This is a genomic window from Polaromonas sp. (assembly GCF_031411155.1).
Lineage (GTDB): Bacteria > Pseudomonadota > Gammaproteobacteria > Burkholderiales > Burkholderiaceae_C > Polaromonas.
This window is the reverse complement of sequence record NZ_JANOAL010000333.1, coordinates 1-53504: the sequence shown is the minus strand read 5'-3', so window position 1 is coordinate 53504 and position 53504 is coordinate 1. Positions and strand designations below refer to the sequence as shown.

Here is a 53504-nt window from a genome sequence, read left to right as displayed (position 1 = left end):
CGCGGATGAAGCCTTCGACCAGCGGGCCGAAGCCGGCCTGCACCTTGGGGTTGCCGGTGGCGCTCAGCGTGGCAATGCTGCGGCCGTGAAAGGCCTTTTCATAGACCACGATTTCGGGTTTGTCTATGCCCTTGTCATGGCCGAATTTGCGCGCCAGCTTAAGCGCGGCCTCATTGGCCTCCAGGCCGGTGGAGCAGAAAAAGACGTTTTCCAGGCCGGACAGCTCGACCAGTTTGGCCGCCAGCGTTTCCTGTAGCGGCACATGGTAGTAGTTGGAACTGTGGATGAGCTTGCCGATCTGGTCTTGCAGCGCCGGCACCAGCCTGGGGTGATTGTGCCCCAGGGTATTGACGGCGATGCCGCCCAACGCGTCGAGGTAGCACTTGCCGTTGACATCCCAGACGCGGCAGCCCTGGCCATGCGACAGCGCGATTGGCAGGCGGCCGTAGGTGTTCATCACGTGGGGCGAGGCGGCTTCGACGGGGTGGGGCAGGGCAGCGGTCATGCGAAAACTCCGGAATCAGGGCTGGAACAGGGCTTAAAGAAGCAGGCCACACCGAGGTGGCGGGGCCTGAGATGATTTTAGGCGCAGTGCCTGAGGCCTTTTGTGACGATACTGCATCACAGTCATGCGTGGTAGGGCGTGCGCGAGGGCCAAGCTGCCGGGGCAATCGGGCGTGAGTCTTATATAAGATAAAATACTTGTGCGGTGCAGCATGGGCAATATCCCCGCCCCTGGCACGCCAAAAACCTTCCACCCGACGGTCCCCTGATGATCTCCAAGTCCGCCAAAGAAGTCTTCATTCAGGGCCTGACCCGTGACGGAAAAACCTTCCGGCCCAGCGATTGGGCCGACCGCCTGTGCGGCGTGATGAGCCAGTTCCGCCCCGGCGGACCGCAACCTGGCAGCCACCTGACCTATTCGCCCTGGTGCGTGCCGACGGTGATCAACGGCGTGAAGTGCGTGGTGGTGAACGCCGAGCTGCGCGACGCCGAACCGATGGCATGGGATTTCGCCATCAACTTTGCCAGGGACAACGACCTGCAGATGGCCGAGGCCTGCCTGCTTCCTGACAAGCCGTAAATCCGGGCGCCCATCAAAAAAGCCGTCTTTCGACGGCTTTTTTGCTTCACTTGCAGCGCACCCTACAAAACGGCGGACGACTTTTTCTTTAAAAAAGAAGCAGTCCGGGCGGTTTGCCTAATTGCTCAGGCGGCCTTGGGGGTGGCGAGTGCCAGGGCTTTGACCCGGGCAGACAGGCGGCTCTTGTCGCGCGCTGCCTTGTTCTTGTGGAAGATGCCTTTGTCGGCAACCGTGTCCACAATGCTCTGGGCCTTGGCGAACAGGTCTTTGGCCTTGTCTTTGTCACCGGCTGCAACGGCTTTTTCGACGTTTTTCACAGCCGTGCGGTATTTGGAGCGCAGCGAGGTGTTCGCGGCGTTGAGTTTGATGTCCTGGCGGACGCGTTTGCGGCCCGATGCGAGGCGGGGGTTCTTTTTCTTGGGTTTGGCGGTTGCCATAAATAGTTTCCTTTAATCCTGGGAGGAGTCTGTGGATGTTGCAAGCGAAGCCTAACATTATAGCGCCCCTACGGTCGCTCACAAAGTGAGCAACCGTGGGGGCTAAACTCCTCTTGTGTCACTTTTCAAATCCGCCTCCACCGTTTCCCTGCTCACCCTGGTTTCCCGAATCACCGGCCTGGTGCGGGAACTGCTGATAGCCTCGACCTTTGGCGCCAGCGCCATGACCGATGCCTTCAACGTGGCATTTCGCATCCCCAACCTGTTTCGGCGCCTGTTTGCCGAGGGCGCGTTCAGCCAGGCTTTTGTGCCGGTGCTGGCCGCCAGCCGGACCCAGCACGGCGAGGAGGCCACGAAGCTGCTGATTGACCGGGTGGCGACCCTGCTGACCTGGGCGCTGCTGCTGACCTGCGTGATCGGGGTGGCGGGCGCGCCGGTGCTGGTCTGGGCCATGGCCAGCGGGCTGAAGCAGGAGCCGCGCGGGTTTGAGGCCGCCGTGTTCATGACGCGCTGGATGTTTCCCTACATCGGCTTCATGTCGCTGGTGGCGCTGTCGTCGGGCATTCTCAACACCTGGCGGCGCTTTGCGGTGCCGGCGGCCACGCCGGTGTTGCTCAATGTGGCCATGATTGGCGCGGCCTGGCTGGGCTCGCCCTGGTTCAAGGCCCAGGGCATCGAGCCGGTGTATGCGCTGGGGGTGGGCGTGATGGTGGGCGGCATGCTGCAGCTGGCGGCGCAGGTGCCGGCGCTGCTGAAGTTAGGCCTTTTGCCAAAAATTGGCTTCAATTGGGCGCTGGTCCAGCAGGCATGGGCGGATCCAGCTACTAAAAACATAGCAAGACTAATGCTGCCGGCGCTGCTGGGCGTCAGCGTGGCGCAAATCTCGCTGTTGATCAACACCCAGATCGCCTCGCACCTGACGCCTGGCAGCGTCAGCTGGCTGACCTACGCCGACCGCCTGATGGAGTTCCCGACCGCGCTGCTGGGCGTCGCCCTGGGCGTGGTGCTGATGCCGCAACTGGCCGCCGCCAAGGCGGCCAATGACCCGGCCAGGTACTCGGCCATGCTGGACTGGGGCTTGCGCCTGGTGGTGCTGCTGGCCGTGCCCTGCGCGGTGGCGCTGCTGACCTTTGCCGAGCCGCTGGTGGCCACGCTCTACCACTACGGCGCCTTTTCAGACCGCGACGTGCAGCAGACCACGACGGCGCTGATGGGCTACGGCGCGGGCCTGCTGGGGCTGGTGGCCATCAAGGTGCTGGCGCCGGGCTTTTACGCCAGCCAGGACATCAAGACGCCGGTGCGCATTGCGGTGGTAGTGCTGGTGATCACGCAGCTGCTCAATCTGGCGCTGGTGCCGGTGCTGGCGCACGCCGGGCTGGCGCTGGCCATCGGCATCGGGGCGCTGATCAATGCGTTGTGGCTGCTGGTGGGCCTGCTGCGGCGCGGCAGCTACCAGCCGTCGCCCGGCTGGGGCCTGTTTGCGCTGCAGGTGATTGCCGCCAGCGCACTGCTGGCGGTGTTTTTGCTGTGGGCCGCCGGCAGTGTCAACTGGATCGGCCTGAAGTTTGACGCTTTAAGAAGAATTGGGTTGTTGGCCCTTGTTTTATGCGGCTCTGCTGCTATTTATTTTCTAGCACTTTGGGCCTCCGGCCTGAAGGTTCGCCAGTTGCTGCGGCGCTGATTCGGCGGCGACTCGCGCTGCGCGCCGGTTTGTGAGAAAGTCTCATTTATGGAATTAAATCTGGCCGTGCCGTCTCCCCTGCAATATTTCACCAGCCTGGTGCAAAGCGACGAGCATTTTCCCCTGCTGGAAGCCGCCATCAGCCTGGCGCAGGATGAATACCCCGACCTCGATGTGGAGCAGGTGCTGGGGGATGTGGACCAGCTGCTGGCCCGGCTGAAACGCCGCCTGCCAACCGATGCGCCCGCCCTGCAGCGCCTGCGCGCGCTCAATCAGTTCTTTTTTCGGGACCTGAGCTTTGGCGGCAACATCCATGACTACTACGACCCGGACAACAGTTACCTGAACGCCGTGCTGCGCACCCGGCGCGGCGTGCCGATTTCGTTGGCCGTGCTGTGGCTGGAGCTGGCGGTGGGGCTGGACCTGAACGCGCGCGGCGTGGCTTTTCCGGGGCATTTCATGCTCAAGGTTAACCTGCCCAAGGGCCAGGTGGTGATTGACCCGTTCAGCGGCCAGTCGCTGAGCCGCGAGGAACTGGCCGAGCGGCTGGAACCCTTTCGCCAGCGCAGCGGCGCGGCGGACGATTTTGAAGTGCCGATTGGCCTGTACCTGCAGTCGGCGCCGCCGCGCGAGATCATCAGCCGCATGCTGCGCAACCTGAAAGAAATTCACAAAACCCAGGAAGACTGGCAGCGCCTGATTGCGGTACAGGACCGCCTGATCGTGTTGCAGCCCGACGCGTGGACCGAATACCGGGACCGTGGCCAGGCCTGGGCGGCACTGGGCGACGCGAGCCGCGCAGTGGTCGACCTGGAAACCTATCTGGCCCATGCCGATGACGCGCTGGACATCGATGCCGTCATTGAACAGCTAACACGGCTGCGTGGAAAAAAATGACGGCGGCACGGGTTTAAGGCAACAGACTGGCTGACCGTGTTTCGGGGTGTAAGCCGTGTTGACGCTGGCACGGGCGCTGGCTAGAGTCGCAGCGCTGCAAGCAGCCTTTGCAAGCCGGACATATGTGTTTAGACCACAGGCGGCTGCTTTTTATTCAAAAAACTTCGAGGAATTTTCATGAATCCGTTCAAACGCCTGCTGGCTTCCGCCTTGATCGTCAGCACCACCCTGATGGGCTTTCCGCTGGCCGCGCAGGCCAGCATGGTGTCCACCGCCGAGGCCATGTCAACGCAGGCCGGTGACGCTGACCGCGAAAAAGTCTCCGCTTTTCTGGCCCGCGAGGATGTGCGCGCGGCGCTGGAGGCCAGGGGCGTGAGCAGCGCGTCGGCCACCGATCGCGTCAAGGCCATGTCCGATGCCGAGGTCGCCCAGGTGGCGTCCCGGGTTGACCAGATGCCGGCGGGCGGCGAAATCCTGGGCCTGATCTTCACGGTCTTCATCGTGCTGCTGATCACCGATATTCTGGGCCTGACCAAGATATTTCCGTTCACCCGATCGGTGCGATGACCCCGCGCCTGTCGTGCTTCCGGGCCCCCGCTGTTGCGGGGGTTTTTGTTTGGCTGCTATCGGCGTTGGCACTGACGCTGACGGGCTGCGCCACGCCGCAGGTGACGCAGCTGGAGCGACAGTGGCCGGCCGGTTTGCCCGCTAGCGCGCAGATCAGGGAGGTGCCGTTTTTTCCGCAGGAGCAATACCACTGCGGCCCGGCGGCGCTGGCCATGGTGGCGCAGGCGGCCGGGGTGCGGGTGCTGCCTGATGATCTGACCGATCAGGTCTATTTGCCGGAGCGCCAGGGCTCGCTGCAGGTCGAAATGCTGGCCGCCGGCCGGCGCCAGGGCCTGATGGCCTATCCGCTGGCGCCGCAACTGGGCGACCTGTTGCAGGAGGTGGCGGCCGGCAACCCGGTGCTGGTGCTGCAAAACCTGTCGTTTTCATTTGCGCCGCTGTGGCATTACGCGGTGGTGACTGGCTTTGACCGCGCGCGCAACACCATCACCCTGCATTCGGGCGTGACCGAGCGGCTGGAGATGTCGCTGTTTACCTTTGAGCGCACCTGGGCGCGGGGCGATTCGTGGTCCATGGTGGCGCTTGCGCCTTCGCGCCTGCCGGCCACCGCAGATGCCGAGCGCTACACGGCCGCCGCCGCCGCGCTGGAGCGGGTGCAGCCGCAAGCCGCGCAGGCGGCTTATGCCACGGCCCTGAAAAGCTGGCCCGGGCACCGGGCGGCGTTGCTGGGCGCCGGCAACACCGCCTACACGCTGGGCCAACTGGACCGCGCCACGGCGGCCTACCAGACGGCGACCCGGCTGCACCCGGACTTCGCCGACGCCTGGAACAACCTGGCGCAAATCCTGCTGGAACGGGGCCAGCGGGCCGATGCGGCGCTGGCCGTCAAGCGCGCGGTGGCGCTGGGCGGGCCGCGCGCGGCGCGTTATCGCAGCCTGCAGGCGCAGATCGAGGCGGCCCGATAAGCGGATTGTCAGGCGAGGATGGCCCGACGGCTCAGGCGCTTTGCAGGCCGGCACTGCGCCAGTAGCCCAGCAGCGCCAGCGCCGCCAGGCCAAAGCCGGCGCCCGCGGCAAAGGTTACCGGCGCGCCCAACTGGTCCCACAGCACACCGGCCACGGTGCTGGCCAGCAGCATCGCCAGGCCGCTGACCAGGTTGAAAAAACCGAATGCCGTGCCGCGCAGGTCGGGCGGCGCGGTGTCGGCCACCATGGTGGCCAGCAGGCCCTGCGTCATCGCCATATGCAGTCCCCACAGTGCCACGCCAGCCCACACCCAGGTCCAGTGGCTGCCCGAGGCCAGCAGCAGATCGGCCGCGATCAGCACCACCAGGCCCCAGGCCAGCAGCGTGCTGTGCCGCACCGAGTCCGACAGCTTGCCGAACGGGTAGGCCCCCAGCGCATACACCGCATTCATCGCAATCAGCACCAGTGGTGTGTACGCCACCGGCAGGCCGCCCTGCATCGCCCGCAGCAGCAAAAAGGCCTCGCTGAAGCGGGCCAGCGTGAAAACGGCGCCTATGACCACGACGCGCCAGTAAGGCGCGCTCAGGCGCTGCAGGTTGGCCTTGCTGATCGGGTTGACCCGCGCTGCGCCGGGGCTGCGCTGGGCTGGCGCCGGCTCTTGCACGCCAAACAGCAGCAGTGCCACCGACAGCACGCCCGGAACAATCGCCACCCAGAAAATCGCCCGGAAGTCGTTCGCCCACAGCAGCATCAGGCCCATGGCCAGCAGCGGGCCGACGAAGGCGCCCACGGTGTCGAGCGACTGGCGCAGCCCGAAGGCCGCGCCGCGCATGCCGGACGGGGCCAGGTCGGCCACCAGCGCATCGCGCGGGGCGCCGCGCAGGCCCTTGCCAACGCGGTCTATCAGGCGGGCCGCCAACACCAGGCCGGTGCTGGTCGCCAGCGCAAAAAGCGGCTTGGAAGCCGCGCCCAGGCCGTAGCCCAGCAGTGCCAGCGGCTTGCGTCTGCCCCAGTAGTCGCTCAATACGCCCGAGAACACCTTGACGATGAGCGCCGTGGCCTCGGCAGCGCCTTCAATCAGACCGACCGCCCAGACGCTGGTGCCCAGCACCGTGACCATGAAGACGGGCAGCAGGCTGTGGATCATTTCGGACGAAATGTCCATCAGCAGGCTGACAAAGCCCAGCGCCCAGATGGCGGCGGGCAGGCGTTGCGCGGTTCCCGTCGTGGTTGGCATCAGGACTTTGCGCTATGCCGCTGCGAGGCGTAGCTCAGCTGACGATGACAGCCGCACCGTCGCCGCGCGGCGCAATCATGCCGATCTGGTACACCTGCTCGCCGGCGTCGCGCAGGGTCTTGGCCGTGGCCTGGGCGCTGGCGGCATCCACCACCACCACCATGCCGATGCCGTTGTTGAAGGTGCGGTTCATCTCGATGTCGTCAATGCCAGCCGTCTGTTGCAGCCAGGCGAACAGCTCGGTCTGCGGCCAGCTGCCTTTGGCCAGGTGCGCGGCCGTGCCTTCGGGCAGCACGCGCGGAATGTTTTCCAGCAGGCCACCGCCGGTGATGTGGGCCAGCGCCTTGATCGGGTGCGCCGCCAGCGCTGCCAGCACGTTTTTGACATACAGGCGGGTCGGCTCCATCAGGGCCTCTTTGAAGGGCTTGCCGTCCAGCGAGGCGGGCAGGGCATCGGCGGCGCGTTCTATGCACTTGCGCACCAGGCTGAAACCGTTGGAATGCACGCCGCTGCTGGCCAGGCCCAGCACCACGTCGCCCGGTATCACGTCCTTGCCGGTCAGGATTTTCGATTTCTCCACCGCGCCGACGGCAAAACCGGCCAGGTCGTACTCGCCCGCCGGGTACATGCCGGGCATTTCGGCGGTTTCGCCACCAATCAGCGCGCAGCCGCTGAGTTCGCAGCCTTTGGCGATGCCGCCGACCACGGCGGCGGCGGTGTCGACATCGAGCTTGCCGCAGGCGAAATAGTCGAGGAAAAACAGCGGCTCGGCGCCCTGCACCAGCACGTCGTTGACGCTCATGGCCACCAGGTCTATGCCCACGGTGTCGTGCATATTCCACTCAAAGGCCAGCCGCAGCTTGGTGCCGACGCCGTCGGTGCCGCTGACCAGCACCGGTTCCTGGTAGCGCTTGGGCACCTCGAACAGCGCGCCAAAGCCGCCAATGCCGGCCAGCACGCCTTCGCGCATGGTCCTTTTGGCCAGCGGCTTGATGCGTTCGACCAGGGCGTCGCCCGCGTCAATGTCAACGCCGGCGTCTTTGTAGCTGAGGGGGGTAGAAGAGGTGGTCATGGTGTCGGGCTAGGGGTGCGGTCAAAGGGGGCGTCGAAGGGGGGGCGATGGAGAGGATGGGGGCTGTCGGCAGTCTGGGGCAGTGCTGCAAGCCCGATAGAATCCAGCCTGAGATTCTAAAGGCTGGGCGTCACGATCCTTTCGGCGCGTTTCCCGGCCTCTTTCGCAAGCTCGACCCAAGGCTTTATGCAATTCACCAACACTCAAAAACGCGCCACCGCCTGGTGCCTGATTGCGGCCCTGGTCGTCCTGGCGCTGTGGTTGCTGGGCCCGGTGCTGACGCCGTTTGTCGTGGCATCGGTGCTGGCCTACGCGTTGACGCCGCTGGTGAACCGCCTCGACAGCCTGGGCAGGGGCCGCTTGCCGCGCGTGGTGGCTGTGATTCTGGTGGAGTTTTTGTTTCTGGTCGTGCTGCTTGGCCTGTTTTTGCTGATTGTGCCCATCATGGCCAAGGAGCTGCCGCTGCTGCGCGAGCAGGTGCCACTGCTGGCAGACCGCCTCAACACCGAGCTGGCGCCCTGGCTGGCCAAATTCGGCTTTCGGGTGGCGCTCGATGTGGCCAGCATCAAGGCCTTCGTGCTGAAGTACCTCAACGCCAACTTCGAGGATGCCTTTGGCTCGCTGCTGTCCTCGCTCAAGCTGGGCGGCAGCGTGGCCATGACGCTGATCGGCAATGCGGTGCTGATTCCGGTGGCGCTGTTTTACCTGCTGATGGACTGGGACACATTTGTGGCCCGTATCCTGGAACTGGTGCCGCCCCCCTTGCGCGCCAGCTATGACAGTTTTACCGACGAGGCCGATCTGGTGCTGGGCCAGTATTTGCGGGGTCAGTTGCTGGTGATGCTGGTCATGGCGGTGTTTTATGCCGTCGGGCTGACCCTGTTTGGCCTCGATCTGGCCGTGCCGATTGGCGTCTTTACCGGGCTGGCGATGTTCATCCCCTACGTGGGTTTCGGTATCGGCCTGCTGCTGGCGGTGCTGGCCGGCCTGCTGCAGTTCGCGTCGATCAAGGCCCTGGTCATGGTGGCCGTGGTGTACGGCGCGGGCCAGGTGCTGGAAAGCCTCTACCTCACGCCGCGGCTGGTGGGCGAGCGCATCGGCTTGCACCCGCTGGCGGTTATTTTTGCCCTGCTGGCCTTTGGCCAGATGTTCGGCTTTGTCGGCGTGCTGATTGCGCTGCCGGCCAGCGCCGTGCTGCTGGTGGGCATTCGCCGCCTCAAGGCCAGTTACATGGCCAGCCGGCTTTACTCGGCCTGATGTGCCCATGACAGAGGTGAAATCGGCATGAAACAGATTGCGCTGGATATCGGGCTGGCCTCGGTCCCTTCGTTTGCCAACTTTTTTGGCGGCCCGAACGAGGCGGTCGTCAAACACCTGAAATTGTGGGCTGGCAACGCCTTGCGCTCGCCCGTGCCCACCTATCTGTGGGGCGATGCGGCCAGCGGCAAGACGCATTTGCTCAAGGCCGTGGCCGAGGCGCTGCGCGAGCAGGGCGCGTCTTGCGGCTGGATGGACGCATCGCGGCTGGAGCCGCCCGATTTCAACGAGTCGTGGGCCGCGGTGATTCTCGACGACTGCCATCTGTACACCGCAGTACAGCAGCAGGCCGCCTTTAACTGGTTCGTCAACGCGTTGAATGCCGCCGACGGCCGCCCGCGCTGGGTACTGGCCGCCGGCAATGCGCCGCCCGCCGATCTGGCCTTGCGCGAAGACCTGCGCACCCGCCTGGGTTGGGGCCATGTGTTTGCGCTGCAGGCGCTGACCGAGACCGAGCGGCGCGCCGTGCTGCGGCGCGAAGCCGATGCGCGCGGCGTGTTTTTGAGCGACGAGGCGATGGATTTCATGCTGACCCGCTTTTCGCGCGATCTGGGTAGCCTGATGCAACTGCTGGACCAGCTCGATGGCTACGCCCTGCAAACCCAGCGGGCGATCACGATTCCGCTGATCAAATCCATGCTGGAGAGCCAATGAGCAAGCCTGAAATGACTGTCAAGAAAAAAATTGGCTTGTTCGACCTGGATCACACCCTGATTCCCTTTGATTCGGACTACGAGTGGAACGAGTTCACCATTGGGCTGGGCTGGCGCGACGGTGTCGAGTTCAAACGCCGCAATGCGGTTTTTTATGAGCAATACCGCCTTGGCACGCTCGACCTGCGCGACTATGTGCGCTTTGCCACCGAGGCCATCCGCGAGCAGGGTGCTATTAATTCAATAGCTGCTCATGGGCGATTCATGGGGGCTGTGGTCCAAAAAGGCATCAAAAGGCAGGCTCTGGAACTGGTCCAGAGCCACCAGCGGGACGGCGCGGAGGTGGTCATTGTCACGGCCACCAACGAGTTTGTGACGCGCCCGATTGCCGAGGCCTTTGGCGTGACTGAGCTGATCGCGGTGGAACTCGAGCGTGATGCCCAGGGCCGGCTGACCGGCGAAATCAAGGGCACGCCTTCGTTTCGCGAAGGCAAGGTGATTCGTGTCGAACAATGGCTGGCGGCGCGTGGCCTGGGCTGGGACGATGTGGAAACCACTTTTTACACCGACTCGATGAACGACTTGGCGCTGCTGGAGAAAGCCACGCACCCGGTCGCCACCAACCCGGACGAGCGCCTGCGCGCGCTGGCTGCCGAGCGCGGATGGCGCATACTTGACCTGTTTTAATCCTTTGGGAACCGAAAGCGCCGCTGAAAAGCAGGCCCCGGCCCACCCAAATCCCGCGACCTCATGATCAAAAAATTTATCGACAAGCTGTTTGGCAAATCGGACAGCACGGAATCCGCCAAGCGGGTCAAGAAATCACCTTTCGGCCAGCGCCAGGACGTCGGCGCCAAAGAGCACGGCATAGACCCCAAGCTGGTCGATCAGCGCGCCATGGATGTGGTGCACACGCTCAAGCAGGCCGGTTTTGAGGCTTTCATCGTGGGCGGTGCGGTGCGCGACCTGCTGGTGGGCCTGCGCCCCAAGGACTTTGACGTGGCCACCGACGCCACCCCCGAGCAGGTCAAGTCGCTGTTTCGCCGCGCCTTCATCATTGGCCGGCGCTTTCGCATCGTGCATGTCATCTACGGCCGGGGCCGCGAGCATGAAGTGATCGAGGTGTCGACCTTTCGCGCGCACCTGGACAGCAGCCTGGCCGAACAGGTCGGCGGCAACGAGCGCACCAGCAAGAGCGAGCTGGCCGGCATGAAGCATGCGGTGGATGCCTCGGGCCGGGTGCTGCGCGACAACGTCTGGGGCCCGATGGAGGAAGACGCCGCCCGGCGCGACTTCACCATCAACGCCATGTACTACGACCCCGAAACCCAGGTGGTGGTGGATTATCACAACGGCATCAAGGATGCCAAGAAAAAAATCATCCGCATGATCGGCAACCCGGCCCTGCGCTACCGCGAAGACCCGGTGCGCATCATTCGTGCCGTGCGTTTCAGTGCCAAGCTCAATGCCCTGGGTTTTACCTTTGAAGACAAGACCGCAGCGCCCCTGCGCGAGATGAAAGGCCTGCTGGCCGACGTGCCGCAGTCGCGCCTGTTTGATGAAATGCTCAAGCTGCTGCAAACCGGCCACGCGCTGGCCAGCATCGAGCAGCTCAAGGCGCTGGGCCTGGGCACCGGCATTTATCCGCTGCTCGACGTGGTGGTGGACGCGGCGCATGAGCCTTTCCTGAACCTGGCGCTGAAAGACACCGACCGGCGCGTCGGCGAAGGCAAGCCGGTGGCACCGAGCTTTTTGCTGTCTTGCGTGCTGTGGGGCGATGTGCGGGATGGCTGGGCGCGCCGGCGCAAGCGCGGCGAACATGTGATGCCGGCGCTGCAAGAGGCGATTGACGATGCCTTCAACGCCAGGATTGGCGACGTGTCGGGCCGCGGCAAGCTGGGCGCCGACATGCGCGAAATCTGGACCATGCAGCCGCGTTTTGAAAAGCGCGTCGGCAGCTCACCCTATTCACTGCTGGAGCAGCCGCGCTTTCGCGCCGGGTTTGACTTCTTGCGCCTGCGCGCGCAAACCGGTGAGGTTGAGACCGAACTGGCCGAGTGGTGGGAAAAATTCAGCACCGCCTACGACGACGAACGCCACGCCATGATTGAAGAGGCGCGCCAGGCGCAACTGCAAAAGCCGCAGCACCCCCGCGTGCGGGTGAAGCGGCAGGATGCAGAGAGCGTGGGCGCGACGGGTACAACCCGGCCGCCCGAGCAGCAGCATGCGGCGCCCGAATCGTCTTCGGAGCAAGGGGATTTTGCACCCGCCAAAAAGCGCCGCCGCCGCCGCAAACCGGTGAGCCGCGATGCAAATGGTGGCGGCAGCAGCGAGCAGACCTTGCCCGACGCGACCTCCAACTCCTGATGGGGCGCGGGCATTGGTCAGCGCCTACATCGCCCTGGGGGCCAACCTTGGCGACGCCGCTGCGGCACTCCGGCAGGCGCTGAAGGCCATCGCTGAACTGCCGCTGACCCGGGTGTGCCAGGCCTCCAGCCTCTACAAAACCGCGCCGCTGGGCTCGGACGCAGGTAGCGCGGGCGGTGACGACTATCTGAATGCGGTGGCTCGGGTGGAAACCGCCCTGCCGGCACCGGTCTTGCTGAACCATCTGCAGCAAATCGAGCAGCAGGCGGGCCGCGAGCGACCCTATCGCAACGCGCCGCGCACACTCGATCTTGACCTGCTGCTGTACGGCAGCGCCCGCATCGAATCGGCACGCCTGACAGTGCCGCACCCGCGCCTGCTGCAGCGCGCTTTCGTGCTGGTGCCGCTGGCCGAGATTGCGCCCGACATCGTCAGTGCCCGGCAATTGCAGGCGGTGGCGCAGCAGCGCATCGAGCGGCTTGCTGCGCCACTGTAGAAGCGATCTCAGGCGGCCAGTTGCTGCTTGCCAAACCAGGGCTGAAGGGCAGGGTACAGCCGCCTGTATTGTTGATAGCGCTGCTGCAGCAGCGATGCCTCCTGCGCATCGGGCTCGAACGGGCGGCCACCTTGCGGTGCAAGGCATACCTCGTCTTGCGCGCCGCCGTCGGCCATCCAGCCCAGCCGGGCGGCGCCCAGTGCCGCAGCGGCTTGGGCACCTTCGTCGCGGGTCAGGCTGCGCCGCAGACCCGAGGCGATCATCTGCCCCCACAAGTCGCTGCGTGCACCTCCGCCCACCAGTGCCAACGCTTCCTTGCCTGGTTGTTTCTCCTGCATGGCGTTCAACCCGTCCATCAAACCAAAGGTCACGCCCTCCATCACCGCATAGGCCAGGTCGGCGGCATCATGGCCGGGCCGCAGCCCGATGAAGGTGCCGCTGGCATGGGCGTCGTTGTGGGGCGTGCGCTCGCCGGACAGGTAGGGCAGAAAAAGTGGGGCTTGTTCGCGAGCCGAGAGGCTTAACTGCGCCGCCTCCTGGGCCAGCACGGCTTCGCTGGCGCGCTGTGTCAGGCGGGTAACCCAGCCAAAGGCGCTGGCCGCACTGAGCATGACCGACATCTGGTGCCAGCGTTGGGGCAGGGCGTGGGCAAAGGCGTGAACGGCGGCCTCGGGTTGGGGCCGGAATGCATCGCTGGCCAAAAAGATGACGCCCGACGTGCCCAGCGACACAAAGCCCTGGCCCGGCCGCACCGCGCCCACGCCCACGGCGGTGGCAGCGTTGTCGCCGGCGCCGCCGGCCACCGGCACGTCGGGCGGCAAGCCCCAGGCGCTGGCCACCTCCTGCAACAAGCGGCCGCTGACGTCGGTGCCTTCCACCAGGCGCGGCATGTGCTGCCCGGTCAGGCCGCAGGCGGCCAGCATCTCGGTGCTCCAGCAGCGCGCGCCGGTGTCCAGCCACAGCGTGCCCGAGGCGTCGGACATGTCGCTGACTGCCTCGCCGGTCAGCTTCAGGCGCAGCCAGTCTTTGGGCAGCAGCACCAGCCGGGTTTGTGCAAACACCTCGGGCTCGTGCTGGTGCAACCACAGCAGCTTGGGGGCCGTGAAGCCGGGCATGGCCAGGTTGCCGGTGATCTGGCGCGATCGCGGCACGGCAGCTTCCAGCGCGCTGCATTGGGCCGAGGCGCGACCATCATTCCACAAGATGGCGGGACGCAGTACCTGCCGGCGCTGGCCCAGCACCACGGCACCGTGCATTTGGCCCGACAGGCCGATGGCCCGTACCTGGCGCATGGCCGCGGGCACCTGGGCCTTGAGTTGCTGCATCGCCTGGTCCAGCGCGGCCCACCAGGCCTGCGGATCCTGCTCGCTCCAGAGCGGCTGCGGCCGTGACACGTCCAGGGCGGCGTCAGCTACTGCCAGCACCCCCTGCCGCTGATCCAGCAGCAGCACCTTGACACTGGAAGTGCCCAAATCAATACCGAGGTACATGGCGGCCGGGTTGTTCAGTGGCGGATGCCAAAGCGGGTGTCGACCTGGCGGCGAAATTCGCTGGGCGTCATGCCCTTGACATCCAGAAAGCGGCGGTTGAAGTTGGCCACGTTGTTAAAGCCGACCTCGTAGCAAATGTCGGTGATATAGCGGTCAGACTCCATCAGCAACTGGCAGGCGCGGTTGACGCGCACCTGGTTGACAAAATCGGTGAAGGTGTTGCCGGTGGCGCGGCGAAAGAAGCGCGAAAAACGGCTTTCCGTCATGTCGAGTTCGGCGGCCAGTTCACTGGCCGACAGGGGCTGGGCCAGGTTGTCGGTGATACGGCTCACGATGTCGTCGATCTGCTTGAGCTGGGCGTCGTTGTCAACGCTCTGCAGTTGGGCGTTGGACAGCAGCCGGTAGTCGGGCCAGCGCGCCAGCTCGCTCATGAAATCGCAGAACGCGGCAAAGCGTGCGAGCCCGCGGTCGGCCTTGATTTTTTTCCAGTACGCGGTGGCCTGCTCGGACAGGCCAAAAAACTCGATGCCGTTGCGTGCGCGTTCCAGCAGGGGCAGCACCTCTTCCAGCTCGCGGATGTGCGCGGCGGCCTGCACGATCGGCTCATGCGGGAACTGGATCACCAGGTCGCGCTGGGCGATGCCGCCTTCGGGCAGGTCCAGCGAAATCCAGTTGTGCGGCAGGCGAGGGCCGGTCAGCACCAGATGGCCGGGCTGGAACGATCCGATGTAGTCGCCGACAAAGGTCTTGCCCGATGTAGCGACGATCAGGTGCAGCTCGTACTCGTCGTGGTAATGCCAGCGCGCCAGCGGCGTCGGAAACCCATGCTCCAGACAATGGACCAGGCCCTCGTTTCTGGGCGACTCATAGCCCAGCTGCGGGCTGCGCGAACAGTCGCGCTCCAGTTCAGGCTGGCGCTGGCGGGGAAGCGTTCGGTGGCGCGCAGGCATGGTGGGGATGGGGGTCAATGGCTCACCACAAAGCCTAGCTCATCACGGCGCCGCCGTCTACATTGAGGGTTTGCGCGGTGATGTAGGAGGCTTCGTCGCTGGCCAGGAAAACCGCGGCCCCGGCGATATCGGCCGGCGTACCCATATAGCCCAGCGGCACCGCTTCGCCGACACGTTTTTTCTTCTCGCCCAGGGGCAGGTTTTCGTAGCGGGCAAACAGCGCGTCGACATGCTGCCACATCGGCGTGTCGATCACGCCGGGCGAGATGGCGTTGACGCGAATGCGGTGCGGCGCCATGGCGAGCGCCGCGCTCTGGGTGTAGCTGATGACGGCGGCCTTGGTGGCGCAGTAGTGCGACACCAGCGCCTCGCCGCGGCGGCCCGCCTGCGAGGCCATGTTGATGACCGCGCCACCTGCTACGCCCTGCGCCACCATGCGCGCCAGCGTTTTCTGCATGACAAAAAACATGCCCTTGACGTTGACGGCGAACAGGCTGTCAAACATGGCCTCATGGCTCTCGAGCAGCGGGGCCATGTCAAACAGGGCGGCGTTGTTGAACAGCACCTGCACCGGGCCAAAGCCCTGTTCGGCCGCGTTGAGCATGGCCTCAATCTGCGCCATCTGCGTCACGTCGGCTTGCAGGTATTGCACCCGGTCGGCAAAGCCGGAGTTCGCCAGATCTGGCGGCAGCTCGCTGGCCCGGTCGACCACGGTGCAGCGTGCGCCCTCGGTCAGATACGCCAGCGCCACCGCCAGCCCGATGCCACCGCCCGCGCCGGTCAGCAACGCATGCTTGTTCTTTAAACGTTCGCTCATCGCTTTTCCTTTTCAAAAAGGCTGACCCGTGCGCTGGCGCGGCGCAGTGCGGCCACCAGCCGGGCGTCGCCCGCCAGGTCACCCCACAGCGGTACATCGGCGCAGAAGGCCGCCACCGGGTCGGCGGCTTCGCAGATCGCATGGGCCAGCGCCGGCACCATGGCCTGGTCCTGGTAGGTGTAGGGGATCTGGCCGCGGTGCCAGCGCTGCAGGTAGGCCAGGAACAGCGCCGGCAGCATGGCCACGCTGGCTATGCCCTCGCCGCGAGCCAGCCGCTCGCGGAAGGTGGCGGCGATGAAACCGGGGATCTTGGAAAAGCCGTCCATCGCCACCCGCTGGTTGGTGTCTTTCAGTGCCGGGTTGCTGAAGCGGTCCAGCACCACATCGCGGTATTTCGCGAGGTTCAGCGGGCTGGGCGAGAGCACCGGAATGACGTCGTCGGTGACGTAGTCATAGGCAAACTGGCGGATCACCGGGTCCTGGCTTCCCTCGTGAATGTAGTGATAGCCGGCCAGCGTGCCGGCCCAGGCGATGCAGCTGTGGGTGGCGTTGAGCAGGCGGATCTTGGCTTCTTCGTGCGCCGCCACCGACGCCACCATTTCAACCCCAACCTTCTCCCAGTCTGGCCGGCCGTTGACGAAATTGTCTTCAATCACCCATTGAATAAAGCTCTCCGCCATGATGGCTGCGGCATCCACCCGCCTGGTGGCGGCCAGCACGCGCTCGGCCACATCGGGCGTGGGCCGCGGCGTGATGCGGTCCACCATGGCGTTGGGGCAACTGGTGTGGGCGGTCACCCATTGCAGCAGCGCCTCCCGGTCCGCGCTGGCGGGCAGCAGTGCGATAAATTGCAGCAGGCCGCTGCGTAGCCGGTCGCCGTTGTGGCGCAGGTTGTCACAGTTGAGTAGTGTCACGGCGCCGGCCGTGCCTTGCATGCGCTGGCGAAGAATCGCCGTGAGCGCACCGTAAATCGTGCAGACCGGCTGGCCCAGCCCCGCCGCCGTGACGTCGGCCCGGAGGTCATCGAAATTCAGGTCCAGCCGGTCCTGGGCGTCCAGGTAATAGCCCGCCTCGGTCACGGTGACCGAAATGATGCGGGTATGGGTATCGGCGCCCAGCGCCAGCAGGCCCGACAGCTCGGCGTCGTAGGGCACGATGGTTTTGATCGACTCGATGCGGGTGTAGCTGCGTACCTGCGCCGGCGTCACGGTTTCCAGCGTGTACGCACCACCCTGGGCCTGCAGCGCGGCGACGGTCTCGGCCATGTCGGGGCGAATATTGCCGCCCGCCAGCACCCAGCGGCTGTCGCCGGTTTCAATCAGCTCGTGCAGGTAGACTGCCTGGTGCGCCCGGTGGAAGGAGCCCAGCCCGAGATGCAGCATCACGAGCGGGGACTGTGCGGAAGTAGGCATCACAGCAACTCTTTCAGGCGACGATGGCGCCGGTCAGGGCAATTCGCCCCTGGGCATCAAACAGGTGTGCGGTCGGGGCGTCGATGGCAATGCCCACGCGGTCGCCGACATGCGCCGCGGTACGTGTTTTCAGGCGCGCCACCAGTTGCGCGCCCTGCTCGCTGGTCACATAAACCAGTGTCTCGGCGCCCAGCGCCTCAACCAGGTCAACCTGGCCCTGCAATTGGCCGCTGCCGGCTGGCTGCAGCATCACGCTTTCGGGGCGCAGACCGACAAATCCGCCCTCGGGCACAGGCACGCTGAAGGCGCTGGCCAGCTGCGGCACCAGCGCGGCGGCCACCATGTTCATCTGGGGTGTGCCGATGAACTGGGCGACAAACTGGTTGGCCGGGCGGTCATACAGCTCCAGCGGCGTGCCGACCTGCTCAATCCTGCCGTCACGCAGCACCACCACGCGGTCGGCCAGCGTCATGGCTTCCACCTGGTCATGGGTGACGTAGACCGTGGTGGCCCCCAAGTCGCGGTGTAGCTTGGCAATCTCAACCCGCGTCTGGCCGCGCAGTGCCGCGTCCAGATTGGACAGCGGCTCGTCAAACAAAAACACCTTGGGCGCCCGCACAATGGCGCGGCCGATGGCGACGCGCTGGCGCTGCCCGCCCGACAAGTCCTTCGGCGTGCGCTGCAGGTAGGCCGTCAGGTTCAGTATTTTGGCGGCGCGCTGCACTTTCTCATCAATCACGGCCGGGTCGGCTTTGGCCAGCTTGAGCGCAAAACTCATGTTTTCGTAAACGCTCATGTGCGGGTACAGCGCGTAGCTCTGGAACACCATGGCCAGGTCGCGTTTGGAAGAGGGCTGCCCGGTGATGTCGCGCCCGTCCAGGTGCAGCGAGCCGCCATTCATGGTTTCCAGCCCGGCAATCAGGCGCAGCAAGGTCGACTTGCCGCAGCCCGAGGGGCCGACAAACACGATGAACTCGCCTTTTTGAATCGCCAGGTCGATGCCGCGTATCACGCTGACCGGGCCGAAGTTTTTTTCGACGCTTTTAAGTTCGAGAAATGCCATATGAATACTTTCTTGTGCTGTCGGCGGAGGCCTATTTCACGGCGCCAAAGGTCAGGCCTTGCACCAGCTGCTTCTGGCTGAACCAGCCGAAGACCACGATAGGCGCAATCGCCATGAAGGAGGCGGCGGAGAGCTTGGCCCAGAACAGGCCTTCCGGGCTGGAATAGGACGCAATCAGTGTGGCCAGCGTGCCGGCCTTGGCCGAGCTCAGATTGAGCGACCAGAACGCCTCGTTCCAGCTCAGCACCAGGCACAGCAGGCCGGTTGACGCCAGGCCGCCCACGGCCAGCGGCATCAGCACGCGGCTGAATTCCTGCCACAGCGTGGCGCCGTCCATGCGTGCGGCCTCCAGGATTTCATGCGGAATATCCTTGAAGTGCGAATACAGCATCCACACCATGATCGGCAGGTTGCTCAGGGTGAAGACGATGACCAGGCCCAGCTGCGTGTCCAGCAGGTCGCTCTTTTGGGCCAGCACATAGATGGGGACCAATGCCCCTACCGCCGGCATCATCTTGGTGGAGAGCATCCACATCAAGATGTCGCGGGTGCGCTTGGTCTTGAAGAAGGCCATCGAATAGGCGGCTGGCGCCGCAATCGCCAGGCCCAGCAGGGTGGACAGCACGCTGGTAATGATCGAATTCTTGGCGTAGAGCAGATAGTCGCTGCGCGCCTCAACCTCGTAAAAATTCTCCAGCGTGGGCGGAAAAAAGAAGAGCGGTGGCACTTCAATCGCCTGCAATTCTGTTTTGAACGCGGTCAATATCAACCAGCCGAGCGGAAAGAACAGGAGCAGCGTGACGCCCCAGGCCACGGCGGTGCGCAGCAGCAGGGCGGGCAGGAATCGGGTGTTGCTTGACATACGGGTTCAATCGAGGTTTTTGCCGACCATGCGAATCAAAAATACCGCCGCGATATTGGCCAGTACCACCGCAAACAGCGCACCGGCCGAGGCCACGCCGGCATCAAAATTGAGCAGCGCCTGCTTGAAGATCAGAAAAGCCACGTTGGTGCTGGCGTCACCCGGCCCGCCTGCGGTGGAGGTGTAGATCTCGGCAAACACGCCGAGCAGGAAAATCATTTCAATCATCACCACCACGGCAATTGAGCGGCCCAGATGCGGCAACACCAGATAGCGCAATTGCTGCAAATAGCTGGCACCATCCATGCGCGCCGCTTCCAGCTGCTCACGGCTCATCGACTGGAGGGCAGTGATAAAAATCAGGGTGGCAAATGGCAGCCATTGCCAGGCAACCATCACGATCACGCTGAACAACGGCAGGTCGGTCAGCCAGTCCACCGGCTCTGCGCCAAAAAACTGCCATACCTGCGCCAGCACGCCGTAGATCGGGTTCATCATCATGTGCTTCCACATCAGGGCGTTGACGGGAGGCATCACAAAAAAAGGAGAAATCAGCAGCAGGCGCACCACGCCGCGGCCCGGAAAAGGGTCGTCAATCAGCAGCGCCAGGGCCACGCCCCCGACCACGGTGACGATGATCGCGCTGCCCAGCAGCAGCAAGGTGTTGATGACGGCGGTGGCAAACGAGGGGTCGGTAATGAAGAATTCGTAATTCGACAGCCCCGCAAAACCGGTTTGATCGGGCTGCATCAGGTTGTAGCGGATCAAGGAGAAATAAATCGTCATCACCAGCGGCACGATCATCCAGAGGAAGAGCGTGATGACCGCAGGTGCCAGCAGGATGCGCGGCAGGAATCGGTTCATGGGGATGCCTCTAGAGCAAATGTCGCAGGGCGGGCAAGGGCCAGCCTCAGCGCTCACCAAAGCAAGGGTCTGCGCCAGCCGGGCTGGCGCAGACCGGACTGGCTTACTTGTAGTAGCCGCCTTTTTTCATCTCACGCTCGGCGGCCACCTGGCCGGCCTTCAGCGCTGCGTCCACCGTGGTTTTGCCGGCCAGCGCAGAACTCATCTGCTGGCCCACCGCAATGCCGATGGCCTGGAACTCCGGAATCGCTGCATACTGCACGCCCACATACGGTGACTTGGGCAGGGTGCTGTCATTGGGGTTGGCCGAATCGATGGCGGTTTTCTCGGCAGCGGCAAACTTGGCGGCCTTCAGGAAGTCGGCGTTGGCATAGGTGCTCTTGCGGGTGCCGGTGGGGATGGTGCCCCAGCCATTGGTTTTACCCACCAGCGCAATGTATTCCTTGGAGGTGGCCCAGTTCACGAACTTCTGCGCGGCATCGACCTTTTTGGAGCCGGCGGGAATCGCCAGCGCCCAGGCCCACAGCCAGTTGGCGCCCTTGGGCGTGACCGTGGTGGGCGCCTGTGCAAAGGCTACCTTGTCAGCCACCTTGGACTGCTTGGGGTCGGTGATGAAGCTCGCTGCAATCGTGGCATCGACCCACATGCCGCATTTGCCGGCGTTATACAACGCCAGAATTTCATTGAAGCTGTTGGCCGACGAGCCGGGAGGGCCGTAGTTTTTCAGCAGGTCGACATAAAAGCTGATGGCGTCCTTCCACGGCTTGGACTCCAGCTGCGGCTTCCAGCTCATGTCAAACCACTGGCCGCCGTTGGTGTTGACCAGGGTGGACAAAAAGGCCATGTTGTCGCCCCAGCCAGGCTTGCCGCGCAGGCAAATGCCGTAAACGCCTTCCTTGGGGTTGTGAATCTTGGCTGCGAGGTCTTTGACCTGCGCCCAGGTGGGACGCTCGGGCACCTGCACACCGGCCTTGTCGGCCAGGTCCTTGCGGTACATCAGCATGGAGCTTTCGCCGTAAAACGGGGCGGCGTACATCTTGCCGTCGACCGACAGGCCGTTGCGCATGGCGGGCAGGATGTCGTCCACGTCATAGGCGGCATCGGGCTTGAGTTCCTGCAGCCAGCCTTTTTTGCCCCAGATTGGCGTTTCATACATGCCGATGGTCATGATGTCGAACTGCCCGCCCTTGGTGGCAATGTCGGTGGTCACGCGCTGGCGCAGCACGCCTTCTTCGAGCGTCACCCATTTGACCTTGATGTCGGGGTTGGCCTGCTCAAAATTTTTGGTGAGCTTTTGCATCTCGATCATGTGCCCGTTGTTGACGGTGGCAATGACGAGTTCGGTGGCGGCCTGGGCGCCCGTGATGGCCATCACGGCGGCCAGAACCAATGTCGCTTTGAGTTTCATCTGATGTCTCCTGATAATTTGTTGGACCAAGCGGTGTGCGACGCATTTTTTGCACAGCGCCGACCAGGAGAACGATAAAACTTTCGGCCCGTGAACATTGATACTTCCTTCGGGTGCATATGTACTTAATTGCATCAATAGCCTAGGGATTTCACCAGTGTTGTTGGAAAACGTACAGTTTTCAGGGTGTTTTGGCACTGAATCGGCAGGCGACTGGCGGCTTCAGCCCAGTCTGGCTGGTGGGCCAGATGCCGCAGTGCGTGCTTTTTGGAGGGCTGTGGGGTCAGGGCGCCAGGCGCTCGCGCAGCCAGCCCCCATCGGCCTGCAGCGTATAGCGTAGCCGGTCATGCAACCGGCTTTTGCGGCCCTGCCAGAATTGCCAGTTGTCGGGCTTGAGGCGGTAGCCGCCCCAGTGCGGCGGGCGCGGCGGCTGCAGCAAAAATTTGGCACCGTACTTGGCGGCATTGGCCACCAGCACGCTGCGGCCGCTGATCACCTCGCTTTGCGGGCTGGCCCAGGCGCCAATGCGCGAGTCGAGCGGGCGGCTGTGAAAGTAAGCATCGCTTTCCTCGGCCGACACCTTTTCCACCACGCCTTCAATGCGCACCACGCGCTCCAGTTCAACCCAGTGAAACTGCAGGGCTGCATAGGGGTTGCCGGCCAGTTCATGGCCCTTGCGGCTGTCGTAATTGGTAAACCAGACAATGCCGCGCACGTCAAAGCCCTTGACCAGCACGATGCGTGTCGAAGGGCGCAGGTTGCTGGCCACGGTGGCCAGCGTCATGGCGTTCGGCTCGGGCACCTGGGCCTTGATGGCTTCGTTCAGCCACTGCTCAAACTGCTTGAGCGGGTCGGCCTGCGAGGCCTCTTCGTTGAGTTCGGCGCGCTCGTAGCTTTTGCGCAGCGCGGCGATGGAGGCGGTGGGCTCTGACATACTGGCAGTATAGAGATTGCCCGCCTCCCACTGCGCCGACTTCCCACCTTGTGTCAACCATCCTGCCCATGTCCAGCCTTCCCGTGGTGATTGTTCTGGCCGCCGGCCGCGGCGAGCGCTTTGCCGCCTCGGGTGGCACGGTGCACAAGCTGCAGGCCCTGCTGGCCGGCAAGCCGGTGCTGGACCATGTGCTGGCTGCCGTGCAGGCCAGCGGGCTGCCGCATCATGTGGTGCGGCCCGATGTCCTGCGCCCCGGCATGGGCGACTCGATTGCCGCTGGCGTCAGGGCCACGCCCGGCGCGGCCGGCTGGCTGATTCTGCCGGCCGATCTGCCGCTGATTCGCAGCGACACCTTGCGGCAGATCGCGCTGGCGCCGCCCAGCGCCGTCACGGTGCCGCTGTACCAGGGCCAGCGCGGGCACCCGGTGCGGTTTTCGGCGGGGTGCCGCCCGGAACTCCTGCTTTTACAGGGTAATCAGGGTGCAGCCCTTATAGTACAAGCCAAGTCAGCTATTAATTTAGTAGCATTCATTGAAACCGGCGACCCCGGCACGGTGACGGACATCGACACGCTGGACGACTTGCGCCGCGCCGAAATGCTGATCAACCGCTGACCAGCGCCAGCAGCTTGCCCAGCGCGTGGTCCTGAATGCCCAGCGTGCGCAGCTTGTCGTAGGTGAGCTGGGCATACTCGCGGGTGGTGCCGTAGCGCCCGCATGAATCCGAAAAAATCTGCCGGTAGGTGTCTTCGCTGAGCACGCCGGTGTGGTTGGGGCTGCGCCTGGACAGCGTGAAGGCCAGCGCCTTCACCTCGCCCTGCGCGGTCTGGCAGCGCAGCCACTTCGGGTCGTACACGCCATTGGGCATTTCCCGCGCCCACAGCGCGGGCAGGGCGCTGCTCACCTGCGCTTGCGGCAGGCGATACACCACCCCCTTGCAACTGCCGCCGGTCAGCAGCCCAAACACCAGGCCCGGGCATTCCGGCGTGCCGCGGTTAACGCGGCTCCACATCTTGAGCGCCCGGTGGTAGCCAAACAGGGTGGCAAAACGCTGCTCGGCAAACTCAAACTCGGGCCGCCAGATCAGCGAAGCATAGGCAAACACCCACAGGTCGCCGCCGTGCCCTTGCGGCCCGCGCCATTCGCGCAGCACCGCCTCCAGCATGTGCGCCGGATTGCGCCGGTCGTCCTGGCGATTGTCAGAGGAGAGGGTCATGGAGTCTGCCACCCGCACACTTTACAATGAGCCACGATTTTTCAAAGGGAGTAGTGGGATGTTTTCGCAAGATGATGATGGCCAGCAGGGCCTGGTGTTGACCCTGGTTTTTGGACTGGTGGCCCTGGTCGTCGCGCTGGTGATCGGCGTGGGTATTTACCAGCGCCACCATGCCAAAACCTTGGCTCCGGCCGCTGCCTTGGCGGCCGCGCCCGTGGCAGCCGTCACCCCCGCTGCGGGCAACCCGGCGGGCACTGCGCAGGCCGCATCTGACGCAACCAGCGTCAAGGTCGAAAACGGGGTGGTCAAGTTCTACTTCGCCTCAGGCAAGGCCGAACTGGCAGCCGGCGCGGGCGAGGCGCTGGCCGATGTGGTCAAGCGCGTTCCCTCGGGCCGCAAACTGGTGATTTCCGGCTTTCATGACGCCACCGGCGACGCGGCCAAAAATGCCGCACTGGCGCGCCAGCGCGCCGAGGCCGTGCGCGATGTGCTGAAAGCGGCCGGCGCATCGCCAGAGCAGATCGAGCTGAAAAAGCCCGAGCAGATGGCCGGCCGCAACAGCGACGCCGAAGCGCGCCGGGTCGAGATCAGCATTCAGTAAACAAGCCGCGATAGCGGTGACTGGAATGGGTTTGCGGGATGTCATTCCGGTCAGAATTTGGTAACCTGTCTGTAACCCCGCCCGCGCCCAATCCATTGGTAACCGGTTACCATGGAGTCTGTAATAAAGTTACATGACCACAAGGTTGCCCCTCATGACTCTTCATCCCACCGTCGCCAGCATCACGGCCCGCATCGTTGATCGCAGCCGCCCCACCCGCAGCGCCTACCTGCAGCATCTGCAGGCGGCCGCCAACCGCGAGCCGAGCATGGACCGCATGGGCTGTGCCAACCTGGCGCATGCCGTGGCCGGTATTCCGCTCGATGACCGCTTCAAGGTGGTGACCCAGCGCGCGCCCAACATTGGCATCGTCACCGCCTACAACGACATGCTGTCGGCGCACTCGCCGCTGAAAAATTACCCCGACCTGATCAAGGACGAAGCGCGCAAGCTGGGCGCCACCGCCCAGGTGGCGGGCGGCGTGCCGGCCATGTGCGATGGCGTGACACAGGGCACCAGCGGCATGGAGCTAAGCCTCTTCAGCCGCGATGTGATTGCCATGGCCACGGCCGTGGCGTTGTCGCACGACATGTTTGACGCCGCGTTGCTGCTGGGCGTGTGCGACAAGATCGTGCCGGGCCTGCTGATAGGCGCACTGCAGTTTGGCCACCTGCCCACCGTGTTTGTGCCGGCCGGGCACATGCCCTCGGGCCTGCCCAACAAGGAAAAAGCCCGTGTGCGCGAGCAGGCGGCCCAGGGCCTGGTCGGTCGCGACGGCCTGCTCGATGCCGAGCTCAAGTCTTACCACAGCCCCGGCACCTGCACCTTTTATGGCACCGCCAACAGCAACCAGATGCTGCTGGAGGCGATGGGCCTGCATGTGCCAGGCACGGCCTTTGTGGCGCCCGGCGGCGCCCTGCGCGATGAACTGACGCGCGAGTCGGCGCGCACCGTGCTGGGCATCGTCAAGTCAAGGCGCTTTGCACCGATTGGCCAGATCGTGGATGAGCGCGCCATCGTCAACGCCATGGTGGCCTTGCTGGCCACCGGCGGCTCCACCAACCACCTGATTCACTGGGTCGCCGTGGCGCACTCGGCCGGCATCGTGATTGACTGGAATGATTTTTCGGACCTGTCGGATGTGGTGCCCACGCTGGCGCATGTCTACCCCAACGGCAGTGCCGACGTGAACCAGTTCCAGGCAGCTGGCGGCACCGGCTACATCATCCGCGAGCTGCTGGACGCCGGTTTCATGCACGAAGACGTGCTGACCGTGCGCGAAGGCGGCATCCGCGAATTCACCCGTGAGCCCGCGCTGGGAGAGCACCCCGGCGTCGCGCTGCCCGGCGTGCCGCTGGCGTGGCACGAGGCTGGTGCGTCCAAGGATGACTCGATTGTGCGGCCCGTGGCCGCGCCGTTCAGCCCTAGCGGCGGGCTCAAGCTGCTGCAGGGCAACCTGGGCCGCAGCGTGATCAAGACCTCTTCCATCCCCGACGACCGGCATGTGATTGAAGCCCCGGCCCGGGTGTTTGATTCGCAGGAGGCTTTGCACAAGGCCTTCAAGGCGGGCGAGCTGGACCGCGACGTGGTGTGCGTGGTGCGCTGGCAGGGTCCGCAGGCCAACGGCATGCCCGAGCTGCACAAGCTCACGCCGCCGCTGGCGGTGCTGCAGGGCAAGGGCTTTAAAGTGGCGCTGGTTACCGATGGCCGCATGAGCGGCGCATCGGGCAAGGTGCCGGCCGCCATTCATGTGTCGCCCGAGGCGGCGGCCGGTGGCCCGCTGGCCAGGGTGCGCGACGGCGATGTGATCCGGCTCGATGCGGTCACCGGGCAATTGCAGGTGCTGGTGCCGCAAGCCGAATGGGCGGCGCGCCAGACCGACACCATGCCAGCGGCCCTGCGCCAGCAAAACGGCATCGGCATGGGCCGCGAATTGTTTACCGGCATGCGGCGCCACGCGCTGACGGCCGAGGAAGGAGCTTTGTCATGGATGTGAACCTCAATATCAGCACCAAACTCAGCGCCCTGCAGGTGATGCAGGACGCCCCGGTGATTCCGGTGATTGTGCTCAATGACGTGAAGCAGGCCGTGCTGCTGGCGCGCGCGCTGGTGGCGGGCGGCATCCGCATGCTGGAGGTGACCTTGCGCACGCCGCAGGCGCTGGCCTGCATCGAAGCCATTGCGCGCCAGGTGCCCGAAGCCGTGGCCGGCGCCGGCACCGTGCGCAGCGCCGCCGATGCCCAGGCCTGCGCCATGGCGGGCGCCCGCTTCATGGTCAGCCCCGGCTACACCCACGCCGTGGGCCAGGCCTGCCGCGACGCCGGTTTGCCGCTCTTGCCCGGTGTGGCCACCGGTAGCGAAATCATGATGGCGCAGGAAGACGGGCTGACCGAGCTGAAGTTTTTCCCGGCGATGCAGGCCGGCGGCCCGGCCATGCTCAAGGCCTGGAGCGGCCCGTTTGGCGATGTGCGCTTTTGCCCGACCGGCGGCGTCTCGGTGGCCAATGCCGCCGAGTTTCTGGCGCTGCCCAATGTGGTCTGCGTCGGTGGCTCCTGGCTTACGCCGGCAGAGGCACTGGCGCGGGGCGACTGGGCGCAGGTGACGGCGCTGGCACAGCAGGCCTGCCAATTGCAGCGGCGGCCTGGCTAAGCCGGGAAGCCCGTCAAACCTGGCGATTTTGGTTAAAAAGTGCCTCTAACCCAGGTAAATAGCGCTTAGTTAGCTATTAAAACTATAGCAACCAGGGCGCCGCCTCAACCCAGGCCGGCACCCGCACCGTCTTCGGCGCGCTGGATCAACTCAATCTTGTAGCCGTCCGGGTCGGTCACGAAGGCGATCACGGTTTTGCCGCCCTTGACGGGGCCGGCCTCACGCGTCACGTTGCCGCCAGCCGCCCTGATTTTGTCGCAGGCCGCATAGGCGTCGGGCACGCCCAGTGCGATATGGCCGTAGGCGGTGCCCAGCTCGTAGCTTTCGGTGCCCCAGTTGTACGTTAATTCAATCTCGGCCTGGGCCGGGTTGCCTTCGTAGCCGACAAAGGCCAGGCTGTACTTGTACTCGGGGTTCTCTGAAGTGCGCAGCAGCTTCATGCCCAGCACCTCGGTGTAAAAGTCGATGGAGCGCTGGAGATTGCCAACGCGCAGCATGGTGTGTAGGAGTCGCATAAGCAGATTATCGTGCGGGTCAAGGAAGTTTGCCGGTGCGCGACACGGTTTTCTGGCCGGTGTTCGTAGCAGACGGTTCCTAATGAAAAAACAGCAGCCGCGTCAGGAAAGTATGTTCAGCCTCCAGCACCATCAGGCCGACCAGCACCAGCAAGCACAGGGGCGGCAGCAAAATGGCGCAGACCAGCGCCAGTCGTTCCCAGGCCATGTGCATGAAGACCGCAACGATGAGTCCGGCCTTCGCCAGCATGAAGGTCAGGATCAGGCCCCAGCGCAGGTAACTCTGGAAGTGGAAATAGTCCACCAGATACGACAGCGTGCTGAGCACGAACAGCAACGCCCATACCTTGAGGTAGAGGCTGATCGGATGTTGCTGGCCGGTGGACGTGGACATATCAAACCCTCGGATGAGCCGCCTCAAGGCGGGTTTGCGTCCCCTCGGGGGGCAGCGAAAGAAGGTGAGCGCGGCAGGTCATGGTCAGGCTCACCACAGATAAAACAGCGCAAAGATGAACACCCAGACCAGATCGACAAAGTGCCAGTACAGCCCGGCGATCTCGACATTCTGGTAGTTGCCGCTTTTCTCGTAGTCGCCGCGCAGCACGCGCCGCGCGATGACCAGCAGGTAAATCACGCCGCAGGTGACATGCAGGCCGTGAAAGCCGGTGATCATGAAAAAAGCCGAGCCAAACTGGGCCGCGCCCATCGGGTTGCCCCAGGGCCTGACCCCTTCGAGGATCAGTTTGGACCATTCGAAGGCCTGCATGGCGACGAATATTTCGCCGAAGGTGGCGGTCACGATCATCAGCGTGGCGGCTTGCACGCGGTCGCGGCGGTAGGCGCAGTTGACCGCCATCGCCATGGTGCCGCTGCTGGTGATGAGCACGAAGGTCATGATCGCGATCAGCAGCAGCGGAATGCTGGCGCCACCCACATGCAGCGAGAACACCTCGCTCGGGTTGGGCCAGGCCACGGTCGTCGCGGTGCGCACCGTCATGTAGCCGGTGAGAAACGAGCCGAAGATAAAGGTGTCGCTGAGCAGGAAAAACCACATCATCGCCTTGCCCCACGACACCTTGAACGCCTGGCGGTCGGACGACCAGTCCGCCACCACACCGTGCCAGCCGTCCGGCGGTGCAGCCAAGGCCATCGGGGCTTCGTGCAATTCGGGAATCGGCGCGGTGATGGTGTTCATGGGTTCGCCCTTCAGGCCCTTCAGTTCGTACCGCAGATGAAACGCACCACCTCGGGCGTCAACCCACCCAGCGTGGCAAACAACAGCAGCCACAGCGCCAGCAGGAAGTGCCAGTAGCGCGCGCACAGGGCGATGCGCCAGGCAGGGGACGTGGCCCCCACGCGCGTCACTTCGTGTACTTCGCTGCCCCCCAAGGGGGCCCCAGTCGCCTTGGGGCGGCCCGGCGGCGACTGAGCCGCTGCGTCGCCGTCGCGCAGGAAGCCTCGCGTTGTCACGGCCCAGGCCGCTAGGCCGCCGGCCACATGCAGGCCGTGCATGGCCGTCAGCAGATAGAAGAAGCTGGCGGCCGGGTTGCCGGCCGGTACCACGTGGACGGCCAGCAGCGCCTGCCAGGCCCACAGCTGCACCGCCAGGAAAGCCAGGGCGCAGCCACCGCCCGCCAACAGCAGGGCACGGGCTCGGGCCGGGTGCGCACGCCTGGCAGCCCCGCTGGCCTGCTGCAGGGCGGCACTGCCGGCCAGCAGCAGCGCCGTGCTGAGCCACAGCTGCCACGGCATGGCGATGGCAGACCAGTCGCTGGCGTCCATGCGCATCACATAGGCGGCGATGAACAGCGAGAACAAGGTGGTCGCCACGCCCATGAACGCCCACAAGCCGATACCGACCGCCGCGGCGGGGTCAGGGCGCCCGGCGGCATGGTTGCCCGTCAGGGCGGCGACCGCGTTCATGCCAGCGCTCCCTTGGCCTTGACGGGAGCGGTGGCGGAATAGGGCTCGGGTTCTGCGCCTCCTGCCTCGGGCGGCGCGTTCTGCGCGATGAAATCCTGCGGCGCGCCCGGCACGCTGTAGGCGTAGGCCCAGCGATGGACCACCGGCACCTGAGCGCCCCAGTTGCCATGGCCAGGGGGCGTCGCCGGTGTTTGCCATTCCAGCGAAGCAGCGCGCCAGGGGTTGGCGCCGGCCAGCCGGCCGCGCCAGGCGCTCCAGCCCAGGTTGAAGACGAACACCAGTTGCATCGCGCCGACGATCAGGGCGGCCACCGTGATGAAGGTGTTCAGCGCAAGCGCAGAGGGTGGAATGAACTGGTAGCCGTCAAAGTTGTAGTAACGCCGCGGCATGCCGAGAATACCGAGGTAATGCATCGGGAAATAAATGGCGTAGGTGCCCAGGAAGGTGACCCAGAAATGCAGCTTGCCGAGCCGGTCGTCAAGCAGGCGGCCGGTGATCTTGGGAAACCAGTGGTAGATGCCGCCAAAAACCACCAGCAGCGGCGCCACGCCCATCACCATGTGAAAGTGCGCCACCACGAAGTAGGTGCCCGACAGCGGGATATCGACGCTGACGTTGCCCAGAAACAGCCCGGTCAGGCCGCCGCTCAGGAAGGTGCAGATGAAGGCGATCGCGAACAGCATGGGCACGGTCAGGTGGATGTCGCCGCGCCACAGCGTCAGCACCCAGTTGTAGACCTTGATGGCGGTGGGCACCGCGATGATCAGCGTGCTGGTGGCAAAGAAGAAGCCAAACCACGGGTTCATGCCGCTGACGAACATGTGGTGCGCCCAGACCACGAAACTCAGGCCCCCGATGAAGACAATCGCCCACACCATCATGCGGTAGCCGAAGATGGCCTTGCGCGCGTGCACGCTGATCAGGTCCGACACGATGCCGAAAGCCGGCAGCGCCACGATGTAGACCTCGGGGTGGCCAAAGAACCAGAACAGGTGCTGGAACAGCAGCGGGCTGCCGCCCTTGTAGTTGGTCACCTGCCCCATGGACACCAGCGCCGGCATGAAGAAGCTGGTGCCCAGCGTCTTGTCGAGCAGCATCATCACACCGCTGACGAACAGCGCCGGAAAAGCCAGCAGCGCCAGGATGGTGGCGACAAAGATGCCCCACACCGTCAGCGGCATGCGCAGCAGCGTCATGCCCTCGCAGCGCGCCTGCAGCACCGTCGTCACATAATTGAGCCCGCCCATGGTGGTGGCCACGATGAAGATCAGCAGCGACACCAGCATCAGGATGATGCCCCAGGTATTGCCCGGCGTGCCCGGCAAAATGGCTTGCGGCGGGTACAGTGTCCAGCCCGCGCCGGTGGCCCCGCCCGGCACAAAGAAGCTCGCCATCAACACCAGCACCGACAGCAGGTAGACCCAGAAGCTCAGCATGTTGAGGTAGGGAAACACCATGTCGCGCGCGCCCACCATCAGCGGAATCATGTAATTGCCGAAACCGCCGAGGAACAGCGCGGTCAGCAGGTAGATCACCATGATCATGCCGTGCATGGTGACGAACTGGTAGTAACGCTCGACGTTGATGAATTCGAACTGGCCGGGAAAACCCAGTTGCAACCGCATCAGGTTGGACAGCACCAGGCCGACCAGCCCCACCGCGATGGCGGTGCAGGCGTACTGGACGGCGATCACCTTGTGGTCCTGGCTCCAGACATACCGGGTCCAGAAGCTCTGCGGCTCGTGATGCAGGGTGTCTTCAGCGTAGGCCATGGTGTCCCTTGTCGGTGTTTGTGGCGTTCACCGCTGCGCCTTCTGCTCGGGTTTGGGCTCGGGTTTAGGCTCGGGTAGAGCCGGGGCGGAGCCGCCCAGCGACTGGAGATAGGCCACCAGCGCGGCCAGCTCTTCATCGCTGATCGCGGCCGCCGGCATGATGGGCGGGAAACCCTTCACCACCTGGGCCTGGGGCTCACGGATGGCGCGCCGCAGATAAGCCTCGTCCGCCAGCACCGTGGAGCCATCGGCCAGGGTTTGGGTCTTGCCGGCCAGACCCTTCCAGCTCGGCCCCACCCGGGGGCTGCCGTCGACCGTATGGCAGGCCACGCAGCCCTTGGACTGGGTCAGCGCCTCGCCCTGCGCGACCCGCGCATCGGCACCGCTGGCGAGCGCTCCGGCACCCGCGCCAGGTGCCGGGCGGGCCATCGTCATGACAAAAGTCGGCTGTGTCTTCAGCCATGTCTGGAAAGCAACCTCGTCCTCCACCACCACGAAGCCACGCATGTTGGCGTGGCCGATGCCGCACAACTGGGCGCACAGCGCTTCGTAGCGGCCGGCTTTTGTCGGCGTGAACCAGAAGGTGCTCACCTGGCCGGGCACAATGTTCATGCGGGCGCGAAACGGCGGGACATAGAAGTCATGCAGCACATCGTGCGAACGTAGCAAGACCTTTACCGGCTTGTTCAGCGGCAGGTGCACTTCGTTGCCGGCCACCAGGATGTTGTCCTGTCCGGCCGGGTCGCCGGGATCAAGGCCGAACGGGTTGGCGGCGTTCACAAAGCGGGCGTCGGTGGCACCCAGCTTGCCGCTGACACCGGTCAGGCGATAGTGCCACTGCCACTGCTGACCCAGCACCTCCAGCATGAGGGCGTCGCGCGGCGCGTTGACATAGCTCGCATACACCACCAGGCCGGGTGCCAGCAGCGCCATGATGCCAACGGTGGTGATGCCAATCAGCCAGCGTTCAAGTTTTTTGTTCTCGGGCACATAGGCCGCGCTGTGTCCCTGGCCCGGAGCCAGACCGTCGCGGTGGCGATAGCGCCACAGCGTGTAGGCGACGAAAGCGTTGATGACCACAAAAAAAATGCCCGTGATCACCAGCGTGATCGTCAGCATGTCGTCCATGGACTTCCAGTTCGAGGCCAGCGGAGTCGTCCACCAGGGACTGACCAGGTGGAATAGCACCGAGGCGATGACGATGACGACGAGCACCCCGGCAAAAAGCATCTGCATCCTCTCGGTTCGATGTTGACAGCCCCGTTAACACGTCAATTCTGTCGATTCAGTTCCCAGTACAAAAGTGCGGCCGTCTCTCCGAAGATCAGGTGGGCCAACAGGGTTTGCGAGCCGCGCCAGTCGACGAACCAGGGAAAGAAGTAGGTCATGCCGTAAAAGTTGATCAGGTACAGTGCCGCGCCAAAGACCGCGCCGGCCAGCGCCGTCATGCCCACGCTTGAATCGAGTCTGAAATGCACGATGATGGCCACGAGCATCAAGCCAAAGACGACACCCAGAACATAGTGCGCAGCCAATGCCACGGCTACCACGGTGACGCTGAAATCGGGCGACTGCAGCGTTTCCGGCCCCATGACGACGGCGGCCAGCATGTGCGAGACGGCCCACGGACTGCTGTCAGAGACCAGGGCTGTCCAGAACAGTTCCAGCACCATCACGACGGCGCCCGCGGCAAATCCGGCGGTAGCCGCCGCAGGCCAGTCCGGCAGGTGCTGCTCTTGGTACGAACGCAGGTTCAGGTCCATGACCGTCTCCGCAAAAAATTAGACATGACCACCGTGGCAATTGCCACGGTTTTTGACACGGTCGCCTCAGCGCTTCAAGGGAATACCGGCGTGTCGGGGTCCTCGCCTTCCAGCCGCGCTTCCGGGTGCGAAGCCTGCAACAAGGCCTCGACTTCCTTGACCTGCAAACTGGGTACATCCACCATCAACAGGATTTCCCCCTGCTCGATGGCGGCCTCAAAGCGCTTGAGCCGGTGGCTAGGCACGGAAATGCCAATCAGGCTGGACGACCAGGCGCCAAACAAACCGCCCAGCACCCCCAGTATGGCCACGATGCCCCACTGCAGGGACTCGAATCCGAGCGGGTAGTACATGGCCACCAGCACGCCGGCAGCAACACCGATCGTGCCGCCAATCAGCAGCCCCAATTCGGCCGCATAAATCACGTCCGTCGTCTGAAAGACATTGGCAGGATGGAGACCGGCGAGGTTTATGCCCTCACGTCCGAAACAGTGAATATGCTGCACCGGAATGCGCGCCACCAGCAAGTCGTTCACCGTCTGCCTGGCGCTCGCCACATCGGGTATCAGCCAGTAGATGCGTCTGCTCATAAGCCCCCCTTTCATCACGCAGTGTGACTTGAGGATATTGGAATCGCAAACAAGTTATACACCTGCGAACAGGCGAGTGCAAGTTGCGACTTCTCCCCAGGGGTCAGGGTAAATCTCGGTGGTTTTGGGGCCCAGATGCAGGCTCTGCCGCGCCGCACTGGTGGCAACGACTGGCGCCGAAAAGCCCCTCAAAGCAGACCCGCAGCCGCACCATTGTTAGCCCGCTGGATCAATTCAAGCTTGTCGCCATCCGGGTCGGTCACAAAGGCAATCACGGTCTTGCCGCCCTTGACCGGATCGGCCTCGCGACCCGCGCTGGAAGCCGGCCTTGCGACATATCAATGCGCTTTTGTGAAACCCTGCAGCCATTCCAGGAAGTCGGCCTGCATGGCCGCGCTGATCCCGTGATCGATGGGGTAGAGGCGCGTCAGGTGAGCCACCCCCAGTTCGTCGAGCAGTCGATCCGAGCGTTGCGCCCACGTCACCGGCAGCTTGCTGTCGTACTCACCATGCGCGATGAAGCCGCGCAGCTTGGCCAGACGCTCTTTGCCCGCCAGATGCGGTTCGAGCTCGGGCAGGATGCGGCCGGACAGCACGCCAAAGCCCGCCACGCTCTCCGGGGCGCTCAGGGCCACGCTGGCGCTGAGAATGCCGCCCTGGCTGAAGCCGGCAATCACCGTCTTCTGCGGGTCAATGCCGTAAGCCGACTGCAACTGCGCCATGAAACGGATCAAGGTCTGGCGGCTTTGTTCGGCTTCGGCGGCCACGATGCTGGGCCCGCTGGCGGTGAAATTGACCCGGAACCAGCCAAATTGCCCTGGCGCAAACTGCCGGGGCCCACGCGGCAGCACGACCAGCGTGTCCGGGTCGATCGCTGCGGCCAGGTCAGCCAGATTGGTTTCGGTGCCACCCACGCCATGCAGCAACACCACACAGGCCCTGGGCCTGGCAGGCTGCGGCTGGCGCAGGCGAAAGGCCAATTCAAAGGCGGCGCCTTGCTGCAGCGGGCCGAGAGTGCTTTGCGAACTGTTCATGAAGACATTCCTTGTCAATGCGTGATCGGGTTTGGCGTGTTGAGCGTGTCGACGCCCCAGGCATAGGACTCCATGGCCAAAACGCCGTTGCTGATGCCGCCGTCCAATACCTGAACGGCTTGCGTGTCGGTGCGAGCGCCCAGGGCGACCAGCAGCGGCAGGAAATGCTCCTCGGTCGGGTGCGCGCGCTCGGCATGCGGTGCCAGTTGCCGGTAGTTGCGCAGCCGTTCAATGTCGTTGCTGCTCACGGCCTGGCGAATCCACTGCGTGAACTCAATGGCATAGTCAGCTGCGGCCGAGCCGGACTGCCTGAACTCATACAGGTTGTGCGTCATGCTGCCCGAGCCGACGATCATCACGCCTTGTTCACGTAATGGTGCCAGCGCCCGGCCAAACTGCAAGGCCACGGCCGTATCCAGCGTATGGGGCATGGACACCTGAAAAACCGGCACATCAGCGCCAGGCAGCAGGTGACGCATTGGAACCCAGGCGCCGTGATCCAGGCCGCGTCTATCATCCATGCCGACGACGAATCCGGCATCCGCCAGCAGACGGCCCGCTTCTGCGGCGTACTGCGGGTGGCCGAGCGCCGGGTATTGCAGCTCATAGAGCGCCGACGGAAAACCGCCGAAGTCGTGAACGGTCTCGGGCGCTGCCGTGCTCATGACGCGCACGTCACGGGTCTGCCAGTGCGGCGATACCACCAGCACCGCGTTTACGCCAGACAGTTGCCTGCCAAGGGCTTGCAGGCGCGGGCCGAGCCGCCCCGGTTCAAGGGCAAAGGTCGGCGCGCCGTGCGAGATGAAAAGGGTTGGGGCTGTGGTCATGGCGGTTTTCTTGGCGGTGTCCAGGTTGATTCAGGAAAGCCGGCGCAACAGGGGTGGCCGCGAGGCTGTACCCACTGCTGGCCAGGCGGCATCACATACTTACTCGGCCGGTTTGCTGACGGCGATCCGGCCACCGCCCAGCAGCGCCACGACGGCCGCCGTGACGACCAGGTACACGGGGTATTCCCAGCCGCCCTTGGGGTTGGAAAAGACCCAACCGTTGCCGGCATGCACCGCCAGCGAACCGAGCAGGATGGGCACACCGGCCAGCGCCACCCAGCGGGTCTGAAAGCCGGCGATGAGCGCCACACCGGCAAGCACTTCCGCTGGGGCAACGATGTAGGCGGTCCAGCCGGGGAATCCGACCGACTCGAAGAAGCCGGCGGTTCCGGGCAGGGTGAAAACAAGAAGTTTGAGCAGGCCGTGGGTCAGGAACATGGCGCCCAGGGCGAGGCGCAATACCAGGGCGGCGTAGTCGGTGGTGTTGGTCGTTGTGTTCGGTTTCATGATGAATTGCTCCAGTGATTGGGTTGGGTGATTGGGAGGGTGTCAGTAACGGGTAACGGGTAACGGGTAACGGGTAACGGGTAACGGGTAACGGCGAATCAGGCCTTGCGAAGCCAGGTCGGGGCAATGCTCGTACCCAGGCCGGCGCCATAGCCCAGATAAATGTTCAGGCCGGCCAGCGGCTCCAGGTAGCGCGCGTTCTTCAAGCCGCCGGCGTCAATGGTGGCAAAGCCCATGCTCTGCGCCAGGGCCACGGCCGTCTGTTTGGCACGCTCACTGTCGCTGGCCACAAACACCGTTGCGGTCTGGCCGTTGCCCAAATCGGCGCCCTCGGCCAGCACCTGGGCGAACAGGGTGTTGAAGGCCTTGACGACTTGTGCTTCTGGCAAGGCCTTGGCGATTTCTTCCGCCGCCGAGGTGCTGTGGCCCAGCGTCAGCCCCATGTAGTCGGCGGTCAGCGGGTTGGTGATGTCAATCACGACCTTGCCCGTCAGATCGCCCACCGATTGCAGCGCGCTGATGGCATCGGCGTAGCCAGTGGCCAGCACAATGACCTCAAACGGCGCCGCGGCGTTGGCCGTGGCGACGGCGGTTGCACCCTGGTGGGCGGTGGCAAGCGCCTGGGCTTTTTCCAGATTCCGGGCGGTCACGCTGACCTGATGGCCGGCGCGGCTCAGTTGTTTGACGAAGGCTGCGCCCATGTTGCCGGCGCCGAGTACGAGAATGTTCATGATGGGTCCTTGGGGTTGAGATGGGCCGTCAGGGTTGGCGGCGATGCACATTGGCAATGCACTGAACGAACTGTATAAGCTGTTGATCAAGAGATAAACAGCATAAAATTAGATATATTGTTTCTAAAATAAGCACAATGGATAGATTCCTGGAAATGCAAACCTTTGGCGCGGTGGTTGACGCCGGCAGTTTCGTCAAGGCGGCCGATGCGCTCGGGATGTCGAAGGCGGCGGTCTCGCGCCATGTCGGCGATCTGGAAGCGCGTCTCGGAGTGCGGTTGTTGCACCGCACGACACGGCGGCTGTCGCTGTCCGGGGAAGGCCAGGTGTTTTACGCCCGCAGCAAGGAGTTGCTGGCAGGGGTGGACGAGGCCGAGGCGGAGATCACCTCGCGCAGCGGCGCTGCCAGTGGTCTGCTGCGGGTGAACGCACCCGTGACCTTCGGCATCCGCCATCTGGCGCCGCTGTGGGGCGTGTTCCGCGCGCGCTACCCGAAGGTCACGCTGGATGTGACCCTGGCTGACCGTGTGGTCGACCTGGTCGAAGAAGGTTATGACATGGCGATCCGCATTGCGACCCTGCCGAGTTCAACGCTGATCAGCAAACGCCTGGCGACCACCCGCATGGTGTTGTGCGCTTCGCCGCAGTACCTCCTGGCGCATGGCGTGCCCGGTGATCCAGCCGAACTGGCCGCGCACGCGGTGGTCTCCTACAGCTATTGGTCCACCAAGGACGAGTGGCACTTCGACGGGCCGCAAGGTCACGTCAGCGTCAAGACCAATCCGTGCATGCACACCAACAGTGGTGACACTTGCCGTGCGGCCGCACTGGCGCACCAGGGTGTGATCCTGCAGCCCACATTTCTGGTCGGGAACGACCTTGCTGCCGGCACGCTGGTCGAACTGATGCCTGAGTTCCGTTCCATCGAACTGGGAATCTATGCGATCTATCCGACTCGCAAGCATGTCGCACCCAAGGTGCGGGCGCTGGTCGACTTCCTTGCTGAGCACTTTGCGCAAACAAGCTCGGCCTGGTGAATGGTGGCCTGGCTGGCGCGGTGAAGCGGCCGACGTGCGCTTTCCCGGATTCAGTCGCTGGAAAGCAGAATGGAATGTCTCCTGTCCACCGCCCTAAAAGGCAGCCTTGGCCGATATCAGTTACCCGAACCTGATCGGCCGCGCTTGCCCAGGCTACCCCCGCCCCGGCATCTCAAACACCAGACAAGTAGTCGTCGCATGGGCATACAGCTTGCCATCCGGCCCCACGATGCGGCCCTCGGCGGTGGCCAGTTGCCGGCCGCAGTGGATGACCTTGCCGATCGCGCGCAGCGGCCCGCTCTCGTGCGAGGCCGCCCGCACGATGTTGATGCTCAGTTCGGCCGTGGTGTAGGCCCGTCCCGCCGGCATCATGGTGTGCACCGCGCAGCCCACGGCTGAATCGAGCAAAGTGGCGTACCAGCCGCCATGCACCGTGCCCAGCGGGTTGTAGTGCTTGAGCTGCGGCGTGCCCTGGAAAACAGCCTGGCCGGGTCCGACCTCTATCAACGCGAAGTCCAGCGTTTCGGCAATGTGCGGGTAGGGCAGTTCACCGGCCAGCATGGCCTGCATGATTTGCAGGCCGGTCTTGCCCGCCACCTGCGCGGGGTGGGCCAGTCCCGGCTTGCCGCCACCGGCCGTCATGCGGGCGCGCACGGCGGCGCTTTGTTCCAGCCAGTGAGTCAATGTGTCTTGTGGGGTCATTTTTTTCAATTAAGTTGCATATGCAATCATTGTAGATACAATAAAATTATGGACAAAAAACCTGATCTGTCAACCCTGGCTGAGCTGAAGGCGCAGGGTTGCACCAATATGCGGCTGCGCCAGCTGATGCGCCGTGTCGCGCAGCACTATGACCTTGAAATGGCCAAGGCCGGGCTCAAGACCACGCAGTATTCGCTGCTCAGCCATGTTTTCAAGCTGGGACCCTTGCGCCCGGGCGATCTGGCCAGAAGCATGAAGATGAGTGCCTCGACCCTGACGCGCAATCTCAAACCGCTGGTTGATGCGGGCTGGGTCGAAATGGCCGCCGGTAGCGATGCGCGCAGCCGCAGCGTCGCCATCACACCGGCCGGCCGGGCCAAGCGCGAGGAGGCGCGCCATCGCTGGAAGGCGGCGCAGGACGGCCTGAACCAGCGGCTGGGCGCCGAACGCGTGCTGGCCCTGCACGGGCTGATCAATGAATCGCTTGAGCTGTTGTCGCCTGTTGAAACGCAATCCGGAGCTGATGATGAGTAAATCCCAACCCCAATCCCCATCCCCATCCAATCCATTGCCCCCCCGGCCTGTCGCAGCCTGGCTGGTGCTGCTGGCCGCCGCGGGCGCGTTTGCCCTCACCATGGGTGTGCGCCAGACCATGGGCCTCTTTCTGTCGGCGCTCAATACCTCCACGGCGCTCGGCATCGGCAGCATCAGCCTGGCCTTTGCCGTGGGCCAGCTCTGCTGGGGGCTGACGCAGCCGTTTGCCGGTGCCGTGGCCGACCGGATTGGCACCGGTCGTGTGATTCTTGCCGGCGTGCTGCTGGTGGGCATAGGCACCCTCATCACGCCGCTCATGACAAGCACGGGCGGCCTGATTTTTGCCATCGGCTTGCTGGCGGCAGGCGGTGCCGGCATGGCGGGGCCTTCGGTACTGATGGCCGCGAGCACCCGCCTGGTGCCGCCTGCCAGGCGCGGCCTGGCCACCGGCATCGTCAATGCGGGCGGCTCCTTCGGCCAGTTTGCCATGGCCCCAATTGCGATTGGCCTGACGGCTGCCGTTGGCTGGGCCAGCGCCATGCAGTGGCTGGGCGTGCTGGTGCTGCTGGCGCTGCCCGCCGCCTGGCTGCTCAGGGGCAATTCCAGGGCCCTGGCAGCTCAGGCGGCCGCGGCGTCGGGCGTCAAGGCCCTCAGCGCGCGCCAGGCCATACGCCAGGCGCTGGCGACGCCGAGTTACCGTTACCTGAGCCTGGGCTTTCTGGTCTGCGGCTTTCATGTGGCCTTTTTGGCCACGCACCTGCCGGGCGTGGTGGCGGCCTGTGGCCTGCCGCCCGAGACCGGCGGCTGGGCGCTGGCCATGATTGGCCTGTTCAATATCGTCGGCAGCCTGGCCATGGGCTGGGCCGTGGGCCGCTGGCGCATGAAGTCGCTGCTGGCCTTGCTGTACGCCACGCGCGGCCTGGCGGTGCTGGTGTTCTTGCTGGCGCCCACGACACCGGCCGTGATGCTGGTGTTTGCGGCGGTGATGGGCGTGACTTTCCTGTCGACCGTTCCACCCACGGTGGGGCTGGTCGCCAAGATGTTTGGCACGGCCAACATGGCCATGCTGTTCGGCATTGTGATGCTGGCGCACCAGATCGGCGGCTTTTTCGGTGCCTTTCTGGGTGGCTATGTGTTTCAGGCCACCGGCAGCTACAACTGGGTCTGGTACATCGACATCGTGCTGGCCGTGGGCGCGGCGCTGGTGAACCTGCCAATCCGTGAAGCGCGCCTGCCACGCGCGGCGCAGGCAGCTGCTTGAAGGCGGGGCCGACATGAACGCCGTTGACCCGCGCACGCGCTTGCTGCTTGAAGCGCCCATAGGCCGGACCTTGCTGCGCCTGGCCGCGCCCAACGTGTTGGTGATGGTGGCGCAGGCGGCTGTCGGCCTGGTCGAAACCTACTTCGTCGGCAAGCTCGGCACCGATGCGCTGGCCGGCATGGCGCTGGTGTTTCCGGTCGTGATGCTGATGCAGATGACCTCGGCCGGGGCCATGGGCGGCGGCATCGCTTCGTCGATTGCGCGCGCGCTCGGGGCCGGGCGGCGCCAGGATGCCGACGCACTGGTGCTGCATGCGCTGGTGATCGCACTGGGTTTTGGCCTGGCGTTCTCGCTCGCGCTGCTGTTGGGCGGCCGCTGGCTGTATACCCAGATGGGCGGCAGCGGTGCCTCGCTCGACGCGGCCCTGAGTTACTCGCACTGGGTGTTCGCCGGGGCGGTGCTGGTGTGGCTGTTCAACTCGCTGGCGGCCGTGATCCGCGGCACCGGCAACATGGCCGTGCCGGCCAAGGTGACCGTGCTCGGCGTGATCGCGCTGGTGCCGTTGTCGCCGCTGCTGATCTTCGGCTGGGGGCCGGTTCCGGCGCTTGGCATTGCGGGCGGCGCCATCGCGCTGCTGCTGTACTACCTGGTCGGCACGCTGGCGCTGGCCGCCTATCTGTGGTCGGGCGGCAGCCTGCTCAAGCCCTCGCTCATCCACGTGAAGCTGCGCTGGCCGCTGTTTCGCGACATCCTGCGCATCGGCCTGATTGGCTCGATCTCGACGGTTGCGACCAATCTGTCGATTGGTGTGGCGACCTCGCTGGCGGGCGGCTTCGGGCCGGCCGCGATTGCCGGCTATGGCACCGCCTCGCGGCTTGAATACCTGCTGGTGCCGCTGGTGTTCGGCCTCGGCGCGCCGCTGCTGGCCATGGTCGGCACCTGCATGGGCGCGGGCCAGCATGAGCGCGCACTGCGTGCCACCTGGATAGGCGCGGCCATGGCCTTCACGCTGACCGAGGCCATCGGCCTGGCGGCCGCGGCGTTTCCGCAGGCCTGGCTGTCGCTGTTCGACACCGACCCCGCGATGCTGGAGTCGGGCGCCCTGTACCTGCGTGCGGTCGGCCCGCTGTATGGCTTTTTTGGCGTCGGGCTGGTGCTGTACTTTGCGTCGCAAGGCGCGGGGCGGCTGCTGTGGCCTGTACTCGGCAACATCGCGCGGCTTGCCGTCGCGGCCGGGGGCGGCTGGCTCGCGATCCGCTGGGGCGGTGGGCTGGCTCAGGTCTTCATGGCGCAGGGCGCCGCGCTGGTGGTCTACGGCGTGGTGATTGCGGCCGCGATTGCCGGCGGTGCCTGGTTCGGCCGTGTCGGCTGGCCCTGCTCCACGGCCATCCTGCTAAGGCGCATTCGGCCGGGTTGAACCCGGTGGCCGGCAGGCCAACCCGATTTCAAGACAGAAAATGGCCTCTGGCCCTTATTTTGCCTACGGTTGCAGCTATGAATTCAATAGCAATGGGGTTTGACCGACTTGGGAGCGGGAAGGGCGGTTCCGGTGTGCCAGAATCCTCGTACCCAGTTACCTTGGCCGGAAGATTCCAATGCTCATCAATTGCGTGGTGTACCAAAATGGCACCAAGCTGGCCGACATCCCGGTCAGCGAAATCAGTGACTATATTACCCGCCCCGACGCGTTTGTCTGGGTGGCGCTGCAAGACGCGACACCGGCAGAGCTGGAGGAAATGCAGGAGGAGTTTGGCCTGCATGAGCTGGCGGTCGAAGATGCCAGGCACGGCCACCAGCGGCCCAAGATCGAAGAATACGGGACCTCGCTGTTTGCGGTGCTGCACCTGGTTGAGGTCTCACCCGAAAAGCCCAAAGAGCTCAATGTCGGCGAGGTCAATGTCTTTACCGGAAGCAACTATGTGCTGTCGGTGCGCAATCGCAGCCAGAAAGGCTTTCTGGGCGTGCGCGAGCGCTGCGAGCGCGAGCCCGAACTGCTGCGCAATGGCTCCGGCTTCGTGCTGTATGCGCTGATGGATGCGGTGGTGGACCGCTACTTCCCCATCCTTGACGGTTTCGAGACCGAACTGGAAACCATCGAGAAAGAGATTTTTACCAAGGGCACGGCGCGTCTGAACATCGAGCGGCTGTACGAGCTGAAGGGCCGCGTGATGGTGCTCAAGCATGCGGTGGCCCCCTTGCTGGAAGGCGCCAGCAAGCTGCACGGCGGCCGGGTGCCGCACATCTGCGCGGGTGTGCAGGACTATTTTCGCGACGTGGTGGACCACCTGTCGCGCATCAACGCGCTGATCGACACCATGCGCGACACCATAGGCACCGCCATTCAGGTGAATCTGGCCATGGCGACGATTGAAGAAAGCGAGATCACCAAACGGCTGGCGGCCTGGGCCAGTATTTTTGCGGTGTGCACCGCCTTTGTCGGCGTGTGGGGCATGAACTTTGAACACATGCCCGAGCTGAAATGGCAGTACGGCTACCCGATGGCGTTGGGCGTGATCGCGGTGACCTGCGCCTTGCTTTACTGGCAGTTCAAGAAAGCGCGCTGGTTGTAGGTTTTTGTTCTTCAGTGCGTCAGGGGGTCACGCCGGCGGCACAAAGGCCGCGCGTGCCGCCAGCGCCGCATCCCGGCTGGCGCAGCCCTCCAGGTGGTCATTGACCAGGCCCATGGCCTGCATGAAGGCATACATCGTGGTCGGGCCGACAAAAGTCCAGCCGCGCTTTTTCAGGTCTTTCGACAAGGCCACAGAGGCCACAGAAGTCGTCACGGTTTTCAGGGCCTCCCGCGTGATGCGCGCGGGCCGGCTGGCGGCGTCGGGCTCCAGCCGCCAGACATAGGCCCCGAGCGAGCCAAATTCGCGCCGCAGCTCCAGCACGCGCCTGGCATTGTTGATGGTTGAGGCAATCTTGCCGGCGTGCCGCACAATGCCGGCGTCGCCCAGCAGGCGCTTGACATCGTGCGCGTCAAAGCCGGCCACCGGCTCGGCTTCAAAGTTGGCGAAGGCATCGCGAAAAGCCTCGCGCTTGTTCAGAATCGTCAGCCAGCTCAGGCCCGCCTGAAAGCCTTCCAGGCAAATTTTCTCAAACAGCCGGCGTTCGTCGGCCACCGGAAAACCCCATTCGCTGTCATGGTAGTGGCGGTACAGCGGCGTGGCCTGGCACCAGGCGCAGCGGGCGGTGAGGCTGGCGTCCGTGAAAAGACCGTCGGGGGTGGCCCTGGCCTGCGCTGGGGTCGGCATGTCAGAGTTCATGCCGGATTTTAGGCAATCATTCGACTGTTCAGGCTCTTTATTGGCAGCCCGGTTCTGCGACGACGCCTGTATCGGGTAGGGAATAAACCTGACAGTGAGACGAGCCCCATGGAGTCAAACGCCGCCTCCGGCTCTCCTATAAATAGGGTTCACCCCCGACCACGACCCAACCACCCAAAGGACTTCAGATGAGTGAAGCACCCAACGACTCACGCCGCGATTTTCTGAAAGCGGCCGCCGCTTTGCCTGCGGTGGCCGCAGCACCCTGGGCGCTGGCCCAAGGCCCCACTGCGATGCCGGCGCCCGCCATGGCCGGCACCGCCGGGCCAGACATCGCCCCGGTTGACCGCGTGTTCATCACCAACGAAGACTCCAACACCATCGCGGTCATCAATCCGGCCAGCAACACCGTTGACACCACCCTCAACCTGACCAGTTTCGATGAAGACGCGCGGCCGCCATTTCGCTTCGTTACCGGCGGCGTCATGCCCACGCATGCGGCCATGATCCACAAGCCGCTCTACCACGGCTGCATCGACGCGCATGGCGCCGTGCCCAACCCCGACGGAACCCTGCTCGCCACCTCGGGCCGCGGCAGCAGCAACATTTACCTGATCGACGCGGTCAATCGCCGCGTGGTCGGCAACGTCGCCAACCCGCAGGCGGGGCCGACGACCAACCCAGAGCGGCTGTCGAGCGGTATTTTGCTGGGCCGCGAGCCGCACGAGCCCACCTTCACGCGCAACGGCCGCGAACTGTGGGTCACCCTGCGCGGCGAAGACCGCATTGCCATCCTTGACGTGGAACAGGCGACGCGCCAACTGACGGGGAAGGGCGAAGGTCAGGCGCAGGCCGTCCGCGCCTATGTGCCTACGCTCAATGGCCCGGCGCAGGTCTGGTTTTCCAAAGACGGCCTGCTGGCCTTCGTCATCAGCCAGAAGGCCGCGCAGCTTGAAATTCTTCAGGTCAACCCCGACGGCAACGGCCATTCGCGGCCCAGGCGCCTGCGCCTGGTCGATCTGAGCGCCCAGGACAAACCCGCCTTCACGCCGTTTCAAAAACTCTCGCCCGACGGCAGCCAGATGTGGCTGTCGCACAAGCTGGCTGATGCGGTGTCGATGGTTTCTGTCAAAGATCCCGGCACCGTGCTGGCGACGCTGCCGCTGGGCGAGATGGCACGTCCCAATCACCTGGAGTTTGTTGACAATGCGCGCGGCCAGGTGACCTACATGAGCCTGGCCCGGGTCGATGACGGCGGCCCCAACGGCGCGGCGTCGAGCCGGCTGGCGATCATTGACCGCTCGGTGCCGCCGGCCCAGCAAAAGGTGGTCGGCCTGGTTTACACCGGCGGCCGCGAAGCGCATGGCCTGTGGACCAACCCCGCCAACAACCTGCTCTATGTGGCGCATGAGCAGGACGAACTGCCGGGAACCCCCAACGCCGGCCAAACGGTGTGTTCGGCCTTCGATGTGTCGATGCCGCTGCAACCCCGGCTCATCACGCAGATTCCGCTGGGCTCGCTCAAGCTGCCATCGGGCGAATTGCGCAACAAAAAGAGCATCAACCTGGTCTATGTGCGGCCCGGCACCAAAGGGCAGACGGCGTGATGGACCACAGCGAGCACAAGCACACGGCGACTGGCGGTGAAGGCCAGAAAAGCCGTTTCGAGGCCGCCATGGACACCGGCATGGCCCGCATGATGCACGACATGCACAGCCCGGGCTACAGCGGCCAGCCCGACTCCGATTTTCTGGCGATGATGATTCCGCACCACGAGGGCGCGGTCGAGATGGCACGGCTGGTGCTGATCCATGGCCGCGACCCGATGGTGCGGCAACTCGCCGAAGACATCATCGCCAGCCAGACGGTGGAGATCGCTGCCATGCGGGGAAGGATGGCGGTGTTGCGCAACGGGCCGAACCCCGAGCCCGGCGGTTACCCGGCGCTGGGTGCGGTAAGGGGCGGCGGTTGAATGCAGTGAATGCGATGAAGCGAAGTTACCGGAAAAGTCCCCGGGCGCCTGCCTCGGGCTGGCGGCTTCGAGTCATCAATTGGGAAGTTTTTAGGCCTGCAGCCCATATGGAATGTGTGCAAGTTGCTATCTTAATCATAGCAACCTGATGCACTCCCCGATATGTTCGCCCATCACAGAGCCGCCCCGCCAGCGCCTTCGGCCCGCTCGATCAACTTGATCAAGACTGCTCCAGACCGGTCACTGCAGGCTACAGATTGTGAGTCGGCAATGTGGCGATGACTTCCATGACGGTTGCACCTGCCATCGACCATTGGCGGACATATGAGTTCTGCGCAAAGGCGGGTGCCGTACCCAGCTTGTCAGCGCCAGGAACCTGCAGGGCGGGTTCTGCGGCGCACGGATCAAGCTGCATCTGCCGCAGCAAAATGCGCCATCTGGTCTGCGTATGCCTTCACGAAGGATGGGCGGGCCGTGGTGCGCGCGACATAGTCACGACAGGCGGAATATGCCGCCAGCCCGTCGAACCGATCGACAAGGCGCAGCACGTCCGCCATCAGTATGTCGGCGACGGAGAAGGTCCCGGCCAGCCATTCGCGTCCCGCCAGCACCTTCTCCATGTGCTGGAGTCGGTGCACCTTGAGGAACCCGTCGAAAAGCTTCCAGGCCGTCGTACCCTCGCTCTCCCCGGAGAACATCAACAGGGACCAGGGCAGGCTCGCCATCTCGACGGAGTTCAGGGCCGCGAACAGCCATTCCTTGGCGTCGCTGCGACCGCGCGGATCGGCGGGCAGCAGCGCATCGCTGCGCTCGCCGAGGTGTAGCAGGATAGCGCCGCTCTCGAAGATAGAGACGTCGCCATCGGTCAACCACGGCGCCTGGCCGAAGGGCTGGTGCGCGAAATGCCCGGCATTCCGATCGCGAAACGGCGTGCTCTCGACGCGATAGGGCAACCCGGCTTCTTCCAGCGCCCAACGCACACGCAGGTCACGCACGTAGCCGCGCGGCATCTCGGGAACCCAATCGAAGGTGGTGAGGACAAGTTCGCTCATTCGATATCTCCAAGGAAAGTTGATAACTTATCGAGGAAGCCGCGCCAGCCTTGCTCGTGACTTTTGCGCGCCTCTTCGTCGGGAAGATGTTCGTGGATCAGCGTCAGTTCGGTGCCGCCGTCAATCGGCTCGAGCAGAAACGTCACCAGCGACTCCCGTTCCGGCATTCCGGGCCATTCCCAGGTGAAAACAAGCTTCTTCTCCGGGATCACTTCCCGATAAACCCCGGTGGGATTGTGCTCATCGCCGTTCAGCAACCGGAATACGACGCTAAAGCGACCTCCGGGTCGCACGTCTGCCTCGGCGCTGAGCGTCGGCCTCGCATCGGGACCCCACCATTGCATCATTAGTTTGGGCTGTGTGATCGCCGCGTAAACCTTGGCCGGCGGGGCCTTGATTCTGCGCACGATGGTCACGCTTGGGAGACTCCTGGTCATCGCTCGCCATCCTCTTCTACGAGCGCGACAAGTCGATCGATGCTCACCGTCCAGAAGCGTTCATACCGGTTGAGCCACTCCATGGCCTCCCGCATCGGCCCGACGACAAGGTGAACCGACACGGTACGACCGGTTTTGGCCCGCGTGATCAATCCCGCATCAGCCAGGACATCCAGATGCTTCATCATTCCAGGAAGCTTTTGCGAAAACGGCCGAGCGAGCTCGCTCACCGACAGCCCGGGTTCGTCCTTCAGCCGTAGCAAGACCTCCCGCCTGGTCGGGTCGGCGAGCGCCGAGAACGTGCGGTCCATACCTGATGCTTGATACTTTACCATGTAGCGAAGTATTTCTTATTTCACTGGCGGAGTCAACCATTGGTATCTCCGCTGCGGTGAGAACTGGACGACCGCCTCGTGCAAACCGGGATGGCGGCTTTCCAGCAGCGAGGTCATGACGCCGCAGGACCGCTTGGGGCACGAAGCTGAACCCGTTTGGCCATGATGGTCGATCAATCTCGTCGCATGCGTGGATGGAAAGTTGGTTTCTTTTCCTGGTGACGGCTGTTTGGATGCTGGCGGTTCAAGTCGGCATCACAAAGCTCGCCGGATCGTCATGCTTCAAGGGCGGTAAAGACCGGGTAGTGATGTTGCCGCGTTCCTTGGCTCCCGCGCTACGGATGCAGTACTCGCGGCACGTCGTCAGTGGGAAGCAGATAAACAAGCCCTGCGAGGCGGCGTGGAAACACCGCACGCGTTGGAGCAAAAATATCCTAAGGTTGGCTGCAGTTGGGCTTGGTTTTGGATGTTTCCTTCCCCCATGCTTTCTGTTGACCCGCGCAGCGGCGTCGAGCGGCGCCATCATTTACACGAAGATCGCGTGCAACGTGCGTTGAAGAAGGCAGTAGCAATGGCGGGAGTCTGTAAACCGGTGTCAGTCCACACACGGCGCCATTCGTTTGCAACACATTTGCTGCAATCAGGTACCAACATCCGAACCGTGCAGGAACTGCTGGGCCACAGTGACGTGAGCACCACCATGATTTACACCCATGTGCTCAAAGTCGCAGCAGGAGGCACTGCCAGCCCATTGGATGCTCTGGATGGACTCGAGTACTGAAGGACCGCTTGCGCCGCGTCCCCGCCATCGCCGTAACCCAGAACGCGTCGTGAGTCCATTTGCGCAGTATTGAGGCCGAGATTGGCCAACATTTAGCCATTTTGCTCGCCAGCCTCGGAATTGTCTGAGTAAGCAGCTACGTTTTTAATAGCAAATCTGGCTGGCAACCACGTATGCTGCCCGAGGCCTACCGCCATCAGAGCGGCCCGCTGTCAGACCGGCACGGTGTAATTCAGCGTCATGCGGCCCCCGTCCACCACAACGATCTCACCCGTCACGTAACTGGCTGCATCACTGACCAGCCAGGCCACCACGTCTGCGATTTCGGACGGCTGGCCCAGGCGTTTCATCGGGGTACGGCTCATGATGCGGGCCTTGGCTTCTTCGCTGGTCAGCACGGCTTTGGCGGCGAGTTCGGTGGCGATGGTGCCGGGTGCCACGGCGTTGACGCGTATGCCCTTGTCGGCGAGGGCCAGCGCCATCACGCGCGTGAGCTGGTTAATGCCGCCCTTGCTGACGTTGTAGCTGGCAATGGTCGGAATGGCGAGCACGCCGTTGACCGAGCTCATGTTGATGATGCTGCCGCGCGAGGCGGACCCGCCTATGCCTGGTCTTGCCTCGGCTTTGGCCATTTCGCGCGCCACCGCCTGGCCCACCAGAAAGGCGCCCTTGAGGTTGATGCGCAGCACCGCGTCGAAGTCGGCTTCTGTCACCTCCAGAAAATCAGCGGCCTTGAAGATGCCGGCGTTGTTGACCAGCACATCAATGCGGCCATGGGCTGCCATGGTTTGGGTGACCAGCGCATCGACCTGGGCCTTGTCGCCGACGTCGCAATGCACATACAGGCCGCCCAGTTCTGCGGCCAAAGCGGCGCCCCGGGCATCGTCAATATCGGCAATGACGAGCTGGGCCGCTTCGCGCGCAAAGCGGCGAATGCAGGCTTCGCCAATGCCCTGGGCAGCGCCGGTGACGAGGCAGACCCGGCCTGCGAGCCCGAAGGAAATGTTGGAGGAGGTTGGAGCGTTCATGGCCGGATGGTACCAGCGCACTGTGCTTTTGTCCGGGCGCTAGCGGATGCGTCCGGAAGGTTTTGGTGTGCTATAAAAATAGTAGCTGCATGTGCACGTTCCACCTGGGCTGCAGCTATTATTTTCCTAAATTGTGGGGTGACGGCGCAGCGCGCCCGACAGCAGCACATGCGGACCGGCACCGGCCGTCTGCAGGGTGCTCACCATGGCGCCCGCCACCTGGTTGGCGTCCACGCTGCGGTAGTCGGCCGGAAGCAGCGGGTTGAGCCATCGGGCGGCGCCCAAGGCCAGCTTTTCGCCCAGCCGCTGTGCCTGACTGAGCGAGTCCCGATCGCCCGCCAGCAGGGAAGGGCGAACGATCACCACCGTGTCAAAGCCAAGCGCCGACACGGCGGCTTCCATCTCGCCCTTGACGCGGTTGTAAAACACCGGCGACTGGCTGCTCGCGCCCATGGCGCTGACCACGGCCAGGCGGATTGCGCCAGCGGCCAGGCCGGCGCGGGCCACGGCCAGCACGGCGTCAAAATCGACCGCCCGGAAAGCCTCGCGGCTGCCCGCTACCTTGATGGTGGTGCCGAGCGCGATGAAAACGTCGTCAACGCGCGGCGCGACAAAGTCGCTGAACGAGTCGGTGATGTGCGCTACCAGTTTCGGCTGTGGCGCATCTTGTGCCGCAAACGGTGCGCGGCGGCCCACGCAGTGAACCGCCGAATACTGCTTATCGGCCAGTAAACGGGCCAGAACCGCCCGACCGACGAGGCCCGTTGCCCCGGCCACCAGCGCCACCCGAGCCGCCGCCGGAGCGTGGACCCCGGAAGTTGTTGCGGTTGCCGGTGGGCTGACCAGAGGACGGGAAACCGGACGAGGCGTGGCTGGCGGGCTGCTGGTTGTCGAAGTCATTGCGGGGTTCGCCTCGTGAATCGTTGCGCGGCGCGCGGGGCTGCTCGTCACGCAGGCGCGGTGCCTGCGCCTGGGCATTGCGGGGCTGGCCCGAAGGCTGGCCGCCATAGCCCGAGTTTTGCCGCGGCTGGCCCGGATTCGGTGTGCGGGGGCCTCTTCCGCCGCCGCCACCACTGTTGCCACCACCAGCAGGGGCGCGGCCACGGCCACCGCCATTGCCACCATTACCGCCACCGTTGGCGCCACGTGCAGGCTGGGCGCCCTTGGTGTCGCGGATGCGCGTCATCATTTCGCTACGGGCTGCCTTGGCGGCGGCCTGCATCACGTCGCGGCTAGGCGGCTTGCCCAGGCCGCCCCAGATGGTCTGGCGGCCCATGGCCAGTGGTTCGGCTTTTTCGCCGGGCTCGGCTTCAAAGCCGGGCACCACCACTTTTTCAATGTTCTGCTTGGTGAAGCGCTCGATGTCCTGCATGAAGCCTTCCTCGTCCAGGCAGACCAGGCTGACGGCTTCGCCGCTGTTACCGGCGCGGCCAGTACGGCCGATGCGGTGCACATAGTCTTCGCTGACGTTCGGGATTTCGTAGTTCACCACGTGCGGCAGCTCGTCGATGTCAATGCCGCGGGCGGCAATGTCGGTGGCCACCAGCGCGCGAATCGTGCCGTCTTTAAAACCTTGCAGCGCCTGGGTGCGGGCGGTCTGGCTCTTGTTGCCGTGCAGCGCCATGGCTTCAATGCCGTTTTTGGTCAGGTGCTCGGCCACATTGTTGGCGCCGAACTTGGTGCGGGTGAACACCAGCACCTGGCTCCAGTTGTGCTCGTTGATGATGTGCGTCAGCAGCGCTTTTTTCTTGCTGCGGCTGACCGGGTGAATGGTCTGCGTGATGCGCTGCACCGTGGTGTTGCGCGGCGTGACCTGGATCGATTCCGGGTTCTTGAGCAAACCGTTGGCCAGTTCGCGAATCTCGTCGCTGAAGGTGGCGCTGAACAGCAGCGACTGCTTCTGCCTGGGCACCAGCGCCAGCACTTTTTTAATGTCGTGGATGAAACCCATGTCCAGCATGCGGTCGGCTTCGTCGAGCACCAGAATCTGCACCTGGCCCAGGTCCAGTGTGCCCTGGCCGGCGTGGTCAAGCAGGCGGCCGGGCGTGGCCACCAGAATGTCGACGCCGCGGCGCAGTTTTTCAATTTGCGCGCCCATGCCGACACCGCCAAACATCACCATCGAGGTCAGGTCCAGGTATTTGCCGTAGGTGCGCACGCTTTCTTCCACCTGCGCGGCGAGTTCGCGCGTCGGCGTCATGATGAGGGCGCGCACAGCATTGACGCCGCGGCGATTCGTCAGGCGCGGCTCGGTGCTCAGGCGCTGCAGCATGGGCAGCACAAAAGCGGCGGTTTTGCCGGTGCCGGTCTGGGCGCCGCCCAGCAGATCGCCGCCTGCCAGCACGGCAGGAATGGCTTGCGCCTGGATCGGCGTGGGGGTGTCATAGCCCTGCTCAAGCACGGCTTTAAGAATGGCCGGGGCCAAATTCAGATTTTCAAAGGTCATGGTGTTGCGCCGCTGGGGCGCTAAAGATCGGCCTGTTGGGAGCTTTTTTGCGAAGCGTCCCGCCAGTCAAAGGCAGATGGGATCAGAAGTCGGGCTAAAAAACATCGTAAGTAACTACAGAACGTACTACCCGAGATGTGCCCAAATGTTGAAGGCAACTGGAGCCAGCAACCCGCGTATTGTCGCACGGAACGATAATCCTGCCATGGCCGCCAAAAATACCCCGCTGATGAGCGGCGCCAGTTTCCGTTTTTCTTATCCCTTTTTAGAAGTTAATCCAGATGGCTCAATACGTTTTCACCATGAACCGGGTCGGCAAAATCGTGCCGCCCAAGCGTCAAATTCTCAAGGACGTGTCGCTCAGTTTTTTCCCCGGCGCCAAGATCGGCGTGCTGGGTGTCAACGGCTCCGGCAAGTCCACCCTGCTCAAGATCATGGCCGGGCTCGACAAGGAAATCGAGGGCGAAGCCACGCCCATGCCGGGCCTGAACATTGGCTATCTGCCGCAGGAACCCAGGCTTGACCCCGGCCACACCGTGCGCGAAAGTGTCGAGGCCGGCATGGGCGCGGCATTTGCCGCCAAGGCCCAACTCGAAGCGGTGTACACCGCCTACGGCGAGCCGGATGCCGACTTTGACGCGCTGGCCGCCGAGCAGGCCCGTCTCGAAGCCATCATCGCGACCTCTGGCACGGATTCCGAGCACCAGCTGGAGATCGCCGCCGACGCGCTGCGCCTGCCGCCCTGGGATGCGCAGGTCGGCGTGTTGTCGGGTGGCGAGAAGCGCCGCGTGGCCCTGTGCAGCCTGTTGCTGTCCAAACCCGACATGCTGCTGCTCGACGAGCCTACCAACCACCTGGACGCGGAATCGGTCGACTGGCTGGAGCAGTTTTTGCAGCGCTTTCCCGGCACCGTCGTGGCCATTACCCACGACCGCTATTTCCTTGACAACGCCGCCGAATGGATTCTGGAACTGGACCGCGGCCAGGGCATCCCCTGGAAGGGCAACTACAGCACCTGGCTGGAACAAAAAGGCGAGCGCCTGCTGGCCGAGCAAAAGGGCGAGGAAGCCCGCTCCAAAGCCTTGAAGAAAGAGCTGGAATGGATTCGCCAGAACCCCAAGGCGCGCCAGGCCAAGAGCAAATCGCGTATTGCGCGCTTTGAAGAGCTGAGCGTTTTTGAATACCAGAAGCGCGTGGAGACCAACGAGTTTTTCTTTCCGGTGGCCGAGCGCCTGGGCAGCCAGGTGATCGAGTTCAAGAACGTCAGCAAATCGTTTGGCGACCGCCTGCTGATCGACAACCTGAGCTTTAGCATTCCGGCCGGCGCCATCGTCGGCATCATCGGCCCCAACGGCGCCGGCAAGTCCACCCTGTTCAAGCTGATTGCCGGCAAGGAAAAACCGGACAGCGGTGAGGTGGTGATTGGTTCCACCGCCAGGATGGCGTTTGTGGACCAGAATCGCGACGACCTGGCCAACGAAAAAACCGTCTGGGAAGACATCTCGGGCGGTCTCGATATGCTGAACGTCGGCAAGTTCCAGATGCCCAGCCGCGCCTACGCCGGCCGCTTCAACTTCAACGGCGCCGACCAGCAAAAGCGCGTGGGCACGCTGTCGGGCGGTGAGCGCGGACGCCTGCACCTGGCCAAAACCCTGATTGCCGGTGGCAATGTGCTGATGCTCGATGAACCGTCCAACGACCTGGACGTGGAAACCCTGCGCGCCCTCGAAGACGCGCTGCTCGAATTTGCCGGCTCCATCATGGTCATCAGCCACGACCGCTGGTTTCTTGACCGCATCGCCACCCACATCCTGGCGGCCGAAGGCGACAGCCAGTGGACCTTTTTTGACGGCAACTACCAGGAGTACGAAGCCGACAAGAAGAAGCGCCTCGGCGAAGAGGGCGCCAAGCCCAAGCGCATGCGCTTCAAGGCGTTGAAATAATGCCCCCACG

56 protein-coding genes and 2 pseudogenes are annotated in these 53504 nt (G+C 64.1%); 23 read left to right on the top strand and 35 right to left on the bottom strand.

Annotated elements, in window-relative coordinates:
- On the bottom strand, window positions 1-505 hold a 505-nt coding region (locus RMO23_RS19510), incomplete at its 3' end, for an aminotransferase class III-fold pyridoxal phosphate-dependent enzyme (RefSeq protein ID WP_309684851.1).
- 267 nt (window positions 506-772) lie between these two features.
- Between RMO23_RS19510 and RMO23_RS19505 the strand changes: the two genes are divergently transcribed.
- On the top strand, window positions 773-1084 hold the full coding sequence (locus RMO23_RS19505; protein WP_309684848.1) for a DUF3579 domain-containing protein: 312 nt from the start codon (window positions 773-775) through the stop codon (window positions 1082-1084).
- A gap of 125 nt (window positions 1085-1209) precedes the next feature.
- Here RMO23_RS19505 and rpsT read toward each other — a convergent pair whose 3' ends face one another.
- Entirely contained in the window at window positions 1210-1521 is a 312-nt protein-coding gene (gene rpsT, locus RMO23_RS19500) for a 30S ribosomal protein S20 (RefSeq protein WP_309684846.1), read from the bottom strand.
- A gap of 115 nt (window positions 1522-1636) precedes the next feature.
- Here rpsT and murJ point away from each other — a divergent pair, with 115 nt between their 5' ends.
- The 4 genes from murJ to RMO23_RS19480 all read left to right on the top strand — a co-directional run bounded on the left by murJ (window position 1637) and on the right by RMO23_RS19480 (window position 5631).
- Window positions 1637-3202 carry a murein biosynthesis integral membrane protein MurJ gene (gene murJ, locus RMO23_RS19495; protein WP_309684844.1) on the top strand — a complete coding sequence of 522 codons (1566 nt, stop codon included), beginning with the start codon at window positions 1637-1639 and terminating at the stop codon, window positions 3200-3202.
- A gap of 48 nt (window positions 3203-3250) precedes the next feature.
- Window positions 3251-4099, top strand: coding sequence for a tetratricopeptide repeat protein (locus tag RMO23_RS19490; protein ID WP_309684842.1), 849 nt, complete (start codon window positions 3251-3253; stop codon window positions 4097-4099).
- A 177-nt stretch (window positions 4100-4276) separates the two neighbouring features.
- On the top strand, window positions 4277-4666 hold the full coding sequence (locus RMO23_RS19485; RefSeq protein ID WP_309684839.1) for a PA2779 family protein: 390 nt from the start codon (window positions 4277-4279) through the stop codon (window positions 4664-4666).
- 65 nt (window positions 4667-4731) lie between these two features.
- Window positions 4732-5631: a PA2778 family cysteine peptidase gene (locus RMO23_RS19480; protein ID WP_309684836.1), complete on the top strand. Its 900-nt coding sequence runs from the start codon at window positions 4732-4734 to the stop codon at window positions 5629-5631.
- A 31-nt stretch (window positions 5632-5662) separates the two neighbouring features.
- Here RMO23_RS19480 and RMO23_RS19475 read toward each other — a convergent pair whose 3' ends face one another.
- Both RMO23_RS19475 and purM read right to left on the bottom strand, forming a co-directional pair.
- A complete protein-coding gene (locus RMO23_RS19475) occupies window positions 5663-6868 on the bottom strand; it encodes an MFS transporter (RefSeq protein WP_309684834.1) in 1206 nt (401 codons plus the stop codon).
- 34 nt (window positions 6869-6902) lie between these two features.
- Window positions 6903-7940: a phosphoribosylformylglycinamidine cyclo-ligase gene (gene purM / locus RMO23_RS19470; protein ID WP_309684832.1), complete on the bottom strand. Its 1038-nt coding sequence runs from the start codon at window positions 7938-7940 to the stop codon at window positions 6903-6905.
- 186 nt (window positions 7941-8126) lie between these two features.
- Here purM and RMO23_RS19465 point away from each other — a divergent pair, with 186 nt between their 5' ends.
- The 5 genes from RMO23_RS19465 (at window position 8127) to folK (ending at window position 12773) form a co-directional block, all read left to right on the top strand.
- Window positions 8127-9197 (top strand): AI-2E family transporter, encoded by a 1071-nt coding sequence (locus RMO23_RS19465; RefSeq protein ID WP_309684829.1) that lies wholly within the window; start codon window positions 8127-8129, stop codon window positions 9195-9197.
- Window positions 9198-9224: 27 nt separating this feature from the next.
- A complete protein-coding gene (gene hda, locus RMO23_RS19460) occupies window positions 9225-9911 on the top strand; it encodes a DnaA regulatory inactivator Hda (protein ID WP_309684827.1) in 687 nt (228 codons plus the stop codon).
- Window positions 9908-10597, top strand: a complete 690-nt coding sequence (locus RMO23_RS19455; RefSeq protein WP_309684824.1) for an HAD family hydrolase — start codon at window positions 9908-9910, stop codon at window positions 10595-10597. Before hda ends, RMO23_RS19455 begins: the two co-directional genes overlap by 4 nt.
- 63 nt (window positions 10598-10660) lie before the next feature.
- Window positions 10661-12277, top strand: coding sequence for a polynucleotide adenylyltransferase PcnB (gene pcnB, locus RMO23_RS19450; RefSeq protein ID WP_309684821.1), 1617 nt, complete (start codon window positions 10661-10663; stop codon window positions 12275-12277).
- A gap of 13 nt (window positions 12278-12290) precedes the next feature.
- The gene (gene folK / locus RMO23_RS19445; protein ID WP_309684816.1) at window positions 12291-12773 is read left to right on the top strand and encodes a 2-amino-4-hydroxy-6-hydroxymethyldihydropteridine diphosphokinase; all 483 of its coding nucleotides are present in this window, start codon (window positions 12291-12293) and stop codon (window positions 12771-12773) included.
- An 8-nt stretch (window positions 12774-12781) separates the two neighbouring features.
- Here folK and xylB read toward each other — a convergent pair whose 3' ends face one another.
- The 9 genes from xylB to pdxH all read right to left on the bottom strand — a co-directional run bounded on the left by xylB (window position 12782) and on the right by pdxH (window position 22573).
- Window positions 12782-14263: a xylulokinase gene (xylB, locus tag RMO23_RS19440; RefSeq protein ID WP_309684813.1), complete on the bottom strand. Its 1482-nt coding sequence runs from the start codon at window positions 14261-14263 to the stop codon at window positions 12782-12784.
- A gap of 14 nt (window positions 14264-14277) precedes the next feature.
- A complete protein-coding gene (locus RMO23_RS19435; RefSeq protein WP_309684855.1) occupies window positions 14278-15213 on the bottom strand; it encodes an AraC family transcriptional regulator in 936 nt (311 codons plus the stop codon).
- 34 nt (window positions 15214-15247) lie between these two features.
- Window positions 15248-16030: an L-iditol 2-dehydrogenase gene (locus RMO23_RS19430; RefSeq protein WP_309684807.1), complete on the bottom strand. Its 783-nt coding sequence runs from the start codon at window positions 16028-16030 to the stop codon at window positions 15248-15250.
- A complete protein-coding gene (gene dalD / locus RMO23_RS19425; RefSeq protein ID WP_309684804.1) occupies window positions 16027-17442 on the bottom strand; it encodes a D-arabinitol 4-dehydrogenase in 1416 nt (471 codons plus the stop codon). Before dalD ends, RMO23_RS19430 begins: the two co-directional genes overlap by 4 nt.
- 13 nt (window positions 17443-17455) lie before the next feature.
- Entirely contained in the window at window positions 17456-18505 is a 1050-nt protein-coding gene (locus tag RMO23_RS19420; RefSeq protein ID WP_309684801.1) for an ABC transporter ATP-binding protein, read from the bottom strand.
- Between the two features lie 31 nt (window positions 18506-18536).
- The gene (locus tag RMO23_RS19415; RefSeq protein WP_309684799.1) at window positions 18537-19367 is read right to left on the bottom strand and encodes a carbohydrate ABC transporter permease; all 831 of its coding nucleotides are present in this window, start codon (window positions 19365-19367) and stop codon (window positions 18537-18539) included.
- A 6-nt stretch (window positions 19368-19373) separates the two neighbouring features.
- On the bottom strand, window positions 19374-20231 hold the full coding sequence (locus RMO23_RS19410) for a sugar ABC transporter permease (RefSeq protein ID WP_309684796.1): 858 nt from the start codon (window positions 20229-20231) through the stop codon (window positions 19374-19376).
- Between the two features lie 103 nt (window positions 20232-20334).
- A complete protein-coding gene (locus RMO23_RS19405) occupies window positions 20335-21639 on the bottom strand; it encodes a sugar ABC transporter substrate-binding protein (RefSeq protein WP_309684794.1) in 1305 nt (434 codons plus the stop codon).
- A 283-nt stretch (window positions 21640-21922) separates the two neighbouring features.
- On the bottom strand, window positions 21923-22573 hold the full coding sequence (gene pdxH, locus RMO23_RS19400) for a pyridoxamine 5'-phosphate oxidase (RefSeq protein ID WP_309684791.1): 651 nt from the start codon (window positions 22571-22573) through the stop codon (window positions 21923-21925).
- A gap of 68 nt (window positions 22574-22641) precedes the next feature.
- On the opposite strand from pdxH, the gene RMO23_RS19395 reads away from it, so the two are divergent.
- Window positions 22642-23187, top strand: coding sequence for a nucleotidyltransferase family protein (locus RMO23_RS19395; RefSeq protein WP_309684788.1), 546 nt, complete (start codon window positions 22642-22644; stop codon window positions 23185-23187).
- On the opposite strand, the gene RMO23_RS19390 is transcribed toward RMO23_RS19395, so the two are convergent.
- Window positions 23177-23788 carry a gamma-glutamylcyclotransferase gene (locus tag RMO23_RS19390; protein WP_309684786.1) on the bottom strand — a complete coding sequence of 204 codons (612 nt, stop codon included), beginning with the start codon at window positions 23786-23788 and terminating at the stop codon, window positions 23177-23179. The genes RMO23_RS19395 and RMO23_RS19390 overlap by 11 nt on opposite strands.
- 58 nt (window positions 23789-23846) lie before the next feature.
- Here RMO23_RS19390 and RMO23_RS19385 point away from each other — a divergent pair, with 58 nt between their 5' ends.
- The 3 genes from RMO23_RS19385 (at window position 23847) to eda (ending at window position 27038) form a co-directional block, all read left to right on the top strand.
- The gene (locus RMO23_RS19385) at window positions 23847-24389 is read left to right on the top strand and encodes an OmpA family protein (RefSeq protein ID WP_309684783.1); all 543 of its coding nucleotides are present in this window, start codon (window positions 23847-23849) and stop codon (window positions 24387-24389) included.
- A gap of 154 nt (window positions 24390-24543) precedes the next feature.
- Window positions 24544-26385, top strand: coding sequence for a phosphogluconate dehydratase (gene edd, locus RMO23_RS19380; protein ID WP_309684781.1), 1842 nt, complete (start codon window positions 24544-24546; stop codon window positions 26383-26385).
- Window positions 26376-27038: a bifunctional 4-hydroxy-2-oxoglutarate aldolase/2-dehydro-3-deoxy-phosphogluconate aldolase gene (gene eda / locus RMO23_RS19375; protein ID WP_309684778.1), complete on the top strand. Its 663-nt coding sequence runs from the start codon at window positions 26376-26378 to the stop codon at window positions 27036-27038. Before edd ends, eda begins: the two co-directional genes overlap by 10 nt.
- Window positions 27039-27142: 104 nt before the next feature.
- Here eda and gloA read toward each other — a convergent pair whose 3' ends face one another.
- The 13 genes and pseudogenes from gloA to RMO23_RS19310 form a co-directional block, all read right to left on the bottom strand.
- The gene (gene gloA, locus RMO23_RS19370) at window positions 27143-27553 is read right to left on the bottom strand and encodes a lactoylglutathione lyase (RefSeq protein ID WP_309684775.1); all 411 of its coding nucleotides are present in this window, start codon (window positions 27551-27553) and stop codon (window positions 27143-27145) included.
- A 79-nt stretch (window positions 27554-27632) separates the two neighbouring features.
- A complete protein-coding gene (locus RMO23_RS19365) occupies window positions 27633-27947 on the bottom strand; it encodes a cytochrome C oxidase subunit IV family protein (RefSeq protein WP_309684772.1) in 315 nt (104 codons plus the stop codon).
- Between the two features lie 90 nt (window positions 27948-28037).
- Window positions 28038-28748 carry a heme-copper oxidase subunit III family protein gene (locus RMO23_RS19360; protein ID WP_309684769.1) on the bottom strand — a complete coding sequence of 237 codons (711 nt, stop codon included), beginning with the start codon at window positions 28746-28748 and terminating at the stop codon, window positions 28038-28040.
- 20 nt (window positions 28749-28768) lie between these two features.
- Window positions 28769-29476: a bb3-type cytochrome oxidase subunit III gene (locus tag RMO23_RS19355; protein WP_309684767.1), complete on the bottom strand. Its 708-nt coding sequence runs from the start codon at window positions 29474-29476 to the stop codon at window positions 28769-28771.
- Window positions 29473-31248: a cbb3-type cytochrome c oxidase subunit I gene (locus tag RMO23_RS19350; protein ID WP_309684765.1), complete on the bottom strand. Its 1776-nt coding sequence runs from the start codon at window positions 31246-31248 to the stop codon at window positions 29473-29475. The genes RMO23_RS19355 and RMO23_RS19350 overlap by 4 nt, the downstream gene beginning before the upstream one ends.
- Before the next feature lie 27 nt (window positions 31249-31275).
- Window positions 31276-32478 carry a cytochrome c oxidase subunit II gene (locus RMO23_RS19345; protein ID WP_309684762.1) on the bottom strand — a complete coding sequence of 401 codons (1203 nt, stop codon included), beginning with the start codon at window positions 32476-32478 and terminating at the stop codon, window positions 31276-31278.
- A 41-nt stretch (window positions 32479-32519) separates the two neighbouring features.
- Window positions 32520-33011: a hypothetical protein gene (locus RMO23_RS19340; RefSeq protein ID WP_309684759.1), complete on the bottom strand. Its 492-nt coding sequence runs from the start codon at window positions 33009-33011 to the stop codon at window positions 32520-32522.
- A 74-nt stretch (window positions 33012-33085) separates the two neighbouring features.
- Window positions 33086-33601: a DUF1269 domain-containing protein gene (locus RMO23_RS19335; RefSeq protein ID WP_309684758.1), complete on the bottom strand. Its 516-nt coding sequence runs from the start codon at window positions 33599-33601 to the stop codon at window positions 33086-33088.
- Between the two features lie 188 nt (window positions 33602-33789).
- Window positions 33790-33909 (bottom strand): annotated as a pseudogene (locus RMO23_RS19330) (lactoylglutathione lyase); the annotation flags it as partial.
- Between the two features lie 30 nt (window positions 33910-33939).
- Window positions 33940-34635, bottom strand: coding sequence for an alpha/beta hydrolase-fold protein (locus RMO23_RS19325; protein WP_309684755.1), 696 nt, complete (start codon window positions 34633-34635; stop codon window positions 33940-33942).
- Window positions 34636-34649: 14 nt separating this feature from the next.
- Complete coding sequence (locus tag RMO23_RS19320) at window positions 34650-35462, bottom strand: class III extradiol ring-cleavage dioxygenase (protein ID WP_309684752.1); 813 nt, start codon at window positions 35460-35462, stop codon at window positions 34650-34652.
- Window positions 35463-35561: 99 nt separating this feature from the next.
- Window positions 35562-35969, bottom strand: coding sequence for a DoxX family protein (locus RMO23_RS19315; protein ID WP_309684749.1), 408 nt, complete (start codon window positions 35967-35969; stop codon window positions 35562-35564).
- A 98-nt stretch (window positions 35970-36067) separates the two neighbouring features.
- Window positions 36068-36700, bottom strand: a complete 633-nt coding sequence (locus RMO23_RS19310) for an NAD(P)-binding domain-containing protein (RefSeq protein ID WP_309684747.1) — start codon at window positions 36698-36700, stop codon at window positions 36068-36070.
- A gap of 137 nt (window positions 36701-36837) precedes the next feature.
- On the opposite strand from RMO23_RS19310, the gene RMO23_RS19305 reads away from it, so the two are divergent.
- Complete coding sequence (locus RMO23_RS19305) at window positions 36838-37737, top strand: LysR family transcriptional regulator (RefSeq protein WP_309684746.1); 900 nt, start codon at window positions 36838-36840, stop codon at window positions 37735-37737.
- 153 nt (window positions 37738-37890) lie between these two features.
- Here the strand turns inward: RMO23_RS19305 and RMO23_RS19300 are convergent, their stop codons facing one another.
- Window positions 37891-38439, bottom strand: coding sequence for a PaaI family thioesterase (locus RMO23_RS19300; protein WP_309684744.1), 549 nt, complete (start codon window positions 38437-38439; stop codon window positions 37891-37893).
- Window positions 38440-38487: 48 nt separating this feature from the next.
- Here RMO23_RS19300 and RMO23_RS19295 point away from each other — a divergent pair, with 48 nt between their 5' ends.
- The 4 genes from RMO23_RS19295 to RMO23_RS19280 all read left to right on the top strand — a co-directional run bounded on the left by RMO23_RS19295 (window position 38488) and on the right by RMO23_RS19280 (window position 42804).
- Window positions 38488-38973, top strand: coding sequence for a MarR family winged helix-turn-helix transcriptional regulator (locus RMO23_RS19295; RefSeq protein ID WP_309684741.1), 486 nt, complete (start codon window positions 38488-38490; stop codon window positions 38971-38973).
- Entirely contained in the window at window positions 38966-40234 is a 1269-nt protein-coding gene (locus RMO23_RS19290) for an MFS transporter (RefSeq protein ID WP_405041642.1), read from the top strand. The genes RMO23_RS19295 and RMO23_RS19290 overlap by 8 nt, the downstream gene beginning before the upstream one ends.
- A 13-nt stretch (window positions 40235-40247) precedes the next feature.
- Complete coding sequence (locus RMO23_RS19285; RefSeq protein WP_309684737.1) at window positions 40248-41651, top strand: MATE family efflux transporter; 1404 nt, start codon at window positions 40248-40250, stop codon at window positions 41649-41651.
- A 178-nt stretch (window positions 41652-41829) separates the two neighbouring features.
- Window positions 41830-42804, top strand: a complete 975-nt coding sequence (locus tag RMO23_RS19280; RefSeq protein WP_309684733.1) for a magnesium and cobalt transport protein CorA — start codon at window positions 41830-41832, stop codon at window positions 42802-42804.
- A 27-nt stretch (window positions 42805-42831) separates the two neighbouring features.
- On the opposite strand, the gene RMO23_RS19275 is transcribed toward RMO23_RS19280, so the two are convergent.
- Window positions 42832-43500 (bottom strand): DNA-3-methyladenine glycosylase I, encoded by a 669-nt coding sequence (locus RMO23_RS19275; RefSeq protein ID WP_309684728.1) that lies wholly within the window; start codon window positions 43498-43500, stop codon window positions 42832-42834.
- A gap of 188 nt (window positions 43501-43688) precedes the next feature.
- On the opposite strand from RMO23_RS19275, the gene RMO23_RS19270 reads away from it, so the two are divergent.
- Both RMO23_RS19270 and RMO23_RS19265 read left to right on the top strand, forming a co-directional pair.
- Entirely contained in the window at window positions 43689-45107 is a 1419-nt protein-coding gene (locus tag RMO23_RS19270; RefSeq protein WP_309684725.1) for a beta-propeller fold lactonase family protein, read from the top strand.
- Window positions 45032-45472 carry a DUF305 domain-containing protein gene (locus RMO23_RS19265; protein ID WP_309684853.1) on the top strand — a complete coding sequence of 147 codons (441 nt, stop codon included), beginning with the start codon at window positions 45032-45034 and terminating at the stop codon, window positions 45470-45472. The genes RMO23_RS19270 and RMO23_RS19265 overlap by 76 nt, the downstream gene beginning before the upstream one ends.
- Window positions 45473-45876: 404 nt before the next feature.
- Here RMO23_RS19265 and RMO23_RS19260 read toward each other — a convergent pair whose 3' ends face one another.
- Genes RMO23_RS19260 through RMO23_RS19250 form a run of 3 tightly spaced genes read right to left on the bottom strand, consistent with a single transcriptional unit; the run spans window position 45877 to window position 47272 of the window.
- A complete protein-coding gene (locus RMO23_RS19260) occupies window positions 45877-46524 on the bottom strand; it encodes a glutathione S-transferase family protein (RefSeq protein WP_309684722.1) in 648 nt (215 codons plus the stop codon).
- On the bottom strand, window positions 46521-46940 hold the full coding sequence (locus RMO23_RS19255; RefSeq protein ID WP_309684719.1) for an SRPBCC domain-containing protein: 420 nt from the start codon (window positions 46938-46940) through the stop codon (window positions 46521-46523). The genes RMO23_RS19260 and RMO23_RS19255 overlap by 4 nt, the downstream gene beginning before the upstream one ends.
- Before the next feature lie 17 nt (window positions 46941-46957).
- A complete protein-coding gene (locus RMO23_RS19250) occupies window positions 46958-47272 on the bottom strand; it encodes a metalloregulator ArsR/SmtB family transcription factor (protein WP_309684716.1) in 315 nt (104 codons plus the stop codon).
- A gap of 308 nt (window positions 47273-47580) precedes the next feature.
- Between RMO23_RS19250 and RMO23_RS19245 the strand changes: the two are divergent.
- Window positions 47581-48077 (top strand): annotated as a pseudogene (locus RMO23_RS19245) (tyrosine-type recombinase/integrase); the annotation flags it as partial.
- A gap of 212 nt (window positions 48078-48289) precedes the next feature.
- Here RMO23_RS19245 and RMO23_RS19240 read toward each other — a convergent pair.
- The 3 genes from RMO23_RS19240 to RMO23_RS19230 form a co-directional block, all read right to left on the bottom strand.
- Window positions 48290-49105 carry an SDR family oxidoreductase gene (locus RMO23_RS19240; protein WP_309684714.1) on the bottom strand — a complete coding sequence of 272 codons (816 nt, stop codon included), beginning with the start codon at window positions 49103-49105 and terminating at the stop codon, window positions 48290-48292.
- Window positions 49106-49231: 126 nt separating this feature from the next.
- Window positions 49232-49882: an NAD(P)H-binding protein gene (locus tag RMO23_RS19235; RefSeq protein ID WP_309684712.1), complete on the bottom strand. Its 651-nt coding sequence runs from the start codon at window positions 49880-49882 to the stop codon at window positions 49232-49234.
- Complete coding sequence (locus RMO23_RS19230; RefSeq protein ID WP_309684710.1) at window positions 49824-51551, bottom strand: DEAD/DEAH box helicase; 1728 nt, start codon at window positions 51549-51551, stop codon at window positions 49824-49826. Before RMO23_RS19230 ends, RMO23_RS19235 begins: the two co-directional genes overlap by 59 nt.
- Window positions 51552-51832: 281 nt before the next feature.
- Here RMO23_RS19230 and ettA point away from each other — a divergent pair, with 281 nt between their 5' ends.
- Window positions 51833-53494, top strand: a complete 1662-nt coding sequence (gene ettA, locus RMO23_RS19225; protein WP_309684707.1) for an energy-dependent translational throttle protein EttA — start codon at window positions 51833-51835, stop codon at window positions 53492-53494.
- Window positions 53495-53504: the final 10 nt, after the last annotated feature.

What these genes read in the sequence shown, in the direction of transcription:
- RMO23_RS19290 (WP_405041642.1), top strand. Translation starts at nt 38,966, where the DNA reads ATGAGTAAATCCCAACCCCAATCCCCATCCCCATCCAATCCATTGCCC.
- RMO23_RS19240 (WP_309684714.1), bottom strand. Translation starts at nt 49,105, where the DNA reads ATGAACGCTCCAACCTCCTCCAACATTTCCTTCGGGCTCGCAGGCCGG.
- RMO23_RS19295 (WP_309684741.1), top strand. Translation starts at nt 38,488, where the DNA reads ATGGACAAAAAACCTGATCTGTCAACCCTGGCTGAGCTGAAGGCGCAG.
- RMO23_RS19365 (WP_309684772.1), bottom strand. Translation starts at nt 27,947, where the DNA reads ATGTCCACGTCCACCGGCCAGCAACATCCGATCAGCCTCTACCTCAAG.
- RMO23_RS19475 (WP_309684834.1), bottom strand. Translation starts at nt 6,868, where the DNA reads ATGCCAACCACGACGGGAACCGCGCAACGCCTGCCCGCCGCCATCTGG.
- dalD (WP_309684804.1), bottom strand. Translation starts at nt 17,442, where the DNA reads ATGCCTACTTCCGCACAGTCCCCGCTCGTGATGCTGCATCTCGGGCTG.
- purM (WP_309684832.1), bottom strand. Translation starts at nt 7,940, where the DNA reads ATGACCACCTCTTCTACCCCCCTCAGCTACAAAGACGCCGGCGTTGAC.
- RMO23_RS19315 (WP_309684749.1), bottom strand. Translation starts at nt 35,969, where the DNA reads ATGAAACCGAACACAACGACCAACACCACCGACTACGCCGCCCTGGTA.
- RMO23_RS19300 (WP_309684744.1), bottom strand. Translation starts at nt 38,439, where the DNA reads ATGACCCCACAAGACACATTGACTCACTGGCTGGAACAAAGCGCCGCC.
- xylB (WP_309684813.1), bottom strand. Translation starts at nt 14,263, where the DNA reads ATGTACCTCGGTATTGATTTGGGCACTTCCAGTGTCAAGGTGCTGCTG.
- RMO23_RS19360 (WP_309684769.1), bottom strand. Translation starts at nt 28,748, where the DNA reads ATGAACACCATCACCGCGCCGATTCCCGAATTGCACGAAGCCCCGATG.
- RMO23_RS19355 (WP_309684767.1), bottom strand. Translation starts at nt 29,476, where the DNA reads ATGAACGCGGTCGCCGCCCTGACGGGCAACCATGCCGCCGGGCGCCCT.
- RMO23_RS19410 (WP_309684796.1), bottom strand. Translation starts at nt 20,231, where the DNA reads ATGAACCGATTCCTGCCGCGCATCCTGCTGGCACCTGCGGTCATCACG.
- RMO23_RS19275 (WP_309684728.1), bottom strand. Translation starts at nt 43,500, where the DNA reads ATGAACTCTGACATGCCGACCCCAGCGCAGGCCAGGGCCACCCCCGAC.
- RMO23_RS19465 (WP_309684829.1), top strand. Translation starts at nt 8,127, where the DNA reads ATGCAATTCACCAACACTCAAAAACGCGCCACCGCCTGGTGCCTGATT.
- RMO23_RS19335 (WP_309684758.1), bottom strand. Translation starts at nt 33,601, where the DNA reads ATGAGCAGACGCATCTACTGGCTGATACCCGATGTGGCGAGCGCCAGG.
- RMO23_RS19345 (WP_309684762.1), bottom strand. Translation starts at nt 32,478, where the DNA reads ATGCTTTTTGCCGGGGTGCTCGTCGTCATCGTCATCGCCTCGGTGCTA.
- edd (WP_309684781.1), top strand. Translation starts at nt 24,544, where the DNA reads ATGACTCTTCATCCCACCGTCGCCAGCATCACGGCCCGCATCGTTGAT.
- RMO23_RS19325 (WP_309684755.1), bottom strand. Translation starts at nt 34,635, where the DNA reads ATGAACAGTTCGCAAAGCACTCTCGGCCCGCTGCAGCAAGGCGCCGCC.
- RMO23_RS19390 (WP_309684786.1), bottom strand. Translation starts at nt 23,788, where the DNA reads ATGACCCTCTCCTCTGACAATCGCCAGGACGACCGGCGCAATCCGGCG.
- RMO23_RS19250 (WP_309684716.1), bottom strand. Translation starts at nt 47,272, where the DNA reads ATGGACCGCACGTTCTCGGCGCTCGCCGACCCGACCAGGCGGGAGGTC.
- RMO23_RS19415 (WP_309684799.1), bottom strand. Translation starts at nt 19,367, where the DNA reads ATGTCAAGCAACACCCGATTCCTGCCCGCCCTGCTGCTGCGCACCGCC.
- RMO23_RS19405 (WP_309684794.1), bottom strand. Translation starts at nt 21,639, where the DNA reads ATGAAACTCAAAGCGACATTGGTTCTGGCCGCCGTGATGGCCATCACG.
- RMO23_RS19320 (WP_309684752.1), bottom strand. Translation starts at nt 35,462, where the DNA reads ATGACCACAGCCCCAACCCTTTTCATCTCGCACGGCGCGCCGACCTTT.
- ettA (WP_309684707.1), top strand. Translation starts at nt 51,833, where the DNA reads ATGGCTCAATACGTTTTCACCATGAACCGGGTCGGCAAAATCGTGCCG.
- RMO23_RS19490 (WP_309684842.1), top strand. Translation starts at nt 3,251, where the DNA reads ATGGAATTAAATCTGGCCGTGCCGTCTCCCCTGCAATATTTCACCAGC.
- RMO23_RS19385 (WP_309684783.1), top strand. Translation starts at nt 23,847, where the DNA reads ATGTTTTCGCAAGATGATGATGGCCAGCAGGGCCTGGTGTTGACCCTG.
- RMO23_RS19270 (WP_309684725.1), top strand. Translation starts at nt 43,689, where the DNA reads ATGAGTGAAGCACCCAACGACTCACGCCGCGATTTTCTGAAAGCGGCC.
- RMO23_RS19285 (WP_309684737.1), top strand. Translation starts at nt 40,248, where the DNA reads ATGAACGCCGTTGACCCGCGCACGCGCTTGCTGCTTGAAGCGCCCATA.
- RMO23_RS19260 (WP_309684722.1), bottom strand. Translation starts at nt 46,524, where the DNA reads ATGAGCGAACTTGTCCTCACCACCTTCGATTGGGTTCCCGAGATGCCG.
- RMO23_RS19350 (WP_309684765.1), bottom strand. Translation starts at nt 31,248, where the DNA reads ATGGCCTACGCTGAAGACACCCTGCATCACGAGCCGCAGAGCTTCTGG.
- eda (WP_309684778.1), top strand. Translation starts at nt 26,376, where the DNA reads ATGGATGTGAACCTCAATATCAGCACCAAACTCAGCGCCCTGCAGGTG.
- RMO23_RS19305 (WP_309684746.1), top strand. Translation starts at nt 36,838, where the DNA reads ATGGATAGATTCCTGGAAATGCAAACCTTTGGCGCGGTGGTTGACGCC.
- RMO23_RS19340 (WP_309684759.1), bottom strand. Translation starts at nt 33,011, where the DNA reads ATGGACCTGAACCTGCGTTCGTACCAAGAGCAGCACCTGCCGGACTGG.
- RMO23_RS19435 (WP_309684855.1), bottom strand. Translation starts at nt 15,213, where the DNA reads ATGCCTGCGCGCCACCGAACGCTTCCCCGCCAGCGCCAGCCTGAACTG.
- rpsT (WP_309684846.1), bottom strand. Translation starts at nt 1,521, where the DNA reads ATGGCAACCGCCAAACCCAAGAAAAAGAACCCCCGCCTCGCATCGGGC.
- RMO23_RS19395 (WP_309684788.1), top strand. Translation starts at nt 22,642, where the DNA reads ATGTCCAGCCTTCCCGTGGTGATTGTTCTGGCCGCCGGCCGCGGCGAG.
- RMO23_RS19310 (WP_309684747.1), bottom strand. Translation starts at nt 36,700, where the DNA reads ATGAACATTCTCGTACTCGGCGCCGGCAACATGGGCGCAGCCTTCGTC.
- RMO23_RS19280 (WP_309684733.1), top strand. Translation starts at nt 41,830, where the DNA reads ATGCTCATCAATTGCGTGGTGTACCAAAATGGCACCAAGCTGGCCGAC.
- pcnB (WP_309684821.1), top strand. Translation starts at nt 10,661, where the DNA reads ATGATCAAAAAATTTATCGACAAGCTGTTTGGCAAATCGGACAGCACG.
- gloA (WP_309684775.1), bottom strand. Translation starts at nt 27,553, where the DNA reads ATGCGACTCCTACACACCATGCTGCGCGTTGGCAATCTCCAGCGCTCC.
- RMO23_RS19455 (WP_309684824.1), top strand. Translation starts at nt 9,908, where the DNA reads ATGAGCAAGCCTGAAATGACTGTCAAGAAAAAAATTGGCTTGTTCGAC.
- RMO23_RS19505 (WP_309684848.1), top strand. Translation starts at nt 773, where the DNA reads ATGATCTCCAAGTCCGCCAAAGAAGTCTTCATTCAGGGCCTGACCCGT.
- RMO23_RS19230 (WP_309684710.1), bottom strand. Translation starts at nt 51,551, where the DNA reads ATGACCTTTGAAAATCTGAATTTGGCCCCGGCCATTCTTAAAGCCGTG.
- RMO23_RS19420 (WP_309684801.1), bottom strand. Translation starts at nt 18,505, where the DNA reads ATGGCATTTCTCGAACTTAAAAGCGTCGAAAAAAACTTCGGCCCGGTC.
- RMO23_RS19430 (WP_309684807.1), bottom strand. Translation starts at nt 16,030, where the DNA reads ATGAGCGAACGTTTAAAGAACAAGCATGCGTTGCTGACCGGCGCGGGC.
- pdxH (WP_309684791.1), bottom strand. Translation starts at nt 22,573, where the DNA reads ATGTCAGAGCCCACCGCCTCCATCGCCGCGCTGCGCAAAAGCTACGAG.
- RMO23_RS19485 (WP_309684839.1), top strand. Translation starts at nt 4,277, where the DNA reads ATGAATCCGTTCAAACGCCTGCTGGCTTCCGCCTTGATCGTCAGCACC.
- hda (WP_309684827.1), top strand. Translation starts at nt 9,225, where the DNA reads ATGAAACAGATTGCGCTGGATATCGGGCTGGCCTCGGTCCCTTCGTTT.